This is a genomic window from Streptomyces purpurascens, assembly GCF_045040895.1.
Taxonomy (GTDB): domain Bacteria; phylum Actinomycetota; class Actinomycetes; order Streptomycetales; family Streptomycetaceae; genus Streptomyces; species Streptomyces purpurascens.
Map to the genome: position 1 here is coordinate 1705126 of NZ_CP108341.1, position 57311 is coordinate 1762436.

A 57311-nucleotide genomic window follows, 5' to 3' on the forward strand; every position below is an offset into this window, starting at 1 on the left:
TCTTGGCGATCGCGGCGGTGGTGCCCTCCTTGACCTCCAGCCGCTTGTCGATGAGCCGGTAGATGTCGGCGTTGCGCTTGCCCTCGGCGATGATCAGGTTGTCGCGGCTCTCCGGACTGAGCATCAGTTCGACCGCACTGTCGGCCGACATTTGCTTCTGCAGCGTGTACACGCCGTCCTGGATGCCCTTGCCGCCGGGATTGTTCCCCTGAGCCGCGACGAACGCGTCGACACTCTTGACGACGCCGGCGTCCTTCAGCACCTGCCCGATCTTGTAGCCGAGCGCTCCCTGGGGAATCTCGACGGTGACCTGCTGCCCGTTGCCGTCACCCGCGAAGTCCGGGGCGTCGCCGAAACGATCCTGGTAGAACTGGTAGCCGAACCAGCCGGCGCCCGCCAGGCCTCCGCCGAGGACGAGAGCGACCAGTAGGCAGGCCATTCCGTTGCGGCGCTTCTTGGGTTTGCCGCCGCGACCCCGCTGGTCATCGCGTCGGCGGCGGTCCCCCGGCTCGTCACCGTCGTCATCGTCGTCGCCGCCCGCGAAGAAGGCGTGTTCGCCCTGGTCGGGGCCGGGGTCCCAGTCGGTCTCCGGCTCCGGCTCGGCCCGCCGCCGGCCGGGCGGCTCCGGTGGCGGATAGGCGTCGGGCGTGCCGTAGTAGTCCTGCTGACCCCCGCCGTACGTGCCGGCCTGCTGGCCGTACGGATCGCCGGGGTCGCCGGGGTACGAGACCTGCTGCTGGTGGGCGCCGGTGTTCCAGCCGCCGTTGTCGTACTGCTGCTGGTGGTACCCCGGGTCCTGCGGGTGCCCGTGGCCCCCCTGTCCGGGGTACTGCTGATGGCCGTGAGCTTGTGCCGCGTACTGCTGCTGGTCGTACGGGTACTGCTGCTGCGCCTGACCGTATCCGGCCTGCTCGCCGGTGCCCCAGTCGCCGTACTGCGACTGCTGCGGTTGCTCTGGGTAGTGCTGTGGCTGGCCGCCGTAGGGGGACTGCTGACCCGGCTGGGCCTGCTGTCCTCCCCATCCGCCGTCCCCGTACAACGGGTCCTCCGGATGCCACGGTTCGGAGCCTTGGCCCCGGCCATACTCAGTCATCGATCCCCTAGAGCCGCGAGCCGGCGGTCGCTCGGCTTCTGGCCGGGCTCCCGTCCGCCTCTCTCTGGTGCGTCAGCTGTTCGAACACCGGCGCATCGCGCGGAACGTTACCGTATCGCGATCAGATGACCACTTCGACGCCTTCGCCGGGTGCTTTACCTGACACCCGTTCGGATTCAAGCGCCTGCTGGAGGATGACCACCGCAGCTGCCTGGTCGATCACGGAACGGCCCTTCTTGGTCTTCACGCCGGAGGCACGCAGTCCCTGACTGGCCGTCACCGTGGTCATGCGTTCGTCAATGAGTCTGACCGGAACCGGGGCGATCATGCGGGCCAGTTCCTGGACGAAGGCACGGACCTTGACCGCGGCCGGGCCCTCGCCCCCCTTGAGGGAGCGGGGGAGTCCGACGACGACCTCGAGCGGCTCGTACTCCTCGACGAGTTGCTTCAACCGCCGCTGAGCCGCGGGGATGTCACGCCCCGGGACCGTCTCCACCGGGGTGGCGAGGATCCCGTCGGGGTCGCACGAGGCGACCCCGATGCGGGCGTCCCCGACGTCGATCGCGAGCCGACGTCCTCTGCGCATCTTTCCTGCCCGTTTCTTACTTGGCCGTCTCGGTGACGAGGCGCTCGACGGCGTCGACGGCGTCACCGACGGCAGCCGGGTTCTGGCCGCCGCCCTGGGCGACGTCCGGCTTGCCGCCACCGCCGCCGCCGAGGGTCTTGGCGGCCGTACGGACCAGGTCGCCGGCCTTGAGGCCGCGCTCGCGGGCGGCCTCGTTGGTGGCGATGACCGTGAGCGGCTTACCGTTCGCCACCGTGAACAGGGCCACCACGGCGGCCCGTCCGCCCTGGATGCGTCCGCGCACGTCGAGCACGAGCTTGCGCAGGTCGTCGGCGGTCGTGCCGTCCGGGACCTGACCGGTCACGACAGCAACGCCACGGATGTCCTTGGCGGACTCGGCGAGACCGGCGGCGGCCTGGAGGACCTTCTCGGCGCGGAACTTCTCGATCTCCTTCTCGGCGTCCTTCAGCTTGCCGAGCATGGCGGAGACCTTCTCCGGGAGCTCCTCCGGACGGCCCTTGATCAGCTCCTGGAGCTGGGCGACGACCGTGTGCTCACGGGCGAGGAAGTTGTAGGCGTCGACACCGACCAGGGCCTCGATACGGCGGACACCCGAGCCGATGGAGGATTCGCCGAGCAGCTTCACCAGGCCCAGCTGGGCGGTGTTGTGCACATGCGTGCCACCGCACAGCTCCTTGGAGAAGTCGCCGATGGTCACGACGCGCACGCGCTCGCCGTACTTCTCACCGAACTCGGCGATGGCGCCGGCCTTCTTGGCATCGTCGATGCCCATGACCTCGGCCCGCACGTCCAGATCGCGGGAGAGCACCTCGTTGATCCGCTGCTCGACGTCGGTCATCACGGCCGTGGGAACGGCGGACGGCGAGCCGAAGTCGAAGCGGAAGCGGCCGGGCTGGTTCTCGGAACCGGCCTGGGCGGCCGTCGGGCCGAGGGCGTCGCGCAGCGCCTGGTGGGTGAGGTGGGTGGCCGAGTGGGCACGGGCGATGGCCGTGCGGCGACGGGAGTCGATCGAGGCATGGGCCGTCGCGCCTACGGTGACCTCGCCGACCTGGACGACGCCCTTGTGGACGTACACGCCCGGGACCGGCTTCTGGCAGTCGCGGATCTCGATGACGGCACCCGTGTCGACCTTGATCCGGCCGGTGTCGCCGATCTGGCCGCCGCCCTCGGCGTAGAACGGGGTGCGGTCGAGGACGATCTCGACCTCGTCGCCCTCGGTGGCGGCCGGGGAGGAGGTGCCGTCGACGAGGATGCCGACGATCCTCGACTCGCCCTCGGTGGCGGTGTAGCCGATGAAGTCGGTGGCACCGGCCTGGTCGGCGATCTCGCGGTAGGCGCCGGTGCCGGCGTGGCCGGTCTTCTTGGCCTGGGCGTCGGCCTTGGCGCGCTCCCGCTGCTCCTTCATCAGGCGGCGGAAGCCGTCCTCGTCCACGGAGAGGCCCTGCTCGGCGGCCATCTCCAGGGTGAGGTCGATCGGGAAGCCCCAGGTGTCGTGGAGCAGGAAGGCCTTGTCGCCGGGCAGGATCGTGCCGCCGGAGGCCTTGGTGTCGGTGACGGCCGTGTCGAGGATGTTGGTGCCGGCCTTCAGCGTCTTGAGGAAGGCGTTCTCCTCGGCGAGGGCGACCTTCTCGATGCGCTCGCGGTCGGTGATGAGCTCGGGGTACTGCTGGCCCATCATGCCGATCACGGTGTCGATCAGGTCCTTGACGACCGGACCGGTGGCGCCGAGCAGTCGCATGTTGCGGATGGCGCGGCGCATGATGCGGCGCAGCACATAGCCGCGGCCCTCGTTGCCCGGGGTGACACCGTCGCCGATGAGCATCACGGAGGTGCGCATGTGGTCGGTGACCACGCGCAGGGACACGTCCGAGTCGTGGGCGTCGCCGTAGCGGACGCCGGTCAGCTCGGTGGCCTTCTCGATGACGGCCATCGAGGTGTCGATCTCGTACATGTTCTGCACGCCCTGCAGAATCATGGCGAGGCGCTCGAGGCCGAGGCCGGTGTCGATGTTCTTGCTCGGCAGCTCGCCGAGGATCTCGAAGTTGTCCTTGCCGATGCCCTCGCCACGCTCGTACTGCATGAAGACGAGGTTCCAGATCTCCACGTACCGCTCGTCGTTGACGGCGGGGCCGCCCTCGACGCCGAACTCGGGGCCGCGGTCGTAGTTGATCTCGGAGCAGGGACCGCACGGGCCGGGGACGCCCATGGACCAGTAGTTGTCCTTCATGCCGAGGCGCTGGATGCGCTCCTTCGGCACGCCGACGACGTCGTGCCAGATGCGCTCGGCCTCGTCGTCGTCCTTGTAGACGGTGATCCACAGGCGCTCGGGGTCGAGGCCGTAACCGCCCTTGTCCTGGGGGCCGGTGAGCAGCTCCCAGGCGTACTTGATGGCGCCTTCCTTGAAGTAGTCGCCGAAGGAGAAGTTGCCGCACATCTGGAAGAACGTGCCGTGCCGGGTGGTCTTGCCGACCTCTTCGATGTCCGGCGTGCGGACGCACTTCTGCACGCTGGTGGCGCGGGCGTACGGCGGCTTGACCTCGCCCAGGAAGTAGGGCTTGAAGGGCACCATGCCGGCCGGGACGAGGAGCAGAGTCGGGTCGTCCGCGATGAGCGACGCCGAAGGGACGACGGTGTGACCGCGCTCCTCGAAGAAGCTCAACCAGCGGCGGCGAATCTCAGCCGACTCCATCAGTGGTCCTCATTCCGGTTGTACGAATACGTCGTCCTGTCGCTGTCGACGGACTTCGGGGTGCTGCGGTTCTCGATGGCGGTGTACCGCCGGGGTGCGGGGAGTTCGGGGTCGCTGTTGATGCCAAGGACCTCCCCCAGCTCTTCCTCCCGCTGGGCCATGTTGTCCCGGACGTCGAGCGCGAAGTCGACCGCGCGGTCCTTGAGCCGGTGGCCGGCCTCGATCGCCTTGGTGCCCGCGGTTCTGGCGAGGCTCTCGGGCGTCAGCTGCTTCAGCTTGCGGTTGACCTTGGTGGTGGCCCACACGCCGGCGGCGACGCCCGTGGTGAACCAGAAGGTACGGCGGAACATCGCTTGCTCTCAGTCCCTCTTCCCTCGGGCGTTCCGTCGAGAGACCGTGCGGCCCACGATCACGGTACGCCTGGACGCCTTGGCGGGCACGTCCTCTTTGCGGCCGCCTAGGGCCCGGCGCACGCCGTAGCCGAAGGCGGCGACCTTGACCAGGGGGCCGCCGAAGGTGGAGGCGACGGTGGTCGACAGCGCGGAGGCGTTCGACGTCACCTCCTGGACGTCGGAGGCGATCGAGTCGACCCGGTCGATCTGGGTCTGCGCGGAGCGCACCGCCGAGGAGGCGTCGGCCAGCAGCGGGACGGCCTGGTCGGTCACGTCCGCCACGAGCTTGGTGGTCGCCCTGAGCGTCTGGGCCAGCCTCGCCAGCGCGACGGCGAGGAAGGAGACCAGGATCGCCCAGAAGACGGCCACCAGGATTCCGGCCACCTCTCCACCGGACACTGTGTGCACCCGCTCCCTGAAACGTGCCTGTACATCTGCCTGAATACGAGAAAGTCGCGCCCCGAGCCTATCGCGCCGGTGGTGCGGCTCCGTACCGGATTGCCGCCCGGCGACGGCGGATTCGCGAAAGCCCGCCGCCTCGCCCGCCCGGAAGGGACGGGGAGACGGCGGGCTGTTGTACCGCGTGCCTGCCGAGGATCAGCGGGCGTAGTACTCGACGACGAGCTGCTCGTCGCAGATCACCGGGATCTCCTTGCGGTTCGGCTCACGGTCCAGGCGGAACGCCAGGGCCTTGAGGTTCACCTGGAGGTAGCGCGGGGTCTCGCCGTCGGGGGCGAAGCCACCCTCACGGGCGATCGTGAAGAGCGTCTTCTCCTTGGAGCGGTCGCGGACCTGCACGACGTCGTCCGGACGGACACGGAAGGAGGGCTTGTCGACCTTCTTGCCGTTGACCGCGATGTGGCCGTGGACGACCATCTGGCGGGCCTGGTAGATCGTGCGGGCGATGCCCGAACGAAGGACCAGCGCGTCGAGACGGCGCTCGAGCTCGATGATCAGGGCCTCACCGGTCTTGCCCTGGACCTTGGAGGCACGCTCGTAGGCGCGGACGAGCTGACGCTCGGACACGTCGTACTGCGCGCGCAGACGCTGCTTCTCGAGCAGACGGACCTTGTAGTCCGAGTTCTGCTTGCGGCCGCGGCCGTGCTCACCCGGGGGGTAGGGACGGGCCTCGAAGTACTTGACGGCCTTCGGGGTCAGCGCGATGCCGAGGGCACGCGACTTCTTGACCTTGGGGCGGGACTGGTTCGCCACTGTTTCTCTTTTCCTGGTTTCGGCTTGTCAGGGTTGTGGGAGGTCGCATCCGCAGCCGGGGAAACCCGCCTCGTCCGTGCGGACGGGGTGGGCAGCCGCTCCCCTGGTCTGGGCACATACGTGCAGCACGCGAGTGGCCCACCGGCCGGTCCCGTCGAGGACGGGTGGTGGTGGGCTGCCCGCGACACCGTTCGACGGTGCGCGACGCTCCTGGAGCCGTCCGAGGATCGGCTCCGGCCGACTGTCCCGTTCTGACTGCACGGGACGCGGCACTCCGGCCGAGTTTACAGGGTGCTCAGGACCGCTTTCGACCGAGGTTCTTCCGGGTCCATTCGACCGCGTCCGCGTAGCGGGCCTCCGCGCCGTGCCGGGTCGGTGTGTAGTACTCGCGGTTCTTGAGCTCGTCCGGGGCGTACTGCTGGGCGGCGATGCCCTCGGTCAGGTCGTGCGGGTAGACGTAGCCCTGGCCGTGGCCGATCTTGGTCGCGCCCTTGTAGTGGCTGTCGCGCAGGTGCGCGGGCACGGACCCGGCGAGCCCCTTGCGTACGTCCTCCAGGGCGGCGCCGATCGCGGTGGTCGCGGCGTTGGACTTGGGCGCCAGGGCGAGGGCGATCGTGGCGTGGCTGAGCGTGAGGGCGGCCTCGGGGAAGCCGATCATGGCGACGGCCTGGGCGGCGGCGACCGCGATCGGCAGCGCGTTCGGATCGGCCAGGCCGATGTCCTCGCTGGCGGAGATCATCAGGCGGCGGGCGATGAAACGGGGGTCCTCGCCCGCCTCGATCATCCGGGCCAGATAGTGCAGAGCGGCGTCGACGTCGGAGCCGCGGATGGACTTGATCAGGGCGCTGGCCACGTCGTAGTGCTGGTCGCCGTCGCGGTCGTACTTCACGGCGGCCCGGTCGACCGTCTCCTCCAGGGTGGTCAGACCGATCTCCGTCTCACCCTTGTCGAGGGCGGCTCCGGCGGCCGCCTCCAGGGCGGTGAGGGCGCGGCGGGCATCGCCGCCGGCGATGCGCAGGAGGTGGCTCTCGGTCTCCTCGGGGAGGGCGACGGCGTCCTTGAGGCCGCGCTCGTCGGTGAGGGCGCGCTGGATGAGGCCCTTGATGTCGTCGTCGGTGAGCGGTTCGAGGGTGAGCAGCAGGGAGCGGGACAGCAGGGGCGAGATCACCGAGAAGTACGGGTTCTCCGTCGTCGCCGCGATCAGCGTCACCCAGCGGTTCTCGACGGCCGGGAGCAGGGAGTCCTGCTGGGCCTTGCTGAAGCGGTGGATCTCGTCGAGGAAGAGGACGGTCTCCTTGCCGTATCCGCCGGAGGCACGGCGGGCGCCGTCGATGACCGCGCGGACCTCCTTGACGCCCGCGGTGATCGCCGACAGTTCGACGAAGCGTGCGTCGGTGGCCTTGGAGACGACGTACGCCAGGGTGGTCTTGCCGGTGCCGGGCGGGCCCCAGAGGATCACGGAGGAGGCGCCGGCGGGGCCGGAGGCCTCGCCGACCAGTCTGCGCAGGGGCGAGCCCGGCTTCAGCAGATGCTGCTGTCCCACGACCTCGTCGAGGGTGCGCGGGCGCATCCGCACTGCCAGGGGGCTGCTGGACGGCTCCTTCTCCTGGCGTTCTTCTGCTGCGGCGGTGAACAGGTCGGGCTCCACGTCAGAAACCCTAAATCACGGCACCGACAATCCCGCGGGGCCCCGGGACGGCCGGGTCAGCTGGTCCAGAAGTCCCACCAGCGGGTCAGGATCAGCATGCCGATGATCCCGATGTGCAGCACGGGCAGGACCCAGGTGAACTCGCCGAAGAAGCTCTTGAGCCAGTTCGGGGCCGGGAGGAAGCCCTTGCGGATGTTGAACGACGTCACGTACCAGAACATGAGGATCGTCGCGACCCAGGCCAGGGAGCACCACAGGCACAGTGCGTTGATCCGGTACAGGGACTGGAACATCAGCCAGGCGCAGAAGACGACGCCGAACAGGCAGCCGGCGTTGAAGGTGAGCCAGTACCAGCGCGGGTAGCGGGCGCGGGCGAGGAGGCTGATGCCGACGGCGATGACGATGCCGTAGCAGACGAGGCCGAGCATCGGGTTCGGGAAGCCGAAGACGGCGGCCTGCTTGCTCTCCATGACGCTGCCGCAGGAGACGACGGGGTTGAGGCTGCAGCCGGGCGTGAACGTCTTGCCCTCGACCTTGGCCTCGAGGAGCTTGAACTTGTCGATCGTGATGACCCAGGCGGCGAGCAGTCCGGCCGCGCCGGTGATCACCAGCAGCAGGGCGAGGGCCCGGCTGCCGCCCTCGGTGCGGGGCGCGATCTCGGCGCGCTCCGACTCGGGCTCCATGGAGACGTCCTTGACTGTCGTCTTGCTCATCACGCCGATTCCGTCGCTTGAGGCCTGACCAACTTCGGGCATGGCCATTGTGCCGCACACGGGGGTCCGTCCACCGTTCAGTGGACATAAGCATGTCCGCACGGTCGGCCCTGAGGGTGCGGTTCCGGCCGACGATCGTCGTATGACAGCACACGGGTACGACCTCGCCGTGGACGTGCGGGGGCTGCGCAAGCGCTACGGGGACGTGACCGCCGTCGACGGTGTCGATCTCGGCATCCGGCGCGGCGAGGTGTTCGGCCTGCTCGGGCCCAACGGCGCGGGCAAGAGCACCACGGTGGAGATCCTCCAGGGCAACCGGGCCCGGGACGCGGGCGAGGTGTCCGTGCTCGGGTCGGACCCGGCGACCGCCACGCGCGCGTGGCGGTCACGCGTCGGAATCGTCTGGCAGGACGAATCCGCGCCCGCCGAGTTGACGGTCCGGGAGACCGTTCGGCACTTCGCCCGCTACTACCCCCGGCCGCGCGACCCCGAGGAGGTCATCGGCCTGGTCGGTCTGGAGGCGAAGGCGGACAGCCGGATCAAGGCGCTGTCGGGCGGTCAGCGCCGGCGCCTCGACGTGGCGCTCGGCGTGATCGGCGGTCCTGACCTGCTGCTCTTGGACGAGCCGACGACCGGGTTCGACCCGGCGGCCCGGCGGCAGTTCTGGTCGCTGATCCGCGCCCTGGCCGACGACGGCACGACGATCCTGCTGACCACTCACTACCTGGAGGAGGCGGAGGCCCTCGCGCACCGGCTGGCCATCGTCGCCAAGGGCCGGATCGTCGCCGAGGGCGAGCCCGGGGCGCTGCGGGAGCGGTACGGCACCGAGGCCGTCGTCGAGTGGACCGAGCCGGACGGCAGTCCGCGCAGGGCGCGCACCGAGACGCCGACCCGCACGATCGCCGGGCTCCTGCACCGCTTCGACGGCGAGATCCCGGGGCTGACGGTGAGCCGCCCCACGCTGGAGGACGTCTACCTCCGGCTCACCGGACAGGAGGAGGGGGCATGACCACGACCGTCGTGCGGGAGCGCGGTGAGATCGGTGCGGAGCGGCTGCCCGGTGCCTGGGGGCTCGGGCTGCGGCGGGGGGCGCTGGAGATCAAGCAATTCTTCCGGCAGCGCGACCAGGTGGTGTTCACCTTCGCCTTCCCGGTCGTCTTCCTGTTCCTGTTCGCGTCGATCTTCAAGGACGACGTGGAGGGCGCGGGGATCACCGCCTCGCAGCTGTACGTCCCGGCGATGATGGCCGCCGGCATCATGTCGACGAGTTTCCAGGCGCTCGGCATCTCGATCGCCGTCGAGCGGCAGGAGAAAGTGCTGCGCCGGCTGCGCGGCACCCCGATGCCACCTACGGCGTACTTCCTCGGCAAGATCTGGCTGGTTCTCTTCACGGGTCTGCTGGAGACGGTGATCCTGCTCCTGATCGGCACCACCTTCTACGACGTGGCCCTGCCCTCGGATGCGGGCCGCTGGTTCGACCTGGCGTGGATCTTCGTGCTGGGGATCACGGCGTGCGCCCTGCTCGGCATCGCGATCAGCTCGGTGCCGAAGTCCGCCAACAGTGCCAGCTCCGTGGTCGTTCTGCCGTTCCTGGTGCTGCAGTTCATCTCCGGGGTGTACATCGCCATCGGCACCATTCCGGACTGGATGCTGACGGTCGGTGCGCTGTTCCCGCTGAAGTGGATGTGCCAGGGGCTGCGCGGGGTGTTCCTGCCGGAGTCGGCACAGGTGCTGGAGCAGGCGGGGAGTTGGGAGCTCGGACGCGTGGCTCTGGTGCTCGCCGCGTGGTGCGTCGGAGGATTGGCGCTGTGCCTGCTGACGTTCCGCTGGAAGGACCGGCGCGAGGGATGAGCGATGCGGCGGATGCCGGCAGCGCCTACACCTGGGAGCGCTCGTTCCGGCTCTGGGACACGTACTTCGCGCTCATCTGGGTCGTCACCGTGGCCTATGTGCTGGCCGCGGAGCATCCCGGCTGGCCGGTCCGCGCGGTCGCGTCGGCGCTGCTCGTCCCGCTCGTTCCGCTGTACGTGGTGGTCGGGCGCCGTCTGATCCAGGGCGATCCGCCCGACCAGCGACAGGCGGGCGGCTATCTGACCGCGGCGCTGGCGTTGTTCCTGCCGTCGGCGGTGCTCGCCGGCGAGACGCGGCTGCTGGCCTTCGCGCTGCTCCCCCAGTGCTTCATGACGCTGCGGTCGCGCTCGGCGCTGGTGGCCGTGGCCGTGATCAACCTCGTGCCCGTGGTGGGCTGGGCGCTGCTGTGGCGTCCCGACACCCGGGACGTGGTCTTCAATGTGCTGTTCTGCGTGGTCACGCTGGTGTTCTCGGTGGCGCTCGGCAGCTGGACGATCCGGATCATCGAGCAGAGCCAGGAGCGGGCCGAGTTGATCGCGGAGCTGGACGCGAGCCGGCACGAGATCGGCCGGCTGTCCGAGGCCCACGGGGCGCTGGCCGAGCGGGAGCGGCTGACCCGGGAGATCCACGACACGCTCGCGCAGGGGTTCACGAGCCTGGTGATGCTGGTCCAGGCGGTCGAGGCGGAGCTGGATCACGACGTGCCCGAGGCGCGGCGTCATCTGCGGCTGATGGACGAGACGGCCCGGCAGAACCTCGCCGAGGCCCGGGCCCTGGTCGCCGGGGGTGCTCCCGCCGACCTGGACGGCGCGTCCCTGCAGGACGCGCTGCACCGGCTCGCCGCGCGCCATGACGCGACGCTGGAGGTGACGGGGCCGGTCCGGATGCTGCCCGCCGGACCCGAGGTGGTCGCCCTGCGTGCCTGCCAGGAGGCGCTGGCCAACGCCCGTAAGCACGCGGGCAGTTCGGTGACGGTCGGGGTGTCGCTGGCGTACGGGGACGACTCGCTCATGGTGTCCGTACGGGACGACGGCTGCGGCTTCGACCCGGCAGCGGTCCGCGGCGGATACGGTCTGGCGGGGCTGCGGGCCCGGGCCGTCGAGGTGGGCGGAACCGCGGAGGTACGCAGTGCCCCGGGTGACGGCACGGCCGTGACCGTCCGGCTGCCGGTCGTGAGGAGGGAGCTGCCGTGATCCGGATCATCCTGGCCGACGACCATCCCGTCGTACGGGAGGGGCTGCGGGCGATGCTCAGTGCCGAGTCCGACCTGGAGGTCGTCGCCGACGCGTCCAGCGGTCCGCAGGCGGAGGCGCTGGCGGCGGAGTTGCGGCCGGACATCGTGCTGATGGATCTGCGGATGCCTGGGGGCGGGGGTGTCGACTCCATCGTGCGGATGACGCGGGCCGGGCTGCCGTGCCGGGTGGTCGTGCTGACGACGTACGAGACGGACCGGGACATCCTGCGGGCGGTGGAGGCCGGGGCCGCGGGCTATCTGCTGAAGGACCTGCCGCGTGCCGAACTCGCGGAGGCCGTAAGGGCGGCGGCACGCGGCGAGACGGTCCTGGCGCCGTCCGTCGCGGCCCGGCTGGTGGACCAGCTGCGGACCAGGCCGGAGCGGCCCCGGCTGTCGGAGCGCGAGACGGCCGTGCTGCGGCTGGTCGCCGAGGGCTGCACGAACGGGGAGATCGGACGCCGGTTGTTCATCGGCGAGTCGACGGTGAAGACGTATCTGCTGCGGATCTTCGGGAAGCTGGGGGTGGACGACCGGACGGCGGCCGTCACCAGCGCGATGCGATACGGGCTGCTGGAGCAGTGAGGAAGGCGCCGGGTGTCTCCGGCGCCTTCGCACTCACGTCAGCCCAGCCGGGCTTCCAGCTCTGCCACGATCTCGTTCACGCCCACCGCCGTCTGCTCGCCCGACTCCATGTCCTTGAGCTGGACGACGCCCTCGGCGAGGTCGCGTTCGCCGGCGACGACCGTGTAGCGGGCGCCGCTGCGGTTGGCGTTCTTCATGGCGCCCTTGAGGCCCTTGGCGCCGTAGGAGAAGTCCGCGGCGATGCCGTTCTTGCGGAGTTCCGTGACCTTGGCGAACAGGACCCGGCGGGCCTCCTCGCCGAGCGGGACGGCGAACACGCTGGTGGTGGCGGGGAGTTCGAGCTCGACGCCCTCCGCCTCCAGGGCGAGGACCGTGCGGTCGACGCCGAGGGCCCAGCCGACGGACGGCAGGGCCGGGCCGCCGATCATCTCGGAGAGACCGTCGTAACGGCCGCCGCCGCCCACCGCGGACTGGGAGCCCAGACCGTCGTGGACGAACTCGAAGGTGGTGCGGGTGTAGTAGTCCAGGCCGCGGACCAGCTTCACGTCGTCCTCGAAGGCGACGCCCGCCGCCGTGATCAGCTCGCGGACCTCCTCGTGGTACGCCTTGCACGCGTCGCAGAGGTAGTCGCGCAGCAGCGGGGCGTCCCCCAGCTGCTTCTGGACCGACTCACGCTTGTCGTCCAGGACGCGCAGCGGGTTGATCTCCGCCCGGCGCAGGGTGTCCTCGTCCAGGTCCAGGCCGCGCAGGAAGTCCTGCAGCGCGGTCCGGTACACCGGGCGGCACTCCTGGTCGCCCAGGCTGTTGAGCAGGATCCGGAAGTCGCTCAGGCCCAGCGAGCGGTACGCCTGGTCGGCCAGGATGATCAGCTCGGCGTCCAGCGCCGGGTCCTCCGCGCCGATGGCCTCGGCACCGACCTGCGAGAAGTGGCGGTAACGGCCCTTCTGGGGACGCTCGTAGCGGTAGTACGAGCCGGAGTACCAGAGCTTGACCGGGAGGTTGCCCACCTTGTGCAGGTTGGCCTCCAGCGCGGCACGGAGGACGGACGCCGTGCCTTCGGGGCGCAGGGCCAGCCTGTCGCCGCCCTTGGTCTCGAAGGCGTACATCTCCTTCGTCACGATGTCCGTCGACTCGCCGACACCGCGTGCGAAGAGCTCGACGTTCTCGAAGCCCGGCGTCTCGATGTAGCCGTAGCCGGAGTCCCGCAGCGGCGCGGCGATCGCCTCACGGACCGCCAGGTACTTCGCGGAGTCCGGCGGGATCAGGTCGTACGTGCCCTTGGGGGCCTTGAAGGTGCTCACGGAAGGTCTCGTCACATTCCTCGTCGGGGAGCGTCGTGGGCTCCCTGGCCGGCCGCCACCTGCCGCAGATACGGATTGGTGGCACGCTCCTGGCCGATGGTCGTCTGGGGGCCGTGGCCGGACAGCACCACGGTCGAGTCGTCGAGCGGCAGGCACACGCGGCCCAGCGAGTCGAGCATCTCGGCCATGTCGCCGCCGGGCAGGTCGGTGCGTCCGATGGAGCCGGCGAACAGCAGGTCGCCCGAGAACAGGATCGGCGGGATGTCCGCCGCCTCGGGCATGCCGAAGGTCACCGACCCCTTGGTATGGCCGGGTGCGTGCGCGACGGACAGCTCCAGGCCCGCCAGCTCCAGCTTCGCCCCGTCGGCCAGCTCCTTGACGTCGTCCGGCTCCCCCACGGTCAGTTCACCCAGGAGCGGCATCCCGATGGAACGGCCGATCCCCTTCTCGGGGTCGTTCATCATGTACCGGTCGTCGGGGTGGATCCAGGCGGGCACGTCGTGCGCGCCGCACACCGGGACGACCGAGGCGACGTGGTCGATGTGGCCGTGGGTGAGGACGACGGCGACGGGCTTGAGCCGATGCTTTCTGATCGCTTCCTCGACGCCGTCGGCGGCCTGATGGCCGGGGTCGATGATCACGCACTCCTCACCGGCGGCGGGGGCGACGAGGTAGCAGTTCGTCCCCCAGGCCCCGGCGGGGAACCCGGCAATGAGCACGATCGTCCTTCGTTGTGTCGATACGGGAGGCTGCGGCTGCTGACAGAGCCTACCGGCGCTGCCGATTCCTCAGCGAACCCATATACGGTACGGGGCACACGCAGGCGCTCGGCACACAGGACGCACGCGTACCGGTCGACGTTCGAGACCCATGAGGAGAGAACCCGGTGGTCAGCCAGGAACAGCGGCGGCGTCAGCTCGCCCGGGAGAAGTTCTTGCGGCAGCAGCAGCGACGCACGGACGCTCGACGCAAGGCCCGTATCCGCAACTCCGTGATCGCCTCGGCTCTCGGCGTGATCGTGGTGCTCTCCGTGACGGTCTTCCTGACCAAGCCGTTCGAGGACAACGGCAAGACGGAGAACGCGAACGCGGACGTCACGCCGAGCGCCACGCCCAGCAAGGCGCCGGACCCGTGCGAGAAGCCCGCCGCGGGCAAGGTCAAGTCGCAGACCTGGAAGAAGGAACCTGCGATGTCGATCGACGAGTCGGCGAAGTACACGATGAAGCTGGACACGACGTGCGGCGAGATAGACGTCGCGCTGAAGGCGTCGGCGGCGCCGCACACCGTCAACTCGTTCAACTACCTTCTCGGTAAGGGGTACTTGGACCACAGCAAGTGCCACCGGCTCACCAACCAGGGCATCTACGTCCTGCAGTGCGGCGACCCGCAGGGCACCGGCATGGGCGGACCCGGCTACACGATCCCGGACGAGAACCTCAAGGACAAGAGCCTCAAGGGCGGGGTGTACCCGGCGGGCACGGTCGCGATGGCGAACCAGTACAACGCCCAGACGAAGCAGGGGCGGGACAGCGGCGGCAGCCAGTTCTTCCTCGTCTACCAGGACAGTCAGCTGCCGCCCGACTACACACCGTTCGGTACGGTGTCCGAGGCGGGCATGAAGGTCCTGACGAAGATCGCCAAGGCCGGAGCCGAGGCTCCCGACCCTCAGACGGGCAACACGGCGCCCAACGCGACGGTCGTGATCAACAAGGCCACGATCACCGAATCCTGACCCCCAACTGCGAAATTTCGGTCGCGCGGGATGCGGACACGCCCCCCGCCGGTCGCCTATGTTGGCCGTGACGAAACTGTGGACGATGCCCGGGGGTGCTGAGGCCCCTCGCAGGCATCATGTGGAGGAGGCGCTGTGAGCAGCGACCCGTGGGGCCGCGTCGACGAGACGGGGACCGTGTACGTGCGTACGGCCGACGGCGAGCAGGTCGTCGGTTCCTGGCAGGCAGGCTCCCCCGAGGAGGCGCTGGCCTACTTCGAGCGCAAGTACGAGGGCCTGGTTGTCGAGATCGGCCTCCTCGAGAAGCGAGTGAAGACCACCGACCTTTCGGCGAAGGACGCCCAGGTCGCCATCGACCACATCCGGCAGCAGGTCGACGCGCACCACGTGGTGGGCGACCTGGATGCCCTGCGGGTCCGGCTGGACAAGCTCGTTGAGCAGGTGGAGGCGCGCCGCGAGGAGCGCAAGGCGCAGCGGGCGCGGCAGTCCGACGAGGCGCGCAAGTCCAAGGAGGCGCTGGTCGCCGAGGCGGAGGAGCTGTCGCAGTCCGACCAGTGGCGGGCGGCCGGTGAACGGCTGCGGGCCCTGGTGGACACCTGGAAGGGCCTGCCGCGCCTGGACCGCAAGTCCGATGACGACCTGTGGCACCGGTTCTCGCACGCGCGGTCGGCGTTCTCCAAGCGGCGCAAGCAGCACTTCGCGCAGCTGGACGCCCAGCGCGAGGAGGCGCGGCGGACCAAGGAACGGCTGGTCTCCGAGGCCGAGGCGCTGTCGAACTCGACGGACTGGGGTGTGACGGCCGCCCGCTACCGCGAGCTGATGGCCGAGTGGAAGGCCGCAGGCCGTGCGCAGCGTGAGCACGAGGACGATCTGTGGAACCGCTTCCGCGGCGCCCAGGACGTCTTCTTCGCGGCCCGCAGCTCGGTCTTCGCCGAGCGGGACGCCGAGCAGGCGGAGAACCTGAAGCTCAAGGAGGAGCTGGCCGAGGAGGCCGAGAAGCTCCTGCCGGTCACGGACCTGAAGGCGGCCCGGGCCGCGTTCCGTTCCGTCAACGAGCGCTGGGAGGCCATCGGCCATGTCCCGCGCGACGCGCGGCCGAAGGTCGAGGGCCGGATGCACGCCGTCGAGCGGGCCATCCAGGAGTCCGAGGAGGCCGAGTGGCGCCGGACGAACCCGGAGGCACGCGCGCGTGCCGAGGGTCTGACCGGCCAGCTCCAGGCCGCCGTGGACAAGCTGCGGGGCCAGATCGAGCAGGCCCGTGCGCAGGGCAACAACGCCAGGGCCGACAAGCTCGAGCGTGAGCTCGAGGGCCGCCAGGCGCTGCTGGACCAGGCGCAGAAGGGTCTGCAGGAGTTCGGAGGCTGATCCGTCGGCCGAAGGAAGGCCGAAAGGAAGAGGGCCCCGTACAGCACGTACGGGGCCCTCTTTCACGTGGTGATCACGACCTGCTGCGCGCCGACGTCACCCGGTACACGTCGTAGACGCCCTCCACGCCCCGGACCGCCTTCAGCACATGGCCGAGGTGCTTCGGATCGCCCATCTCGAAGGTGAAGCGGGAGGTGGCGACGCGGTCGCGGGAGGTCTGGACGGCCGCGGAGAGGATGTTGACGTGCTGGTCGGACAGCACGCGCGTGACGTCCGACAGCAGCCGGGAGCGGTCCAGCGCCTCGACCTGGATGGCGACCAGGAAGACCGAGGACTGGGTGGGCGCCCACTCGACCTCGAGGATGCGCTCGGGCTCGCGGGACAGTGACTCCACGTTCACGCAGTCGTTGCGGTGAACCGATACACCACTACCGCGGGTGACGAAGCCGATGATGGGGTCGCCGGGGACGGGCGTACAGCAGCGGGCCAGCTTGACCCACACGTCCTCGACGCCCTTCACGACGACGCCCGGGTCGGCGCTGGAGCGGCGTTTGCGGCTGCGTCCGGGGGCCGGCGGGACCGACTCGTCGATCTCCTCGGTGGCGGCCTCCTCGCCGCCGAGGGCCTGGACGAGCTTCTGCACGATGTTCTGCGCGGAGACATGGCCCTCGCCGATCGCCGCGTACAGCGCGGAGATGTCCGCGTAGCGCATCTCGTGCGCGAGGGTCACCAGGGAGTCGCCGGTCAGGATGCGCTGGATCGGCAGGTTCTGCTTGCGCATCGCGCGGACGATGGCGTCCTTGCCCTGCTCGATCGCCTCGTCGCGGCGCTCCTTGGAGAACCAGGCCCGGATCTTGTTGCGGGCGCGCGGCGACTTGACGAAGCCGAGCCAGTCGCGGGAGGGGCCGGCGCCGGCCGCCTTGGAGGTGAAGACCTCGACCAGGTCGCCGTTGTCGAGGGTGGATTCGAGCGGGACCAGGCGGCCGTTGACCCGGGCGCCGATCGTGCGGTGCCCGACCTCGGTGTGGACCGCGTACGCGAAGTCCACCGGGGTGGCGCTCGCCGGGAGCGCTATGACATCGCCCTTGGGGGTGAAGACGAAGACCTCGTTGCGGGAGAGGTCGAAGCGCAGGGACTCCAGGAACTCGCCCGGGTCCTCGGTCTCCTTCTGCCAGTCCAGCAGCTGGCGCAGCCAGGCCATGTCGTTGAGGTGGTCGTCCTTGCCCTTGCCGGACGACTTGGGGGCGTCGCTGCGCACCTTCGAGGCGCCGGCGACGGCCTCCTGCTTGTACTTCCAGTGCGCGGCGATGCCGTACTCGGCGCGGCGGTGCATGTCGAAGGTGCGGATCTGCAGCTCGACGGGCTTGCCGCCGGGGCCGATCACCGTCGTGTGCAGCGACTGGTACATGTTGAACTTGGGCATCGCGATGTAGTCCTTGAACCGGCCGGGGACCGGGTTCCATCGCGCGTGCACCGTGCCGAGGGCCGCGTAGCAGTCGCGGACGGTGTCCACGAGGACGCGGATGCCCACCAGGTCGTAGATCTCCGCGAAGTCACGGCCGCGGACGATCATCTTCTGGTAGACGCTGTAGTAGTGCTTGGGGCGGCCGGTCACGGTCGCCTTGATGCGGGCCGCCCGCAGGTCCTGCTGTACCTCGTCGGTGACTATGGCGAGGTACTCGTCGCGCTTGGGGGCGCGCTCGGCGACCAGGCGGACGATCTCGTCGTACATCTTGGGGTAGAGGATCGCGAAGGCGAGGTCCTCCAGCTCCCACTTGATGGTGTTCATGCCCAGGCGATGGGCGAGCGGCGCGTAGATCTCCAGGGTCTCGCGCGCCTTCTTCTCCTGCTTCTCACGCTTGAGGTAGCGCATGGTGCGCATGTTGTGCAGGCGGTCGGCGAGCTTGATGACCAGGACGCGCGGGTCCTTGGCCATGGCGACGACCATCTTGCGCACGGTCTCGGCCTGGGCCGCCTCGCCGAACTTGACCTTGTCGAGCTTGGTGACGCCGTCGACGAGCAGGGTGACGACGTCGCCGAAGTCACGGCGCAGGTCGTCCAGGCCGTACTCGGTGTCCTCGACCGTGTCGTGCAGCAGACCGGCCATCAGCGTGGCCGGATCCATGCCCAGCTCGGCGAGGATGGTGGTCACCGCGAGGGGGTGCGTGATGTACGGGTCGCCGCTCTTGCGCTTCTGGCCGCGGTGCCAGCGCTCGGCGACCTGGTAGGCGCGCTCGATCTGGCGGAGCGTCGCCGTCTCGATCTTCGGATCGTTGCTGCGCACTATGCGCAGCAGGGGCTCCAGCACGGGGTTGTACGGGTTGGCGCGCTGGACGCCGAGCCGGGCGAGACGGGCACGGACGCGGTTGGAGGAGCCGGTGCGGGCGGGCTGGCCCCCGGCCTGGCGCACCGCGGGAGGGGCCGGCTTGGGGCGCGACTGCTCGGCGGGCTTGTCGACCGGCGCCGACTGGGCGTGCTCGACCGGCCCGCGGGTGTCGTTCTTCGCGTGCGGCGCGCTGGGCGCGGGCTTGGCCGCTGCCGAGGCGGACTCGGGCTTGGCGGCGGTCAGGTGCTGGGCCTCGTCTGACAAGAGGGCTCCTCGTGCGCGTTCCGGGTCCCCCGGTCAGGCTCCGGAGACCCCATGGTAGCGATCCTGCGCCCCAGGATCGCCTTCAGGCCAATGTGAGGACCGTCTACCCAAGGAACGCGAGAGGCGGGCACCGGATTCCTCCGGGCCCGCCTCCGCGGTGTCGTGCCGGTGTCCACCGGGCTGCCGTGGGCTGGTCAGACCGTGAGCAGGGCCTCCAGCGGGGCACCGCGCAGAGCCGGCTCCAGACGGGCCCGGCCGCCGAGGAAACCGAGTTCCATGAGGACGGCCAGACCGGCGACCTCGGCGCCGGCCCGGCGGATGAGCTGGACCGAGGCCTCGGCGGTGCCGCCGGTGGCGAGGACGTCGTCGACGATCAGGACGCGGTCGTCGGCGACCAGGTCCTCGGCGTGCACCTCGATCTCCGCCGAGCCGTACTCCAGGTCGTAGGCCTGGCCGAGGGTGGCTCCGGGGAGCTTGCCCGCCTTGCGTACGGGGATGAAGCCGAGGCCGGCGCGGACGGCGACCGGGGCCCCGAGGATGAAGCCACGGGCCTCGAGGCCGACGATCTTGGTGGCGCCTGCGCTCTCGGCGATCTCGGCGAGGGCGTCGGTGAGCGCGGTGAACGCCGCCGGGTCCGCCAGCAGCGGGGTGATGTCCTTGAACATCACGCCCGGCTCCGGGTAGTCGGCCACGTCCCTGATGCGGCTGAGCAGCAGTTCCTTGATGTCGGTCATCGGCGCTTCCCCGAGGGGCGGCCCCGGCCGCGATTGCGGGAAGCGGGCTGGTTGCGCGGGCCGACGACCGCGGGTGCGGCGTCCTCGGGCTCGTCGGCGTAGGACTCCTCCCCGGTCTCCGCCTGAGGGGTCTCCCCCTTGGCGGCCCGCTTGGCCAGGACGCGCTTCTTCAGGGCCTTCATCTGCGGCTCGCGCTCCTTGAGGTCGGCGACGAGCGGCGTGGCGATGAAGATCGAGGAGTACGCACCGGCGGCGAGACCGACGAACAGCGACAGCGAGATGTCGTTGAGCATGCCGGCGCCGAGGACACCGCCACCGATGAACAGCAGGCCCGCGACCGGCAGCAGCGCGACCACCGTGGTGTTGATCGAGCGGACCAGGGTGCTGTTGATCGAGCGGTTGGCGACGTCGCTGTAGGTCCAGCGGGTCTGCTTGGTGATGTCCTTGGTCTGTTCCTTGAGGCTGTCGAACACCACGACCGTGTCGTAGAGCGAGTAGCCGAGGATGGTGAGAAGACCGATCACCGTGCCGGGTGTGACCTCGAAGCCGACGAGGGCGTAGATGCCGACCGTGATGGTGATGTCGTGGATCAGTGCGACGAAGGCGGCGACGGCCATGCGCCACTCGAAGGCGATCGCCAGGTAGATCACGACGAGGATCAGGAAGATGCCGAGGCCCTGCCAGGCCTTGCTGGCGATCTGTTCGCCCCAGCTGGGGCCGACCAGCTCGGCGTTGATCTGCTCCGAGTCGACCTTGAGGTCGTCGGCGAGCGTGTTCTTGATGTCGTTGGCCGCGCCGGTGTCGATGCCGGCGACCTGGATGCGCATGCTGCCGTCGCCGAGCTCCTGGACGATCGCGTCGTGGCCGGAGGCCTCCTCCGCGTACCGCTCGGCCTGGGACACCGAGGCACTGGTGTTCTTCGGGGTGTTGAAGACGGCGCCGCCCTGGAACTCGATGCCCATGTTCAGGCCGCGCACCGCGAGGCCGGCGATGGCCAGGATGGTGATCAGGATGGAGACGCCGTACCAGATCTTGCGGTTCTTGACGAAGTCGTAGCCGACCTCGCCGCGGTGGAGTCGGGCGCCGAGGTTGCCGAGTTTCGACATCTCAGGCCTCCTTCGGGTCGGCAGGGGCGGCGGGGCGGCGGGTACGGCGCAGCGGCGGCTGGGCGCCCAGGCTCTTCGGGTCGAGGCCGGACCACTTGTGGCCGTTCGCGAAGAACGGGCGGCGGGCCATCAACGTCAGCAGCGGCTTGGTGAAGAGGAACACGACGACCACGTCGAGCAGGGTCGTCAGACCGAGCGTGAACGCGAAGCCCTGGACCTTGCCGACGGTGACGGCGAACAGCACCGCGGCGGCGAGGAACGACACGAAGTCGGAGACCAGGATGGTGCGCCGGGCGCGCGGCCAGGCCCGCTCGACGGCGGGGCGCAGGGAGCGGCCTTCGCGGATCTCGTCACGGACGCGTTCGAAGTACACGATGAACGAGTCCGCGGTGATGCCGATGGCGACGATGGCGCCGCACACGGCCGGCAGGTTCAGCGCGAAGCCGATGGCCGGGCCGAGCAGGGCCATGAGCGTGTAGGTGAGGGCCGCGGAGACCAGCAGCGAGAGGATCGCGATGAACGACAGGCCGCGGTAGTACGCCAGCAGGTAGATGACGACCAGCGCGAGACCGATGGCGCCGGCGATCAGACCGGCCTGCAGCTGGTCACCGCCCAGCGCGGCGGTCACGGTCGTCATGCTGTCGACCTTGAAGGTCAGCGGCAGCGCGCCGTAGGACAGCATGTTGGAGAGGTCCTGGGCGGACTGCTGGTTGAAGTTGCCGGAGATCTCGGCGTTGCCGCCGGTCAGGGCCTGCCGGACGTACGGGTCGGAGACCACGTCGCCGTCCAGGACGATCGCGAACTGGTTCTGCGGCGACTGGTTCTGCGCCAGCTTGCCGGTGATGTTCGCGAACTTCTTGGCGCCGCCGTCCGTGAAGTCCATCGTGACCGTCCAGCCCGCACCGGTCTGGGTGTTCAGGACGGCCTGGGCCTTGTCGACGTCCGTGCCGTCGACCTCGGCGGGACCGAGGATGTACTTCTGCCACTGGCCCTGCGAGTTCTTGCCGCAGGCCAGGGTCATCTCGGAGGCCTTGACACCGTCGCCGACGGAGGAGCGGGTCTTCTCGTCGGTGCAGTCGAGCTTGGCGTACTTCGCCTGCAGCGCGCTCGCGTCGGCCTCGGCGGAGCCGCCGCTCGCCGACGGGGAGGGGCTGGCCTTGGCCTTGTCGTCCGAGGCGCTCGCCGACGGTGTGGCGTCGGCCTTCAGCGCGTCGGTGACCGCGCGGCCCTGCGTGGTGGGCGTGGCCGACGGGGAGGCGGAGTTCTTGTCGGTGGCCTCGGGCTTGTCGGTGGCCTTGCCGGACGGCTTGTCCGAGGGGCTGCCGGTGGGGCTCGGGGAGGGGCTGGCCGTGCCCTTGCCACCGGAGACCTCGGTGGCGAGGACCGGGCGGAAGTAGAGCTTGGCGGTGGTGCCGACCTGCTTGCGGGCCTGCTCGGAGTTCGTCCCCTTGGGGATGTTGACGATGATGTTTTCCCGGCCCTGCGTCTGGACCTCGGACTCCGAGACGCCAAGACCGTTGACACGTCGTTCCATGATGGAGACGGCGGTGTCCATGTTGGTCTTGTTGATGGCCGCCTCGTTGCCGGCTTCGGGGACCGCGCGGAGCGTGATGCTCGTACCGCCGGCCAGGTCGATGCCGAGACGTGGTTTCGTGTGCCCCGAAGCGAACATCCCACCGGTGAGCGCCACGAGGGCGATCAGAATCAGGACCAGCGAGCGAACCGGCTTGCTCTGGGTGCTCGCGCTCCGGCCCTTTTTAGGTGTGGCCACCTTCTCGTACTCCCTCTCGGGCCACCTCGCTCCGGATCGGCGGACGGGCGGCCATGACATGGTGTCGGGACTCCGTGCGAGCTGGGCGTGTCCCGGGGTGCGCGGGCCGGGCCCGCGCACCCCGGGACACGACTACTTCGCCTCGGAGTCGCCGTCGGTCTTCTTCGGCTCTGCGTCCGTCTTCGCCTCGGCGGCCGGAGTGTCGTCGCCGGCCGGCTCGTCGGCCGCGTCCTTCTTGCCGAGGTCGACGGCCTTGTCGTCAGCGCCGGTGTCGGCGGCGGAGTCGTCGGTCTCGGTGAGGGAGGAGGCGTCGTCCGGGACGAGGTCGGCGTCGGACTTCAGGTCGTGCTCGATGCCGTGGACGACGCGGTTGTACTCGTCGTCGCTGAGCACGGCACCGATGGCGTTCTTGGCGAAGAGGAGCTCGACGCCCGGGCCGGCATCGACGAGGACGGTGTCCTCGTTCACTTCCTTGACCGTGGCGTAGATGCCCCCGATGGTGCGGATGCCGCTGCCGGGCTGCATCTGGTTCCGCATGTCCACGGCCTGCTGCTGCTTCTTCTTGGCCGACCGGGTCATGAGGAACATGGCCCCGATGAGCACAATGAACGGGAGGAGGGTCAGGAGACTCACGGGTCGGTACTTCCTTCACACGACCGCGCTGTGAGCGGCCAGATGGTTGGGGGTATGTACGCCGCCGGCAAAGACGGCATCGGCGGAGTCTAAGCGAGTCCGCGCGCATGGAACAACGCTCAGCATGGCACCGGGGTTCCTGCTGCGGCCACTGGCCTCGCCGACCCGGAGCGGTGACGGCGTCGTCACGCCCCGAACAGGTCCTGTTGTCCGTTTCCTGTGGTCCGGGAGCCGGGCGGGGTGAGGCCGAGATGCGCCCATGCGGCGGGGGTGGCGACCCTGCCGCGCGGGGTGCGGGCCAGCAGTCCTTCCCGTACCAGGAAGGGCTCGGCCACCTCCTCCACGGTCTCACGCTCCTCCCCCACCGCGACCGCGAGCGTGGACAGGCCGACGGGGCCGCCGCCGAACAGCTTGAGCAGGGCTTCCAGGACGCCTCGGTCGAGGCGGTCGAGGCCGCGCTCGTCCACCTCGTAGACGGCGAGGGCGGCCGCCGCGATGTCCTTGGTGATCAGTCCGTCGGCCTTGACCTGCGCGTAGTCCCGGACGCGGCGCAGCAGGCGGTTGGCGATGCGGGGGGTGCCGCGGGAGCGGCCGGCGATCTCGGCAGCGCCCTCCGGCTCGGTCTGGACCTCGAGGAGGTGGGCCGAGCGGTGGATGACCCGCTCCAGTTCGGCCGGTTCGTAGAACTCCATGTGGGCGGTGAAGCCGAAGCGGTCGCGCAGTGGGGGCGGCAGCAACCCCGCGCGCGTGGTGGCGCCGACCAGGGTAAACGGGGGCAGCTCCAGCGGGATGGCGGTGGCTCCCGGGCCCTTGCCGACGATGACGTCGACGCGGAAGTCCTCCATCGCCATGTACAGCATCTCCTCGGCAGGCCGGGACATGCGGTGGATCTCGTCGAGGAAGAGGACCTCGCCCTCCTGGAGGGAGGAGAGGATCGCCGCGAGGTCGCCGGCGTGCTGGATGGCGGGGCCCGAGGTGATGCGGATGGGGGCTTCCATCTCGGCCGCGATGATCATCGACAGGGTGGTCTTGCCGAGGCCGGGGGCGCCGGAGAGCAGCACGTGGTCGGCGGTGGCGCCACGCGCGCGTGCGGCGCGCAGGACGAGGTCGAGCTGCTCGCGGACCTTCTCCTGGCCGATGAACTCGTCCAGGTCCTTGGGGCGCAGGGCGGCCTCGACGGCCTGGTCCTCACGGTCGGCGGACGCGCCGACGAGCCGCTCGGCGGCGGAGCTGTCGGTCGTGTCGTCCCAGTTCATGATGTGCCTCGGTGTGTGGGGGTTCAGCGGGCGCGGTTCAGGGTCTGGAGGGCGGCCTTCAGCAACTGGCCGACCTGCGGAGCACCCTCGGCGGCCTCGGCCTGCGGAGCCACGGCGGTCACGGCCTCGTCGGCCTCCCGGGTCGCGTATCCGAGGCCGATCAGGGCCGCGTGCAGCTGGTCGCGCCAGCCGGTGCTGACGGGCGTACCGACGGCCGGGGCGCCGAGCGGCTCGCCGAGCCGGTCCTTCAGTTCCAGGAGCAGCTTCTGGGCGCCCTTCTTGCCGATGCCGGGAACCGCGGTGAGCGCCTTCTCGTCGGCGGTGGCGACCGCCCGGCGCAGGGCGTCCGGGGTGTGTACGGCCAGCATCGCCTGGGCGAGTCTCGGTCCCACGCCGCTCGCCGTCTGGAGCAGCTCGAAGGTCTGCCGCTCGTCGTCGTCCGCGAAGCCGTACAGGGTCAGTGAGTCCTCCCGTACGACGAGGGAGGTGTGCAGCTTGGCGGGCCGGCCGACGCGGAGCGTGGACAGTGTGTTCGGCGTGCACTGCACGGCCATGCCGACGCCGCCCACCTCGACGACCGCGGCATCGGGGGCGAGCGCGGCGACCGTGCCGCTGACGAAGGCGATCATGCCGTACGGCCTTTCGATGCGTGCAGGGCGACGGCCTGCTGGAGTCGGTTCTGCGCGGGGGCGCGCCAGATGTGGCAGATGGCGAGGGCGAGGGCGTCGGCCGCGTCGGCGGGCTTGGGCGGTGCGCTGAGCCGGAGCAGGCGGGTCACCATCGCGCCCACCTGGGCCTTGTCGGCCCGGCCGCTGCCGGTGACGGCGGCCTTGACCTCGCTCGGGGTGTGCAGCGCCACGGGGATCCCGCGACGTGAGGCGCACAGAAGGGCGACGGCGCTGGCCTGGGCGGTGCCCATCACCGTACTGACGTTGTGCTGGCTGAAGACGCGCTCCACGGCGACGAACTCCGGCCGGTGCTCGTCCAGCCACTGTTCGATGCCCTGCTCGATGGCGACGAGGCGGTGGCCGAGGTCGGCGTCCGCCGGTGTCCGGACGACGCCGACGCCGATCATCGTGAGCGGCCGTCCGGCGACGCCCTCGACCACGCCGACACCGCACCGGGTCAGTCCCGGGTCCACCCCCAGCACGCGCACGCGCGCCCTCCCTTTCGATTTCGATCGCCTGTTTGTGCAGGCTATCGGGTGCCACCGACAACGCCCCGCACCAACGCCCGTACCGACACCCGTTCAACGCGACGGGCCGACGGGATGTCCCGTCGGCCCGTGCAGCCCTTGAAGCCCGCGGCGGCGTTACGCGTCGACCTTCTCCATGACCTCGTCGCTGACGTCGAAGTTGGCGAAGACGTTCTGCACGTCGTCGCTGTCCTCGAGCGCGTCGATCAGCTTGAAGATCTTCTTGGCGCCTTCCTCGTCCAGCTCGACCTGGACGGACGGCACGAAGCTGGAGTCGGCGGAGTCGTAGTCGATGCCGGCCTCCTGGAGGGCGGTGCGGACCGCGACCAGGTCGGTGGCCTCGCTGATGACCTCGAAGGACTCGCCGAGGTCGTTGACCTCTTCGGCGCCCGCGTCCAGGACGGCACCCAGGACGTCGTCCTCGGCCAGCTCGCCCTTGGGGACGATGACGACGCCCTTGCGGCTGAACATGTACGACACCGAGCCCGGGTCGGCCATGGAGCCGCCGTTGCGGGTCATGGCCACGCGCACGTCGGAGGCGGCGCGGTTGCGGTTGTCGGTGAGGCACTCGATGAGCACGGCGACGCCGTTCGGGCCGTAGCCCTCGTACATGATCGTCTCGTAGTCGGCGCCGCCGGCCTCGAGGCCGCCACCGCGCTTGACCGCGGAGTCGATGTTCTTGTTCGGAACCGACTGCTTCTTGGCCTTCTGGATGGCGTCGTAGAGAGTCGGGTTGCCCTCGATGTCGACGCCGCCCATCCGGGCCGCGACCTCGATGTTCTTGATCAGCTTCGCGAAGAGCTTGCCGCGCTTGGCGTCGATCACGGCCTTCTTGTGCTTCGTCGTAGCCCATTTAGAGTGGCCGGACATCTGCCTGTCTCCTTCGCGTAACCCATCTCAGCAACGAACGCAGGAATCCTACAAGGACTCGGCTGTACGGTTCGCGCGCACCATCTCGACGAACAGGCCGTGCACGCGGTGGTCGCCGGTCAGTTCGGGGTGGAACGAGGTGGCCAGAGCGTTGCCTTGACGGACCGCGACGATGTGGCCGTCATGCTCGGCGAGCACCTCGGCCGCGGCGCCGACGGACTCGACCCAGGGGGCGCGGATGAAGACGCCCTCCACCGGGGCGCCCTCGACGCCCTCGACGTCGACGGCCGCCTCGAAGGACTCGTTCTGCCGGCCGAAGGCGTTGCGGCGGACGATCATGTCGATGCCGCCGATGGTCTCCTGGCCCGAGCGCGGGTCGAGGATCTTGTCGGCGAGCATGATCATGCCGGCGCAGGTGCCGTAGACGGGCAGGCCGTCCCGCATTCGCGCGCGGAGCGGTTCCATCAGGCCGAACAGGACGGCCAGCTTCGAGATGGTGGTGGACTCGCCGCCGGGGAGGACGAGGCCGTCCACCTCGGCGAGCTCTTCGGGGCGCCGCACCGGCCTGGCCACGGCATCGGCCGCGGCCAGGGCGACGAGGTGCTCCCGTACGTCGCCCTGGAGGGCCAGGACGCCTATGACGGGGGTGTCGCTCATGGGTTCCTGTGCCTTACCAGCCGCGGTTCGCGTAGCGCTCGGTCTCGGGGAGGGTGTCGCAGTTGATGCCGACCATGGCCTCGCCGAGGTTGCGGGACGCGTCGGCGACGATCTTCGGGTCGTCGTAGAAGGTGGTGGCCTTCACGATGGCGGCGGCGCGCTTGGCCGGGTCGCCGGACTTGAAGATGCCGGAGCCGACGAAGACGCCCTCGGCGCCGAGCTGGCGCATCAGGGCCGCGTCGGCCGGGGTGGCGACGCCGCCGGCGGAGAACAGCACGACCGGGAGCTTGCCCAGCTCGGAGACCTCCTTGACCAGCTCGTACGGGGCGCGCAGGTCCTTGGCGGCGGCGTACAGCTCGTTGTTGTCGTAGCCGCGCAGGCGGGCGATCTCGTTCTTGATCTGGCGCAGGTGGCGGACGGCCTCGACGACGTTGCCGGTACCGGCCTCGCCCTTGGAGCGGATCATCGCGGCGCCCTCGGCGATGCGGCGCAGGGCCTCGCCCAGGTTGGTGGCGCCGCAGACGAAGGGGGTGGTGAAGGCGAACTTGTCGCTGTGGTTGACCTCGTCGGCCGGGGTCAGGACCTCGGACTCGTCGATGTAGTCGACGCCGAGGGACTGCAGGACCTGGGCCTCGACGAAGTGGCCGATGCGGGACTTGGCCATGACCGGGATGGAGACGGCGTCGATGATGCCCTCGATCATGTCCGGGTCGGACATGCGGGCCACGCCGCCGTCCTTGCGGATGTCGGCCGGGACCCGCTCCAGGGCCATGACGGCGACGGCGCCCGCGTCCTCGGCGATCTTCGCCTGCTCCGGCGTGACGACGTCCATGATGACGCCGCCCTTGAGCTGCTCGGCCATGCCGCGCTTCACACGGGCGGTGCCGGTCTCGGGAGCCTGGTTTTCGGAGATGGACACGGGTGACCTCGCTGCTGGGAAAGAGGGGTTTTGTGCAGCACCGAGGAAACGTGAGGGGACCAGGCCACAGCAAGGGCCAATGGGAAGCCGGTGGATCGTTTTCGCCCTGCGGCGACGGGGACGCCCCGCCGTCAGGAGCCCGAGCGGTCCGCCAGCACGGCCGGTGGTTCGTCGTCCATCTCGAAGGCCATCGGGAACGGCGCGTGGCCCGCCAGCCGGAACCAGCGGACCTTGCGGTGGCGGCGCAGCGCGCGAGCGGCGCGTACGGCGTCGTTGTGGAAGCGCCGGGCCATGGGGACGCGCCGCACCGCCTGCACGAGCTCGGTCGCGGCCTCCTCTCCCCCGGGCGCCTCCCGCACCGCCTCCAGTTGCTGGGCCTCCGCGAAGACGGCGCGCAGCGCCTGGCTCAGCTCGCTCTCGGCGACCTCCCGCTGCTCCTCCTCCGCCTGACGGGCGGCGTGCGCGGCCTCGTAGAGCACGATCGAGGCGGCCGGATCCAGGACCCCCGACGTCGCCAGTTCCTGCGCCACCGAGGCCCGGCGCAGCAACTGCGCGTCCAGGGCGGCCCGGGCGGCGTCGATCCGGGCGTGGAGACGGTCGAGACGGCCGGCGGTCCAGCTCAGATACAGCCCGATCGCGACCAGGGCGACGGCGATCCAGATGAGAGTGGTGGTCACGGGCGGCAAGGCTAGCGGCCCGACCGGCCTGCCGGTTCACCCCGCCCCGGCCGAGCCGCCCTTCGGCTCGGCCCGACAGGAATCTGTCCGTCCGGCCTCAGTCCCGGGCGAACCCCAGCCTGGCCCGCAGCCCCGTCACCCGGTCGTCCTCGGCCACCGCCGCCGCGCCCGCCGTCACCGTCTCGTAGACGGACAGGATGTCCGCGCCGACGGTCGACCAGTCGAAGCGCCGTACATGGGCGCTCCCCCGCTCCCGCAGCTCCGCGCGGCGTTCCGGGTCCTCCAGCAGCCGGACGGCCGCGTCGGCGAGGGCGTCGGCGTCCTCGTTCGGGAAGAGTTCGCCGGCCGCTCCCCGGTCCAGGACCTGCGCGAAGGCGTCGAGGTCGGAGGCGAGGACGGGGGCGCCGGCGGACATGGCCTCGACCAGGATGATGCCGAAGCTCTCGCCGCCGGTGTTGGGCGCGATGTACAGGTCGACGCTGCGCAGGAAGCGCGCCTTGTCCTCGTCGCTGACCATGCCGAGGAACTCGACGCGGGAGCGCAGCTCGGCCGGGAGTGTCTCCACCGCCTCCACCTCGTCGCCGCGCCCGGCGACCAGCAGCCGGGTCTGCGGACGCGCGGCGAGGATCTTCGGCAGGGCCTTCATGAGGACCGGCAGTCCCTTGCGGGGCTCGTCGATGCGCCCGACGAAGCCGATCGTGTCGCCCTGCCACTCGGCCTTGGGCTCGGCCTCGGCGAAGAAGTCGACGTCCACGCCGTTCGGGATCACCACCGCGTCCCCGCCGAGGTGTTCCACCAGCGTGCGCCGGGCGTACTCGCTCACCGCGATCCGCGCGCTGATCTTCTCCAGGGCGGCCTGGAGGATCGAGTACGCGGCGATCATGGCCCGGGAGCGCGGGTTGGACGTGTGGAACGTGGCGACGATCGGGCCCTGCGCCGCCCAGCAGGCCAGCAGGCCCAGCGAGGGCGAGGTCGGCTCATGGATGTGGATCACGTCGAACGCGCCGTCGTGCAGCCACCGGCGCACCCGGGCCGCCGAGAGGAAGCCGAAGTTCAGCCGGGCCACCGAGCCGTTGTACGGCACCGGCACCGCGCGCCCGGCCGAGACGACGTACGGCGGCAGCGGGGTGTCGTCGTCCGCCGGGGCGAGGACGGACACCTCGTGGCCGAGGCGGATGAAGTACTCGGCCAGATCGCGGATATGGAACTGAACGCCGCCCGGTACGTCCCAGGAGTACGGGCAGACGATGCCGATCCTCACGTGGATCCCTTCGCTGGATCGAGGTCCGCGAGCCACAAGCGCTGCAGCATGTGCCAGTCCTCCGGATGGTCGGCGATCCCCGTGGCGAAGGCGTCGGCCAGCGCCTGTGTCATCACAGACGTCTTCTCGGCGCGCGTGCCTGACTCGGGCACCTCGACCGCCGGGTGGACGCGGCCCTGCATCACGGGCGAGTCGTCGTACCAGAGCGTGACGGGAAGCAGCAGGGCGCCCGTCTGCTGGGCGAGCAGGGCCGGCCCGGCCGGCATCCTGGCGGTGTCGCCGAAGAAGTCGACCTCGACGCCGGAGGCGGACAGGTCGCGGTCGGCGACCAGGCAGACCAGACCGCCGTCTCGCAGCCGCCGGGCCAGGGTGCCGAAGGCGGTGCCACCGCTGTGCGGCAGGACCTCCATACCGAGGCCCTCGCGGTAGGCGACGAACCGGTCGTAGAGCGTCTCCGGCTTCAGGCGCTCGGCCACCGTCGTGAACGGGATGCCCAGCTCGGTGGTGACCCAGGCGCCGGCGAGGTCCCAGTTGCCCAGGTGCGGCAGGGCGAGTATGACGCCCTTGCCGGATGCCATGCCCTCGGTGACGTAGTGGATGTCCTTGACGGCGAAGCCGCTCTTGATCCGCTCCTTGCTCCAGGCGGGGAGCCGGAAGGACTCCATCCAGTAGCGCAGGTAGGAGCGCATGCCCGCGCGGGAGAGCTCGGCCAGCCGCTCGGGGCCCGCGTCGGGCACCACGCGCGCGTAGTTGCTCTCCAGACGCCGTACGCCCTTGCCGCGCTGCTTCCAGGCGAGATCGGCGATGGTGTGTCCGAGCCGTACGGCGACCGGCTCGGGGAGCTTCTTGACGGTGCTCCAGCCGAGGCCGTACAGCGCGTCCGTCAGCCGGTCCTGTGCGCTCACGTGGCCGCCTCGCTCCCGTGAGAGGCGTTGTGCTGCTTGCCCTCATTGTCCTGCGCGGCCGCCTCGGCCTCGGCGGACTCCCGGCGGACCGTGACGACCCGCTGGATCAGCGTGACGAGGCTGCCCACGGCGACGATCCACAGAGCGATGGGCAGCAGGTACTGGATGCCGGGGACACCGAACGCGTGCAGGCCCGCGAGCCCGGCCGCGACCAGCGAGATCACCAGCCGCTCGGCCCGCTCGACGAGCCCGTTGACGGCGACCGGCAGGCCGATCGACTCACCGCGGGCCTTGGTGTACGACACCACCTGGCCGCTGGCCAGGCAGAAGATCGAGACGGCGCACAGGACGAGGTCGTCGCCGCTCCCGGCGTACCAGAGGATGAAGCCACCGAAGATCGCGCCGTCGGCGACCCGGTCGAGCGTGGAGTCCAGGAAGGCGCCCCAGCGGCTGGAGCGGCCGAGCTGGCGCGCCATGTTGCCGTCGACGAGGTCCGAGAAGACGAAGAGTGTGATCACGACCGTGCCCCAGAAGAACTCGCCCATGGGGTAGAAGACCAGCGCGCCCGCGACCACACCGGCGGTGCCGATGAGCGTGACGGCGTCGGGGCTGACGCCCAGCCGGATGAGAAACGCGGCGAACGGTGTGAGGACACGCGTGAAGAATGCACGCGCGTACTTGTTCAGCATGGCCTTCCCGAGGGTCGGTGTCGCCGCATGGCCCCTGCTGGCCACCGGCTGGCCCATCGTAGCCACGCGCGCGTGTGGCTGAGGGGCGGGCACCCGGACCCCTTCGAGGGATCCGGCGAGCCGCTGGTGGGCGGCGCGATCGCGTCCTTCGTATGGACGCACCGTTACGGGAGTGGGAAGGTCGAATAACCGCGGGCGTCGCCGGAGCCGCCATGCACGCGGATCCCGCGTGTCCGCGCCCACAGTGACCTCACCGTGCACGGGAGGCAGGATCATGGGCGACAAAGGACAGACACACCCTGGGGCCGCCGGCAGGGCACGAGCGGCCGACCACCCTCAGTCCGTACGGAATGTGGTGCTGGTCGGCCACTCCGGATCGGGCAAGACCACCTTGGTGGAAGCCCTCGCGCTCACAGCGGGGGCGGTGAACCGGGCGGGCCGTGTGGAGGACGGCGGCACCGTCTCCGACTACGACGAGATCGAGCACCGGCAGCAGCGCTCGGTGCAGCTCTCCCTGGTGCCCGTCGAGTGGGACGGCATCAAGGTCAATGTTCTCGACACTCCCGGATACGCCGACTTCGTCGGTGAGCTCAGGGCCGGTCTGCGAGCGGCGGACGCGGCCCTCTTCGTCGTCTCGGCCTCGGACGGCGTGGACGGCTCGACCCGCATGGTGTGGGAGGAGTGCGCGGCCGTGGGCATGCCCCGGGCCATCGTCGTCACGCACCTGGAGGCGGCGCGCGCCGACTTCGAGGGGATGACGCGGAGCTGCGCGGAGGCCTTCGGCGCGGACGATCCCGACGCGGTCCTGCCGCTCTACCTGCCGCTGCACGGCCCGCAGGCGCCCGACGGGCACGCGCCCGTGACCGGCCTGATCGGGCTGCTGTCGCAGAAGCTGTTCGACTACTCGACCGGCGAGCGCAAGGAGTCGGAGCCGGGCGAGGACGAGCTGCCGCTGATCGAGGAGGCCCGCAACCGGCTGATCGAGGGGATCATCGCGGAGAGCGAGGACGAGACCCTCATGGACCGCTATCTCGGCGGGGAACAGGTCGACGTCAAGACCCTCATCGAGGACCTGGAGCGGGCCGTCGCGCGCGGGGTCTTCTTCCCCGTCCTTGCCGCCGCCCCCGCGTCCGACGGCGCCCGGCAGGGGCTCGGCACGGTGGAGGTGCTGGAGCTGATCACACGGGGCTTCCCGACGCCGCTGGAGCACGAGACGGTGCGGGTGACCACGATCGACGGCAAGCCGCGCGAGCTCAGGCCCTGCGACCCGGACGCGCCGCTGGTCGCGGAGGTCGTGAAGACCTCCTCCGACCCGTACGTCGGCCGGCTGTCGCTGATCCGCCTGTTCTCCGGCACCCTGCGCGCCGACCAGACGGTCCACGTCTCCGGGCACGGACTGGCCGACCGCGGGCACGAGGACCACGACGTCGACGAGCGGATCGGCGCCCTGTCCACGCCGTTCGGCAAGCAGCAGCGCCCGGTGTCGCACGTCATCGCGGGCGACCTGGCGTGCGTGGCCAAGCTGAGCCGCGCCGAGACCGGCGACACCCTGTCCGCCAAGGACGATCCGCTGCTCATGGAGCCGTGGCAGATGCCCGACCCGCTGCTGCCGCTGGCCATCCAGGCGCACAGCAAGCCGGACGAGGACAAACTCTCCCAGGGCCTGGCCCGGCTGGTGGCCGAGGACCCGACGATGCGGCTCGAACAGAACCAGGACACCCACCAGGTGGTCCTGTGGTGCCTCGGCGAGGCACACTCCGACGTGGCCCTGGAGCGGCTGCGCAGCCGGTACGGCGTCCAGGTCGACGTCGTGCCGCACAAGGTGTCCCTGCGCGAGACCTTCGCGCTCAAGTCGGGCGGACGCGGCCGGCACGTCAAGCAGTCCGGCGGGCACGGGCAGTTCGCGATCTGCGAGATCGAGGTCGAGCCCCTGCCGGGCGGCTCCGGCATCGAGTTCGTCGACAAGGTCGTGGGCGGCGCGGTGCCCCGGCAGTTCATCCCGTCGGTGGAGAAGGGCATACGGGCCCAGGCGGCCAAGGGAGTAGCGGCCGGATACCCGCTCATCGACGTACGGGTGACCCTCCTGGACGGCAAGGCGCACTCGGTGGACTCCTCCGACGCCGCCTTCCAGACGGCCGGGGCGCTCGCGCTGCGGGAGGCCGCCGCCGACGCGAAGATCCATCTGCTGGAGCCGGTGGCCGAGGTGTCGGTGCTGGTCGGCGACGACTTCGTGGGCGCCGTGATGAGCGACCTGTCGGGGCGGCGCGGCCGGGTGCTCGGCACCGAGCAGACACCCGGCGGGCGCACCCTGATCCGGGCCGAGGTGCCCGAGATCGAGATCGGCCGGTACGCGATCGACCTGCGGTCGATGGCGCACGGCACAGCGGGGTTCAGCCGTCGGTACGCGCGGCACGAGCCGATGCCGCAGCAGGTCGCGGACCGGGTGCGCGAAGAGGAGCGCAAGGCCTCGTAGTTCGCGCCCGGCGCCACCAAGTGGCCCTCGTGAGGGCTTCCCTCCGCATCGGCGGGCGGCTTGACAGCCGCCCGCCGACGGATGTCGGCGCGTGCGGATACGCTGATGACCTGATCAACAGGTGTGCGGAGCGCGGAAGTCGGGAAGGCCGCAGATGCGGATGCGGCAGCGATGGGGGCGGCAGTGACAGACGGATTCGACTTCAGCCCAGGGGCCCAGGTGCCTTTGGCGGGTTCGGCTGGGCAGACGGCGGCGACCTACGCACTGGCCGCGGCGGCGTACCGGGACGACGAGGTCACCAAGATCCTCAACGCCGACAACGAGTGGCACCAGTCGAAGGTGAAACCACCGCGCCCCTGGGCCAAGATCTTCCGCCCCAGGTTCGGCGAGGCCTTCTCCCGCGCCATCATCGACCGGATGCTGGGTGCCGGGCGCAACCCCGTGATCCAGTCCTTCGGCATCGAACCCCAGGTCGTCGTGGAGCACTGCCTGGCGGCGCACCGCATCCGCCGCGACCGCGACAACTGGCTCTCGGCGATCACGGTCATCTGCGGGGTGCTCTTCCTGCCGGGCTTCCTCGTGTGGCTGCTGGTGTTCACGCTGCGCACCACCATGGCCAAGCGCGAGGACAAGCGCGCCGGCGCCCTCGCCACGACCCTGCTGGTCGCGGTGGGCGCGCTCGCCGTGCTGTTCCTGATCAAAATGCCCTTCACGGGATTCTGGGCCCTGTACGGGCGCGCGGCGATCATCATGCCGGTGGTCGGCTGGTTCTGGGCCAAGCAGATCTGCGAGCGGACGGCCCGTGACCTGCGGGAGCGCTGGTCGAGCCTGCTGTCGGGCGGCGGCGTGGGCGCCAAGATCCCCGAGGCGGTTCCGGGCAACCCGGGCGACGCGGCCGAGCAGGTGCGCAAGGAGCTGGCCCGCCTCGGTGCCGAGCAGCGGTCCAACTCGGTCTTCTACGCCGGCCCCAAGGGCATACTCGGCATGGGCACGCGGTGGGGCAGCTGGCAGCTGGCCGAGGAGCTGGTCTCCGCCGATCCGGACAAGGAGTTCCACCCCTTCCGCAGCTGGGACGTCATCGTGGCGATCCAGGGCGGCCTGGGCATGCTGGAGCGCACGTCCATCAACACCGGCGGCTTCCCCAAGCCGTCCATCACGCACTGGATCGTCACGCCGATCGGCGAGAAGGCGGCGGAGGTGTCCCGGCCGAGCGGCACAGACGTCGACGCGTACACGGTCCGGACGCACGCCATACAGGACATCTGCAACAAGCAGCAGTTCGGCAGCGGCGACCGGCACTACCTCGGCGTGCAGTGGACCCTCTGGGACGGCCATCTGGTGATCACGATGCTGATCACGGTGACCGTGCTGCACGACACCCTGCGCATCGAGGTCACCGGGCACGCCCTGGGGCCGGTCAACCCGCTGTTCAACGAGAAGCCGGCGGCCAAGGAGAAGGCGGTGCAGAAGGCTCTCCGGTTCTGGGAGACCCGCACCGTGAAGCTCCCCCTGATCGACGCCGACGAAGTGGTACGGCTGGCCGCGCGCGCCCCGCTGACCTGGTACCCGCCGCTGCTGAACTGGCTCGGCGGCAGTCTGACGCTCCCGGAGCCGTTCGGTCTGCGGCATGCCTGGGCCGACCAGCCGTGGCGGCACCGCTTCATGGCCGACGACGCGTTGCGGGCGGCCACTCCTGTGCTGCGTGTGGTGCATGCGGCGGCGCTGAAGGTGCTGCGGGAGAACGGCGTGGACGTGGAGAAGTTCGGGTCCAGGTCGGCGGCGCTGAGTGGGGCTGTGCAGGAGGCTTCGCCGAAGAAGGCGGATGTCTACGACGCGTAGGGGCTCGTGAGCCTCGGGCGACAGGGGCCGGTGTCGAAGAACGAACGCCGGCCCCGCCGGACTCAGCTCGCCGGCCAGGCCTCCGCCAGCATCTTCCGGGTGTCCGCGAGCAGCTGCGGCAGCACCCGCGTATGTCCCACCACCGGCATGAAGTTGGTGTCCCCGCCCCAGCGCGGCACGATGTGCTGGTGCAGGTGCGCCGCGATGCCCGCGCCCGCCACCGTGCCCTGGTTCATGCCGATGTTGAAGCCGTGCGCGCCGGAGGCCGTGCGCAGGGCCGTCATCGCCTGCTTGGTGAGTTCGCCGAGTTCGGCGGTCTCCCCCGCCGTGAGGTCCGTGTAGTCGGCGACGTGCCGGTAGGGCACGGTCATCAGGTGACCGCCGTTGTACGGGTAGAGGTTGAGCACGGCGTAGACCTGCTCGCCGCGCCGGACGACCAGCCCGTCCTCGTCGGACTTGGCCGGGATCGAGCAGAAGGGGCAGCCGTCGCCGGCGCCCGGGCCGGTCGGCTTGTTCTCACCCTGGATGTAGGCCATCCGATGGGGCGTCCACAGACGCTGGAACGCGTCCTGCGTCCCCACTCCCAGCTGCTGCTCCGGCTCACTCGTCATGCACTGCAGCATATGGCGTCGAGCTGGGGGGACGGCAAAGGCCCCCGGGATCTCCCCGGGGGCCCGTACGCCGTGTGATCAGACCTGCGCCCGCTCCTCGACGACCTTCTGGATCTTCGCGATGGCCTCGTCGAAGGGGATGCCGTTCTCCTGCGAGCCGTCGCGGTAGCGGAAGGACACGGACCCGTGGGACATGTCCTCGTCGCCCGCGATGACCATGAAGGGCACCTTCTGCTTCTGGGCGTTGCGGATCTTCTTCTGCATCCGGTCGGAGGAGGAGTCGACCTCGACGCGCAGGCCCTGCCGCTTGGCCGCCGCCGCGAACTTCTCCAGGTACTCGACGTGCGCGTCGCCGATCGGGATGCCGACCGCCTGGACCGGGGCCAGCCACGCCGGGAAGGCGCCCGCGTAGTGCTCCAGGAGCACCGCGAAGAAGCGCTCGATCGAGCCGAACAGCGCACGGTGGATCATGACCGGGCGCTGCTTGGCGCCGTCCGCCCCCGTGTACTCCAGGTCGAAGCGCTCCGGCAGGTTGAAGTCGAGCTGGATCGTCGACATCTGCCAGGTGCGGCCGATGGCGTCCTTGGTCTGGACGGAGATCTTCGGGCCGTAGAAGGCGGCGCCGCCCGGGTCGGGCACGAGGGGCAGGCCCTGCTTCTCGGCGACCTGGCGCAGCGTCTCGGTCGCCTCCTCCCAGGCCTCGTCCGAGCCGACGAACTTCTCCGGATCCTTGGTGGAGAGCTCCAGGTAGAAGTCGGTCAGGCCGTAGTCGCGCAGCAGGCCGAGGACGAAGGTGAGCGTCTTGTCGAGCTCCTCCGACATCTGCTCGCGGGTGCAGTAGATGTGCGCGTCGTCCTGCGTGAAGCCGCGGGCCCGGGTCAGGCCGTGCACGACGCCCGACTTCTCGTAGCGGTACACGGTCCCGAACTCGAAGAGGCGCAGCGGCAGTTCACGGTAGGAACGCCCGCGCGCGTCGAAGATCAGGTTGTGCATCGGGCAGTTCATGGGCTTGAGGTAGTAGTCCACGCCCTCGTCGAGCTGCATGGGCGGGTACATGCCGTCGGCGTACCAGTCCAGGTGGCCCGAGGTCTCGAAGAGCTTCCCCTTGGTGGCGTGCGGGGTGTAGACGAACTCGTAGCCCTCTTCCTCGTGCCGGCGGCGCGAGTAGTCCTCCATGACCCGGCGGATGATGCCGCCCTTGGGGTGGAAGACGGCGAGGCCGGAGCCGATCTGCTCCGGGACGGAGAACAGGTCCAGCTCGCTGCCGAGCTTGCGGTGGTCGCGCTTCTCGGCCTCGGCGAGGAACTCCAGGTGCGCCTTCAGCTCGTCCTTGGTGGGCCAGGCGGTGCCGTAGATGCGCTGGAGCATGGGGTTCTTCTCGCTGCCGCGCCAGTAGGCGGCCGCGTTGCGCATCAGCTTGAACGCCGGGATGTTCCGGGTGGAGGGCAGGTGGGGACCGCGGCAGAGGTCCTTCCAGCACAGCTCGCCGGTCTTGGCGTCCAGGTTGTCGTAGATCGTCAGCTCGCCGGCGCCGACCTCGACGTCCGCGCCGTCGTCGCTGGACGCCGAGCCCTTGAGGCCGATCAGCTCCAGCTTGTACGGCTCGCCGGCCAGCTCCTCGCGGGCGGCCTCGTCGGTGACCGCGCGGCGGGCGAACCTCTGCCCCCGCTTCTGGATCTCCTGCATCTTCTTCTCGATGGCCTTGAGATCCTCGGGCGTGAACGGCTTCTCGACGTCGAAGTCGTAGTAGAAGCCGTCCTTGACGGGCGGGCCGATGCCGAGCTTGGCCTCGGGGAAGAGCTCCTGCACGGCCTGTGCCATGACGTGCGCGGTGGAGTGGCGCAGGATGTTCAGGCCGTCCTCGGAGGAGATCTCGACGCCCTCGACCTCATCGCCCTCGGACAGGGCGTACGACAGGTCCCGGAGCTCGCCGGCCACGCGGGCGGCGATGATCGAGCGCTCGCCGGCGAAGAGCTCGGCGGCCGTAGTGCCCGTCGTCACCACGCGTTCTTCCCGCTCGGAATCGCGCTGGATGATCACACGGACGTCTGACACCGGTCTCTCCTGACTGAAGGTGGGGCTGCGGCGCCGTACGGGAGCGCACACGAGTATGGATCGTACCGACCCCGGGCCGCCCACCGCGAAATCAGTCCCCGCGGTCCCCGCGATCGCCCCCGCAGGCCTCCTCGAAGAAGGCCGCCATCCCGGCGTTCTCCTGCAGCGCCTTCATCAGCCGGTCCCGCTCTGCGTCGTCGACCTGCACCGGTACGACGCCGTGGGCTCCGGTGAGACGCCGGAAGCCGCCCCGGCTCTCCAGCCGGCCCTGCACCCGTACCGGCAGTCCCACCAGGTGGGCGTGCCCGGCGATCCGGTAGCCCTCCTCGTCCAGGGTGATCCGGACGTTCGGGACCTCGGCCCCGGCCAGTACCCGCAGCCGTACGGTGCCCTCGCCGCGCGGCCCCGACCTGCGCAGCCGCACCACCGCTCCGGTGATCCGCACCGGCACGGCGGGTTCCTCGCGCAGATAGCGGGCGCCCGCCTCGCGCAGGACCGGCAGATCGCCGGGCGAGAACTCGACGGGCTCGGCGGAGGGCGCGCAGCCCTCGGGCACCCCGGCCGCCGGGGCCCACGCGACGGCGATCCGGGCGCCCTCGGTGCCCCGGACCAGGGCGACGAGGGACTCGGTGAGCTCATGGCTCACCCCTGCCTCGACCGCGGCGTCGAAGGCGTCCATGCCGCCCGTGGCGCGCTGGTAGTCGATGGCCTCACGGGCGGCGTACAGCGCCTGGTGGAGGCGTACGGCCACGGGGCGTCCGCCGGCGACGGGTACGAAGGCGGTGAGCCGGCCGTCGGCGGCGGAGCCGACGAGGACGTTCTCCAGGGACGCGGCGGCGGAGCGCCGATGGCGGGCGCCGTGATAGCCGGCACGCGCGCGTGCGGCGAGTGCCGCCGCGAGCAGCATCCGGCGGGCCGCGGTGCGCAGCCGGTCCTCGACGATCCAGGACGCCGCTCCGGCGGGCCCGGCGGGGACGTCGTGCCACCAGCGGATCTCGTCGCTGGGCACGGCGAGGGAGACGAGGACCTCGCGGGCGGAGGGCGAGCCGCTGCGGGAGAGGGCGAGCAGGGCCTCGCCGAGGAGGTCGTCGCTGTCGGGGAAGGCGCGGGTCTCCGGCACCAGCAGGCTGGTGCCGCTGCCGCCGGGGCCGGGCGGGGTCCAGCGGCCGTAGCGTCCGGGGGCGCCGCCGCGCCGCAGCCAGCCGTGCCGGCGCAGCAGTGCGCTCAGCACGGCCGGGTCGACCTCGCGGGGCTCGGGCGGAGGGCCGCTCCAGGCGTCGACGGGGTGGGGCCGCACGGCCCTCAGTGGCTCCTCGGTCGGGCGGTGCGTCACGGTTTCCCTCCCGTCCCGACCCGCGTCATGATCTCGCACAGGGCCCGGTCGTCGAAGATGCGTGCGGTCGGTATGCGCACGGTGGTGCGGCTGCGGCCGGTGATCGGCTGGCCGGCGAGGTTGGTCCAGTAACAGCAGTGCCTGAGGTCGAGCCGGTCGTGGCCGGCGCGCAGCCAGTCGTCCTGGGAGCGCGGCACCAGCATCACCACCAGGATCTTGTGCACCGACACGGGTGTGCGGGCGAGTTTCGCCAGGTGAGCGTTGTCGAGCGTGAAGGAGAAGGTGCGGCCCGGCGGGTTGGGCGGCACCTGGTAGGTGGCCTTGAGCTGCACCTTGATGGTGACCTCGTCGTCGACCGTGTGGCCGGGGGCGCTGTGGCTGACGTGCCAGTCGATGCCGTTGTCGGGAAACGGCTGGGACAGCGAGCAGCCGGCGGCCGCCGCGACGGCGTGCAGATAGCCGACCTGCAGTGTCTCCATGCAGGCGGTGGTGGCGAGAGTGCCGCGGGAGGGAGCCGTGCGCTCGGGCAGCAGCCCGCCCCGTTCGGGCTGCGCAATGGCCATGGCCAACAGCCTTCCAGAACAAGTGAGTCCCCGTGCGGGCCGCTGAACTGCAACAACCCGTACTCCTGTTGTCTCCTTCCGGCGTAGTACGCAAACAGCCCGGGTATCACCGAATCGGGCAGCGGACGGTGCGTCAACTGCCGAAGGTGAACGAGGGGTTGTGTGGCTATGACGACGTGCTGGTACGAGGGGGCGCTGGCCGCCTTCGACACGGAGACGACGGGCGTGGACGTCGAGACCGACCGGATCGTGTCGGCCGCCGTCGTCGTCCAGGACGCCCCGGGCGTCCGGCCGCGGGTCAGCCGTTGGCTGGTGAACCCGGGGGTGCCGGTGCCCGCCGAGGCGACGGCGGTGCACGGGCTGACGGAGGACCACCTGCAGCGCAACGGCCGGTGGCCGGCGCCGGTGATGTACGAGATAGCGGAGGTGCTGGCCGAGCAGGCCCACGCCGGCCGCCCGGTCGTGGTGATGAACGCGCCGTTCGATCTGACCCTGCTGGACCGTGAGTTGCGCCGCCATCGTGCCTCGGCCCTGGACCGCTGGTTCGAGCCGGCGCCGCTGCTCGTGCTCGACCCGAGGGTCCTGGACAAGCACCTGGACCGCTACCGCAAGGGCCGCCGCACGCTGACCGACCTGTGCGCGCACTACGGCGTCACGCTGGAGGGCGCGCACGACGCGGCGGCCGATGCCGTGGCGGCGCTGGAGGTCACCCGGGCGGTGGGCCGCCGGTTCGCGTCCCGGCTGGAGCGGCTCGCACCCGGTGAGCTGCACACGCTGCAGGCGGTGTGGCACGCGGCGCAGGCCCGGGGGCTCCAGGCGTGGTTCGCGCGCAGCGGTGTCGAGGAGTCGGTCGACCCGGCCTGGCCTTTGCGTCCGGACCTGCCTGCGGCGGCCTGAGCATCTGGTCCGGGGTATGAAAAAACCGGTCCGTCTGAGACGGACCGGCTGTTTCCGGTGGGCGATACTGGGTTCGAACCAGTGACCTCTTCGGTGTGAACGAAGCGCTCTCCCACTGAGCTAATCGCCCGGGAACGGACTGAACAATACAGGCCCCGGCACGTTTCCTTCAAACCGCTTCGAGGTGCCTGGCCAGTCCGCGCCGCCCGGACCGCATCATCAGCGCGTGGTTGGCGCGGAAGGCGGGCCGTCCCGGTACGGCGAGCCTCCTCAGCAGCGGCTTGGTCACGCTCACGACCTGGTCGTACCGCGCGAGACTGCCCGGCCCGAGCGGCGTGACCGTCCAGCGCGCCCAGCCTTCGATGTCCCCGGACAGGGCGGTCTCCAGCACACCGGCCGCGGGGTCGCGCTGCACCTCCCGTGCCGTGAAGGTCATGTCGTACGGCAGGACGGAGCGGATCCGGATCGTGCCGCTGGTCTCGTCGAGCCGGGTCACCTGCCGGACCTGGCGCCACCAGCGGGGGTAGTCGTCGGCCCGTTCCAGCACCTCGTACACGGTGGCGGGCGGCGCGGTCAGGGGCCACAGGCTGCGGAAGCGGTAGTGGTTCCAGTCCATGCCCGCAGTCTGCCCACTCCTGGTGGGGACTTGTCTGAGTACGCGGCTGAGTATCCGCACTCATGCCGTGCGAGGTGACGCGGACCACACTGCCAGGCATGACACACCTTCCGCCTCCGGCCGAGGAGTTGCGGCTCCTCGACGCCGAACTGCGGCAACTGGACGCCCGCAGGGCCCAGTTGCTGGCACGTCGCGCCTGGCTGGTCTCGACCCTGCAACGGATCCAGCGGCCCTTGCCGGTGGCATGGTCACCCACGGCACCGCCCCGCCCGGAGACCGCCGCGCCCAGCGTGCAGAACGTCCTCCTGGTCCTCGGCGGTGTCCTGCTCACCCTCGCGGCGGCGGTGTTCACGCTGGTCAGCTGGGGTCATATGGGCATCACCGGGCGGGCGCTGGTGCTCGGCGCGGTCACGCTGGCCGCGCTCGCCGGGCCCGTGCTCCTGCTGAAGCGGGGGCTGCGGTCGACGGCCGAGTCCGTGGCGGGGCTCGGGCTCGCCCTGACCGTCCTGGACGCGTACGCGCTGCACGAGGCCGCTCTCACCGGGACGGACGGGACCGGGTACGCGGCTGCCGCGTCAGCGGTGCTCGCGGTGATCTGGTCGGCGTACGGCCTGCTGCCGGCGACGGCCGCCTTGCGGTTGCCCCTGCCCTCCGCCCTGGCCGTGGCCCAGTTCCCGTTGCTGCTGTCGGCGCTGGCCGCTGACGCCGGTCCGTACGTGATCACGGCCGCGCTGCTGGTGACGGCCGGGCTCGACACGGTGGTGGCGCTGCGGGTGACGGCCGTGTCGGTGCGGATCGCCGCTGTCGTCGGTGCGTACGGCATGGGCGGCTGGGGCGTCCTGGCCGCGGGCTGGCTGTCGTTGGCGGCGGACGATCCGGGCGCCGCCGCCCGAGCCGGGGGGCTTCTCCTGCTAGCGGCGGCGATCGCGCTGGGCGCGGTCTGGCGGGGCCCGGGCACGCGACCCGCCCTTGGTCTCGCGATCACCTCGGGGCTGCTCACCGTGGGTGCCCTCGGTGGGGTCGCTCGCTCCGGGCTGCCCTCGGAGTGGGCGGTTCCGGCCCATCTGGTCTGCGGGATCGCCCTGTTGGCGGCGGTGCGGGCCGGGCGGCTGCCCGACGCGATACGGCAGGGGTTCGCCTGGGCATCCGGCGTCGTACAGGCGCTGGCACTGCTGTGGACCCTGCCCGTTCTCACCGTGGTGCTGCTGGGACCGGCCGGCTGGGTGGGCCGCGTGTGGAGCGGCGCTCCTTCGGACGCCCGCACCGCGGTGACCGTCGAGGCGCCCTGGCCTCCGGACTCGGCGGCGGCTCCCGTCGTGCTGGTCGCCGTCGCGGCCGTTCTCGCCCTGGCGATCCGCGCGGAGCAGTGGCGTGCGCGGGCCTGGCTGGGCGCGCTGGGCCTGCTCTGGGCGACGGCGCTGATGCTTCCTGCGGTTCTCGGGATTCCGTACGTCGCGGGGATGTCGGTCCTGGGGGTCATGACGGCGGCCGCGCTGTACGTGCGCCGGGCCACGGCGCCGGCCGCTCGACTCACCGCTCTCGTCCTCGCCCTGGTCACCTCCGTCAGCCTCGCTCTGACCGCTCTTGCCTCCCAGACCGCGACCCTGGTGGTCCTGTCCGCGCTGGTGGCCCTGTTCGCCGCGGCCTCATGGCAGGCGAGCGTCGCCCCCGTCACGGCTCCGGCCGCCCTCGTGTACGCCGCCGCCCTGGCCTCGGCCACCGGTGCCGCCGCGGACTGGGCGCCGGCCCGAACCGCCCTGCTGGTCCTGGCCGTCCCCGTGGCCGCCGCCCTGCTCGCGGCACGTCTCGGTGAGCACCGGGCGACCGTGCCGGTCGAGATCGTGGGAGCCGCCACCGGCCTGCTCGCCGTGGGCCTCGCCGTCACCGATCCGCCGCTGCTCGCCCTGGTGCTGGCCCTGTGCGGAGTGATCGCCGCGGGCACGGCGCTGCGTCCCGACCGCCGTCCCGTCGGCTACGCGGCCACGGCCCTGTTCGTGCTGGCCGCCTGGGTACGTCTGGCCGCCTGGGACGTCGGCACCCCCGAGGCATACACGCTCCCGGTGACCGTGCCCGCGCTGCTCGTCGGCGCCCTGCGCCGGCGCCGCGATCCGCGGGCGTCCTCCTGGACGGCGTACGGCCCCGGACTCGCCGCCACCCTCCTGCCGAGCCTCGTCGCGGCCTGGGCCGACCCGCACTGGACGCGACCGCTGCTGCTGGGCACGGCGGCCCTGCTGGTCACCCTGCTGGGAGCGCGGCAGCACCTCCAGGCGCCGCTGGTGCTCGGCGGCTCGGTGCTGGCCCTGGTCACGCTGCACGAACTCGCCCCGTACGTCGTGCAGGTGACGGGCGCACTCCCCCGCTGGGCGCCTCCCGCCCTCGCCGGACTCCTGCTGCTCGCACTCGGGGCGACGTACGAGCAGCGGATCAGGGACGTCCGGCGAGTCCGGGAGGTCCTCGGGAGGATGAACTAGCCGTCTCCTACGGAACGGCTACGGCATCTTGTCCCCGACCAGCGCCAGGTTCTGGATCGCCGCCAGTCCGTACAGCGCCGTGGCGTTGGTGGACACCCAGGCCGCCTCGCTGCCGGGGACGAGGCCGGTCGGGCCCTCGATCTTCTTCGTGGACCAGTCGGTGGACTCCTTGTAGTCCCAGGTGTCGGCGCTGTTGTAGAACTGCCGCCACGCCCGGGCGGCCAGCTTGTCGTCGCCCGCCTGGACGGCGGCGTAGGCGTCCTGCCGGGAGTGGCCCTGGAAGAGCAGCAGGGAACCGAAGTCGGAGCCGTAGCGGGCCTTCTGCTCGGCCTTGGTGGCGTTGAAGTAGCGGCAGTAGTCGAGCCACGCCTCCTTGAACTTCGGCATGTCGACCTGGTCGATCAGCTCGGCGCACAGCTCGACCAGGCCGAACATGGCCGACAGATGCGAGACCCCCACCCTGGGCTCCGCCGCGACGGCGAACTTCCCGGTGTCCAGGTCGTACAGCGCGTTGCCCTGCACGAAGCCGTTGGGCTGGGCGGCGATGGTCTCCATGGTGGACAGGACCCTGGCCTTGGCCTTCTCCCACTTGGGTCCGCGCCGCTCCCACTCGGTGAGCCAGGCCGAGACCAGACCGCTCCAGTCGGTGCCGAAGCCGATGGACAGGGCGTTGCGGTCGGGGGTGTACGGCTCGGTGCGGATCTTGCGGATGGGGTCGAGGACGAGGAAGGTCTCGTCGGAGTCGACGTTGGCGTGCATGAGGTCGCCGACGCGTTCGTCCGCCGTGAGGAAGTAGTAGTAGCGGCGATAGGTGGTGTTGGCGATGCGCTGCTGCTTGGCACTGTCGGCGTAGTGCTGGACACCGTGCCGGGTGCCGAGGCCCGCCCACTTGCCGAGGTGGTAGACGTCGACCTCGCCGGTGTGCCGGGTCATGGCCTCGGCGAAGCGGAAGATGTCGGCGCGGCCCGAGCGCATGTAGGCGAACCAGAGCCACAGGTCCGGCGAGAGCTCGGAGTTGTCCCAGGCGTAGCCGCCGACGTCGTAGCACCACTGGTGACGGCTCGGATCGTAGCTGTGCATGATGTCGCCGTAGTCCCAGAAGCCGTACCAGCGGCGCTGCTCCACCTGGTCCTTGTAGTAGGTGAAGAGGAAGTCGAGGTGGTCCTCGATCTTCGCCTTGGCGCTGGTGGAGCGGTCCGGCGCGGAGAACAGCTTGCCGAAGACGCCCGCCTTGATGAGCTGCCGGGGCGGGGCGGCGAGCTGCGGCGGAGTGCGTACGGCCTCGACCTGCCGGGCCATCGCCTCGGCACTCGGGGTGGAGTCGTGGGCCCAGAAGAGGAGTTCGCTGGTGCGGGCGATGCCGTAGGGGGTGCCGAACTCGGGCTCGTAGTCCTCGTAGGTGATGTTGAGGCCTTCGAGCTGCTCGGGGTACGTGTCCTGGCCCATGCCGTCGTGGTAGAAGCGCAGGTCCATGGGCTGCGCCTCGGGCGACCAGAGCCAGAGGGTGACCTCGGCGGTGTCGGTCTGGGCGTCGCGGATGTCGAGCTGGGCGGGGAACTTCTCCCAGAAGTCCCTGAGCCCGAAGGCGAACCCGCCGCTCGCGCCGCCCACGTACCCGAAGCCGCTGGCGCGCCGGCCGCCGCCCGCACCGATCCAGCCGTGGCCCTTCTTCGTCCGCTTGCGGACCGTGAAGCCGTCGGCGGAGAGCTGGGAGAGGGTGTAGTCGCCCCACTCGGGGATGTACTGGAGGCGAGTGGTGACCCGCTGGTCCCAGGTGGCCGGGTCGGGCAGCTTCTTGCCCTCGAACTGGGCCGTGCGTACGGCCGCCCCGGGGTCGCGGCGCAGTCCGGTGATGCCCTGGACGGCCTCGCGGAGCAGGCCGGTGCCGTCGCCGCCGATGCGGACGTGACGGTCGTACGCCTTGTCCCGCATCGGCACCTGGAAGCGCACGCCGAGTCCGCGGATGAAGTCGCCGCTCGCCTTCGCGGGCTCCTGCGTGCCGTCGAAGGTGAGGGTGTGGACCATGCGGAAGGAGTCGGCGCCCGCGTAGAAGTAGAGCCGGATCGAGAACGGCAGCCAACTGCGGCCGCCCTTGCGGTGCTTGCCGTCGATCCGGACGACGGCGCGGACCGGGCCCGCCTGCTCGACCTCGACCTTGGAGACGGCGCCGTCGAAGCGCTCGGTCTTGACCGCGCCCTGGTCCTCGTCCTCGATCTCGGGCTGGCGGATCAGCACGAGCCGGCCATTCTTCGCGATCTCCGTCGAGCCCCTGGTGACCGACTTGACGAGGGTGGAACCGGACTTGCCGATCTTCGCGGTGATGACGCCGGTCGAGATGTCGATGGTGCCGCCGCTCCTGTCGACGGTGACCTTCTTCTCGGGGGCGGCGGGGGTGCCGGCGGCGAGGGTGAGCTTGCCGTTGCCCGAACCGACCGCGTGCGCGGTCCACTTGAGGGAGCCGTCGGGCCAGTAGGCGATCGGCCAGGACTGCACGGGAACGGCCTTGCCGTCCGCGTCCGTGAGCGCGAAGGTCTGGTCCTTCTCGTAGGCGCCCTTGGGCCAGGGGACGCCGACGGTGGAGCCGGGGGCCGCGCCGAGTCCGCCGTCCTCCAGCCAGTCGAGGGTCACCGGGTCGGCGTCGGCGGGCTCGGCTCCGGGGGCGGCCTGCGCGTCCTGCGCCCCCAGTGCCCAGCTGAACTGGGCGGCGGCTCCGGCGACGGCGGCCGCCTTGAGGAGGGACCTGCGGGGGATGGGAGACATAGAGATGCCTTTCCTTGTCCGTGCGGGAAGCAATTCCGTGCGCTGGTCAGGGGCATGACAGTGAGAGGTGCGGCGCCCGGGGGCGCCGGTCTGGGGTGCGGGCACCGCCGTCAGCGGTGCCGGTACCGCTCCTCCACGGCGACGGCCGCCGCCGCGACGGCCCCGAGGACGGGGACCGCCAGCGGCGCGACGAACCAGGCGGACAGGGCCACCACGGCCAGCCCGGCGATGATCAGGAAGGACCCGGCGGGGTCGAGAACCGTCCGGCGCCAGGCCTGCGCGAGCAGCGTCCGCCAGCGGGCGTCCGGCTCCCAGACCGCCGCCGCACGCAGCCCCGCCACGACGAAGGCGATCAGTGCGACGACCCCGACCGCTCCGACGAGCGGCCCGCCGGGAATCCCCGCCCGGGCCGCCTGGACGTCCACCCAGACCGCGGCCACCGCCGCCCACCCGGCGAGCCCGGTGAGCCACCCGCCGCGCAGGGCCCCGCGGAAGTCGGCGACGAACTCCCGCCATCCACCGCCCTCGTGCGCGGTACGGCGCCGCAGATGCCGCGCACCAGCGGCGAACGCGGCCGGATACGTCACGACCCCCAGCGAGGCCACCGCGATCCACACCCCGGTCAGCAGACACTCGGCGAACACCGCGAACCGCTCGGCGAGCACCGACTCACCCCGCGCCTTCACTCGGGTCCCGGCCATGCTCGCCTCAGCCCTTCAGACCCGACGTGGCCATGCCGTCGATCAGATACCGCTGGAAGGCCAGGAAGAAGGCGAGAACCGGCAGCAGCGCCACGAGCGACATGGCGATCATGCCGCCGTAGTTGGCCAGCCCTTCCTGGTCGACGAACATCTTCAGGCCGAGCGAGACCGTGTACTTGTCGGGCTCGTTGAGGTAGATCAGCGGGCCCATGAAGTCGTTCCAGGCGTTGATGAACGTGAAGATCGCACTGGTGATCAGGGCCGGGCGGCACAGCGGCAGCATGATCGACCAGTAGATCCGGAGGTGCCCGCAGCCGTCGAGCCTGGCCGCCTCGTCGAGTTCCTTGGGCAGGTTGCGCATGAACTGCACCATCAGGAAGACGAAGAACGCCTCGGTGGCCAGGTACTTCCCGAGCAGCAGCGGGGTGTAGGTGTTGATCATCTCCATGTTGCGGAACAGCACGTACTGCGGGATCAGCAGCACGTGGTACGGCAACAGGAGGGTGCCGATCATCAGCGCGAACAGCAGATTGCGGCCCGCGAACCTGATCCTCGCGAAGGCGTACGCCGTCAGCGAGCAGGACACCAGGATCCCGATCACCGAACCGCCCGCGAGGAACAGCGAGTTGAAGAAGAACGTGGAGATCGGGATGTCGGCGATGCCGTCGGCGAGGCTGGTGTAGTTGGAGATGACCGGATCGCCCGGGAAGAGATCCAGGCTGCCGACGATGTCCCCGCTCTTCTTGAACGAACCGCCGACGACCCAGATCACCGGGTAGAGGATCACCGCGAGGATCAGCAGGGACCCGATGTGCCAGGCGACGGAACCGGGCAGCTTGTGCCGGAGGCCACCCGCTCGGGGGGTGACATCGGTGGCCGGTGCGCTCATGAGGCGCCCTCCTCGTAGTGCACCCAGCGCTTCTGGGACCAGAACAGCACCGCCGTCACCAGGGCGACCGCTACGAGCAGCATCCAGGCCATGGCGGAGGCCAGGCCCATCCGGCTGTTCTCGAAGCCCTGGACATAGAGGTAGCAGGTGTAGACCATCGAGCCGTCGGCCGGACCACAGGCGTTGCCTCCGGCGCCGCCGCCGACGATGTACGCCGAGCTGAAGATCTGGAACGAGTGGATCGTCTCCAGCAGGACGTTGAAGAAGAGCACCGGGGAGATCATCGGCAGCGTGATGTTCCAGAACCGGCGCAGCTTGCCCGCCCCGTCGACCTCGGCGGCCTCGTACAGCTCGCGCGGGACCTGCTTGAGGCCGGCCAGGAAGATGACCATGGGGGCGCCGAACTGCCAGACGGTGAGCGCCACCAGGCTGTAGATGATCATGTCGGGGTCGCCGGTCCAGCCGCCGACGTCCACGCCGAAGAGCTTCTGCGTCCGGTCGACGACCGCGTCGTCCGAGAAGATGGCCTTCCAGACGATCGCGACGGAGACGCTCGCCCCGATCAGCGACGGAGCGTAGAAGGCGGCCCGGTAGAAGGCCTGCCCGCGCCGGCTCTGGGCGAGGAGCAGCGCCACTCCGAGGGCCGCGATCAGCTTCAGCGGCGTCCCGACGACGACGTACCAGAGCGTGACCTGCACCGAGTGGCGCCAGCGCGGATCGCCGAACATCTCGGAGAAGTTGCCGAGGCCGATCCATTTGGGCGCGTCGAAGAGGTTGTAGTCGGTGAACGCGAAGTAGAGCGAGGCGACCATCGGACCTGCGGTGAGCAGCAGGAACCCGGCGATCCACGGGGACATGAAGAGATAGCCGGCCAGGTTCTCCCGGCGCCGCCGCCGCTTGAGGGCGGCGGGGCGCGCGGGCTTCACCGGACCGTGCCGCGGCTCGGAGTCCTGGGACAGGCCCTCCATCGCAGGGGCGTGTGTCACGGTGGTTCCCATCAGGTGCCGAGAGCCGTCTTCGACTCGGTGAAGAACTGCTTGACGGCCTCGTCCACCGACCTCTTGCCCAGGGCGAGTTCCTCGGCGATGCGCAGGAACGCGGACTCACAGATGTCCGCGCCGTTCGGGTGCGGTGTGATGGGCTCCAGGACACCGGCCTTGACGAGGGACTCCTCGTAGGCGGCGATCGCCTTGTTGACCTCGTCGGTCGGCTGGTACGCGTCGAACTGGGCCTGTGTCGCGGGCACACCGCGGTCGTAGCCCATGATCTTGGCGACCTCGGGGTCGTGCACCATGAAGTCGATGAACTGGGCGACTTCCTTGGGGTGCTGGGTCCGCTTGGAGGCGCTCAGCATGAGCGAGCCGAGGTACTGGCCGGTCTTCTTGCCGTCCGTCGTCGGGATGGGAGCCAGGCCGTACTCGCTCTTGCCCTCGGCGGTGTAGCGGACGGTGAAGTTGTCCCAGGTGAACTCGCCGCCGGCGAGCTCCGCGGCGACCGCCGACTTGGGCTTGATCTGGGCGACCTTCTTGGCGTCGGTGTAGCGGCCGTCCTTGACGCCCTTCTCGGCCTTGGTCCACCAGTCCGCCAGATCCGACTCGGTGAAGCCGAGCCCGTCCTCGGTGAAGAAGGCCTTGCCGTTCTGACGCAGGTACAGGTCGTAGAGGTACATGACGCCGTACATGCCGCTGTCCCCGGCGCGGCCCGTCTTGTCGCGGATCTTCCTCATCGCCGCGTCGAAGTCGTCCCAGGTCCAGCCCTGCTCGGGCTTGACGCCGGCCCGGGTGTAGGCGGCCTTGTCGATGACCAGCGCCATCGAATTCGAACCGACCGGAACACCGAGGAGCTTGCCGTCGACCTCGCCGAACTTCTCCAGACCGGCCCGGAATCCCTCCATCCGGAGGTTGCCAGCCTTGGCCTGCTCGCTGAGATCGAGCAGTACGTTCTTCGCGTCGTATTTGCGGAGGAAGCCGATGGCATTCTGGAAGACGTCCGGCGGATTTCCGCCGGAGGCCTGGGTGTTGAACTTCTTCCAGAAGTCGAGATAGGGCTGGAAGTCCGTTTTCACCTTGATCTTCGGGTACTTCTTCTCGAAGAGCGCGATGGTCTTGTTGATTCTCTGGGCGCGGTCCTCCGCTCCCCACCACGCATAACGAATCGTCACCGTTCCGTCGGCGGAGGTCCCTCCGTCACCACCGCAGCCGGTCGTCGCGGCCAGCCCCAGCGTGACCGCCGTGGCCCCGGCCGCCTTCAGGATCGTACGTCTCTCAACATTCCTGCCGTTCACCACGGTTGGACCTCCCCGCGCGTCGTCCCGCTCGCATGAATCGTTTCAAGTAAGCGCTTGCTGGCACAAGGTACGGAGGGGCTGAGAGTGCGTCAATGATTCGGACAAGAATTTCTTACCGAGGGAGGTGGGTGCCGGGCCGGGCGGGGCGACGGGGCCGGCGAGCGGCTGGGGCGACGTCGCTGGTGAGGTAGGCACGGCCGAGGGAACGAACACGCACGGGCCGGCCGCAGGAATTTCGGGCACGACCGAAAGACGACGGTGAGGTGGAGGGGCGGGTGGGGGCTGGATTCGGCCACGCGATGGCCGACGAGGGCTGGCAGACCGAGGCGGAACCGGGTGCGAGGTACTCCCCGTGACGGCTGGGGCCGGGTGGGTCCGCAGCCCGGCGTAGCGGGGTGCCGCTGCGCCCACCCGTGCCGCCCCCAGCGGCACGCATGCCCGCAGCGGCGGGGGGGGGACTACGCAAGGGGACGTGTCGGGGGGTGTCCGCCCGCAGCTGGTTGGCGCGTCAACGAACAGTCAGTCGGCGTCCAACCCCATCGCGCCGTTCCGAGGACGGACACCCCCCGACACGGCCCCGACCCACCACCCGGCGCCAGGCGCGACGCACACCTGGGCCACAGGCCGCCCCAGGCGCACGGCCACACACAACGACAACGGCCCACCCGCTCAATCGCAGGTGGGCCGTTGATCCGGGTGGGCGATACTGGGTTCGAACCAGTGACCTCTTCGGTGTGAACGAAGCGCTCTCCCACTGAGCTAATCGCCCGGACGCAGGAAGAACATTACCCCATGTCAGGGGGTGCCTGTGACCAGCAGGAGGCCGCCAGCGGCACCCCGGCGCGACTCACTGGTCCTTGATCTTCCACGGCATGACTATGCCGAACTTCCACACATAGAAACCGACCAGTACGGCCACGATCACCAGCCCGATGGTCGTCAGGATGATGTTCCGGCGCCGCACCCTGGGGTCGAGGGCGCGCTGCGCCGCCTCGGTGACCTTCCGCTTGGTCCAGCGGAGCACCAGCTGGGCCCACACGAACTCGGTCGCCCAGATCGCCATGCCGCCGAAGATCACGACCCAGCCCGGCCCGGGCAGGGGCAGCATGATGATGCCGGCCACGACGACCGCGAGCCCGATGATGAAAACCCCGACCTGCCAGCTCACGTGCAGCGCCCGGCGCGCTTTGATGAATTCCGGCGCCCGCGAGCCGAGCCCCTGCTCTTGCTCGCTGCGCACCTCGTCCGTCCCCGTCTCGTCCGATGCCACGGCCACCTCGCCCGGCTCGTTACTCCCCGTATTCATACGGCCAAACACTACCCGAGCGAAACCAGTCACCGGAATGGACGCATGACGCGAACGATCTCTCGGCCGGAAGAGTTACGTAAAGGCACGCAAAACACTCAGAGGGGTTTACAACGGCACCGTAGGTGGCATGTCGATTTCGCCGACGTGCGAATCCCCGAGCGCACACTGAGCGAAAGGCCCTGGCGCTTATGAACACCACGGTCAGCTGCGAGCTGCACCTGCGCCTCGTTGTGTCGAGCGAGTCCTCCCTGCCTGTCCCCGCAGGCCTGCGGTACGACACGGCCGACCCCTACGCCGTGCACGCCACCTTCCACACCGGAGCCGAGGAGACCGTCGAGTGGGTGTTCGCCCGCGACCTCCTCGCCGAGGGACTTCACCGCCCTACCGGCACCGGCGACGTCCGCGTCTGGCCGTCGCGCAGTCACGGCCAGGGCGTCGTGTGCATCGCCCTGAGCTCACCGGAGGGCGAGGCCCTTCTCGAGGCCCCGGCACGGGCCCTGGAGTCCTTCCTGAAGCGGACCGACGCCGCCGTGCCGCCCGGCACGGAGCACCGGCACTTCGACCTCGATCAGGAGCTCTCGCACATCCTGGCGGAAAGCTAGGGCGAGGCCCTCACAAGGCCGCCCGGCGCCGTCGACTCGGGGAGACGGCTCGGGCTCGGACAACCGCATACGGGATACATCGGCGCCGGCACCGCGGATCACGCGGAGTCGGCGCCGTTCACGTGCGCCGGCGGGAAGGTCGGGGAGGTGACGGGAGCGGTCGTCGTCACTGTCAGTAGGCGGGAACCATGGCGGGCCCGGCGGCGTTGTATTCGAAGCCATGTGCGGGCATGAGGGCGGTCCGGTGGATGCGGAGCCATTACCATCGGCCAGCATCGGCGGGCGCCTGCCCGACCCCCAGGCCAGGGAGCGAATCGTGCTGATCACCCACGACACCCGGTGCGCCCTCGACACCGTGGTCGATCTGGTGAACACCGCACCGGAGGACGACACGGCAGCGGACGGGCTGCCGGACGTGGCGACGCTCACGGATTTCGTGGGCAACCACGAGATCAGCGACGTCGGAGCTCTCTCGGAGTTCGACCTTTCCGCGGTACGGAAGATCCGCGGACGGTTCGCCGCCGTCTTCGCCGCCCCCGACGCCCGGGCCGCCGCCGGACTGATCAACGAGCTGGTCGCGGCCGCCGGCACCACCCCGCGGCTCACGGATCACGACGGCTACGACTGGCATGTGCACTACTTCGCACCGGGTGCCTCCGTCGCCGACCATCTGGCGGCCGACTGCGGGATGGCACTGGCGTTCTTCGTGGTCGCCGGGGAGCAGGAGCGGCTGCGGCGGTGCGAGGCGCCCGACTGCCGCCGTGCCTTCGTCGATCTCTCCCGCAACCGCTCCCGGCGGTACTGCGACAGCCGCACCTGCGGTAACCGCCTGCACGTGGCCGCCTACCGGGCGCGCCGCAAGGAGGCGGCCGGCTGATAGCCGTCTCCGGGATACGGGGGACTCCAGAAGCCCATCGATGCCGACGCGGCCCCGGCGGGTGGCGCCGGGTACCGCGGGTACGGCTCACAGCAACAGCAGATCATGCAACGAGGCCATGAGCAGCAGACACCCGATCACCGCAAGGAAGATCATCAGCGGTGGCTGGGAAAGGGCGAAGAGACAACCACGTGGCTCGTCCTGCGGCGGCGCGGGGTCGCTCTGTCTCGTCGTGTCCAGCATCTCGCGGCGATGATGACGCAGTCGCCCTGCCGGCGCGATCAGCGCACTCGTTCCGTGCGGGAGTGCGCTGATTCCGTGAGGTCCGGTTCAGGTTGTGATCACTTCCGCGCGCCCACGGACCCACCTGTGACGATTCAGTCCGGCGCGCGGCCGGCCGTCAGATGCCGTGCTTCTTGAGGATGGCCTCGATGTCGCTGAAGTCGTCCTCGCCCCGGGACGCCGCCGCGGGCCGGGAGGCCGGGCGGGAGGAGCCCTGCCCGCCTTGCCCCAGGGAGGGCGCCGAGGCCGCCGGTGCCACCGCCTCGGGCCGGTCCGCCGCGCGGGCCGCTCTGCGCTCCTTGCGGGTACCGCCGCGGCGGCGCTCCACGACGCGGGTGGTCGCGAACAGCGCCCACGCGAGGCCCAGCACCCCGAAGCCCGCCCAGGCGGTCGGGCTGAACGCGGTGTCGGCCAGCCATTCGACGACTCCCGTCATGACCAGGCCGATGGGAACGAGCGAGTACGCCGCGATACGGGCCGCGGCGAGGAAACGCTTGCGGTACGCCGTGATGGCCGCAATGCCCAGGCCTGCCGCGGACACGGCGGAGCAGACGGTCTCGGCAATCATCCGGTCCTCCAGGCGTGGCGCGGTCGGGCAGGGGCACTTCGTCCCTTCCATCCTGCACCCGCCGCACCCCGGCGGGCCATGCCTCGCCCCTACATCAGGGAGATCTCCGGGTCGCCTCCTCCGCAGGTGCCGGGGCAGGTGTACGGCCTGGAAGACTGTCGGCATGAGCAACTCCTCCCCTGCCCCGTCCACCACCCCCGTCCTCGAGATCTGGTGCGACCTCCAGTGCCCGGACTGCCGCACCGCGCTGGAGGACCTCCGATCGCTGCGCGCCCGCTACGGTGATCGTCTGGAGCTGCGGCTGCGGCACTTCCCCCTGGAGAAGAACAAGCACGCCTTCGCCGCCGCCCAGGCCGCGGAGGAGGCGTGGGAGCAGGGCCGGGGATGGCCGTACGCCGAGGCCCTGCTGGGACGGGTGGAGGAGCTGGCCCGTAAGGGGGAACCCTTCCTGGTCGAGGTGGCCGGCGAACTGGGCCTGGACGCCGAGGAGTTCGACACCGCGCTGATCGACGGCCGGCACATCCTGATCGTGGACGCCGACCAGGCCGAGGGCAAGGCGATCGGCGTGACCGGCACCCCGACCTATGTCATCGACGGCGAGCGGCTCGACGGCGGCAAGAGCCAGGAGGGGCTGCGCGAGCGGATCGAGGAGATCGCGGACCGGCTGCTGGCCGGGCAGGAGCAGGGCTGACCCGGCTCCCGCCGGACCCCTACAACAGCGGCTTGTACATGGCGTACTGCCGGGTCTCGTAGCCGAGTGACGCGTAGAGCCGTTCGGCCGGGGTGTTGCCGGAGAAGACGTTGAGGCCGATGGTCCGCCTGCCCTCGGCGATCGTCTGGGCCTCGGCCAGCAGCATGAGGGTGCGGCCGTGTCCCTTCCCCCGGTGGGCGGCCTCGGTCTCGACATCGAAGACGAAGGCGTTGTCCTGGCGCACCGCGAGCCACAGCGTGCCCACCGGTGTCCCCTCGTGTTCCATCACGCTGATGAGCATGCCGGGGGTGGCGAGGCCGTCGGGCAGCAGGGTGGCGTGGTCCCGCTCCGACTTGGCCCGGGCCTCGGCCTCCGGCACGCCCCGCTCGATCCAGCTCTGCGCGTAGTCCTCTTTGCCCTTCTCCAGCCAGGGGCCGAACTCCGCCTCGGTCATGGGCCGGGCCCGGCTGCCCTCGGGCAGTTCCGGCGGGGTGTCGCCGAGCGGCTTCTCCATGGCGCGGTTGCGCACGACGTAGCCGAGCGCGGTGGCGAGCCGGAACGCCGGCCCGGCGTCGGCGGGCACCGTCGCCTCGATGCGCCGGCACCCCCAGCCGCGCACCACCTCCTCGGCGGCGAGCGCGGCCACCGTGCCCCGGCCGCGTCTGCGGTCCGGTTCCTCGATGCGCATCTTCATGATCCGGGCCACCGCATCGCCGAACACAGGATGCGTGCCGAGGTGTATCGCTCCTACGGGACGGCTGTTCACGCACACCTGGAAGCGGCGTGAACGCGTCCCGTCGGCGTTCTGCTGAAGCGGCTCGGTCGGCCGCAGGGTCGTGGTCATCAGGGGTGTTCTACCCGCAACCAGGCCCCCGTTCAGCCGAATAAGCGGGGGCTGTCAGGGATCGAGGTCGTGCCCGGAGCGCTCGTCGAAGATCCGCATGGCCTTGGCGGTCACCGGGCCCGGCGCGCCCGGCAGCTCACGTTCGTCGACGCGGTGCACGGCCTGCACGTCCCGCAGCGTGGACGTCAGGAAGACCTCGTCGGCCCGCTCCAGCACGTCCAGCGGCAGGTCGGTCTCCTCGGCGCCGGTCCAGGCGATCGCCAACGCGCGTGTGATGCCCGCGAGGCAGCCCGAGGCGAGCGGCGGCGTGTGGATCTCGCCGTCGAGGACGACGAAGACGTTGGACCCGGTGCCCTCGCAGAGCTGTCCCGCCGTGTTGCCGAACAGTGCCTCGGAGGCGCCCCGTTCGCGGGCGCGGGCGAGGGCCACGACGTTCTCGGCGTACGAGGTGGTCTTCAGGCCGGTGAGCGCGCCGCGCTCGTTGCGGGTCCAGGGGACCGTGATCACGGCGGTGGAGTCGGGGCGGCGGTTCGTCGCGCCGAGGGCGACGACGAGGGTCGGGCCCCGGTCGCCGCGGTCGGAACCGAGCGGACCGTGGCCGCCGGTGTAGGTGATCCGGAGGCGGCCGAGCGGCGCGGGGTTGGCCTCGAGGACGGCGGCACAGGCGCGTCGCACCTCGTCGTGGTCCGGGTCGGGCAGGCCGAGGCCGCGCGCCGACCGGGTCAGCCGGTCGAGGTGCCGGGTGAGCGCGAACGGCCTGCCGTCCACGGTCTTCACCGTCTCGAAGATGCCGTCGCCCACGGTCAGTCCGTGATCGAAGACGGAGACGCGGGCGGACTCGCTGTCCTGCAGCCCGCCGTCGAGCCAGATCTTCACGTCAATTCCTCTCCACTCACCTCATACCCTCCCGACGCTATCGCGAGCAGCCGGGCGGCCTTCAGCTCGGTCTCCCGCCACTCCCCCTCGGGATCCGAGCCCCAGG

The 57311-nt window shown here is 70.4% G+C and carries 54 protein-coding genes and 2 tRNA genes (2 of these 56 only partly in view); 13 read left to right on the forward strand and 43 right to left on the reverse strand.

The genetic code is table 11. The annotated features are described in order from the left end of the window. From mltG to OHU35_RS07765, 8 genes are all read right to left on the reverse strand, one after another. Nucleotides 1-1093, reverse strand: partial view of an endolytic transglycosylase MltG gene (gene mltG, locus OHU35_RS07730; protein WP_189726442.1) — the 5' portion only. It extends 623 nt beyond the left edge of the window; the window shows 1093 of its 1716 coding nt (coding positions 1-1093); the start codon lies at nt 1091-1093; the stop codon falls past the left edge of the window. 121 nt (nt 1094-1214) lie between these two features. Further along, complete coding sequence (gene ruvX, locus OHU35_RS07735) at nt 1215-1679, reverse strand: Holliday junction resolvase RuvX (RefSeq protein ID WP_184597201.1); 465 nt, start codon at nt 1677-1679, stop codon at nt 1215-1217. 16 nt (nt 1680-1695) lie between these two features. Continuing rightward, nucleotides 1696-4368, reverse strand: coding sequence for an alanine--tRNA ligase (gene alaS / locus OHU35_RS07740; RefSeq protein WP_189726443.1), 2673 nt, complete (start codon nt 4366-4368; stop codon nt 1696-1698). After that, nucleotides 4368-4718 (reverse strand): hypothetical protein, encoded by a 351-nt coding sequence (locus OHU35_RS07745; protein ID WP_189726444.1) that lies wholly within the window; start codon nt 4716-4718, stop codon nt 4368-4370. The genes alaS and OHU35_RS07745 overlap by 1 nt, the downstream gene beginning before the upstream one ends. Nucleotides 4719-4727: 9 nt before the next feature. Continuing rightward, entirely contained in the window at nt 4728-5168 is a 441-nt protein-coding gene (locus tag OHU35_RS07750; protein WP_189726445.1) for a DUF948 domain-containing protein, read from the reverse strand. A 189-nt stretch (nt 5169-5357) separates the two neighbouring features. Then, on the reverse strand, nt 5358-5972 hold the full coding sequence (gene rpsD / locus OHU35_RS07755; RefSeq protein ID WP_003988971.1) for a 30S ribosomal protein S4: 615 nt from the start codon (nt 5970-5972) through the stop codon (nt 5358-5360). 295 nt (nt 5973-6267) lie between these two features. Then, nucleotides 6268-7620, reverse strand: a complete 1353-nt coding sequence (locus tag OHU35_RS07760) for a replication-associated recombination protein A (protein WP_189726446.1) — start codon at nt 7618-7620, stop codon at nt 6268-6270. Between the two features lie 56 nt (nt 7621-7676). Further along, nucleotides 7677-8333 (reverse strand): vitamin K epoxide reductase family protein, encoded by a 657-nt coding sequence (locus tag OHU35_RS07765; protein WP_189726447.1) that lies wholly within the window; start codon nt 8331-8333, stop codon nt 7677-7679. Nucleotides 8334-8475: 142 nt separating this feature from the next. Between OHU35_RS07765 and OHU35_RS07770 the strand changes: the two genes are divergently transcribed. Genes OHU35_RS07770 through OHU35_RS07785 form a run of 4 tightly spaced genes read left to right on the forward strand, consistent with a single transcriptional unit; the run spans nt 8476 to nt 12000 of the window. Then, on the forward strand, nt 8476-9342 hold the full coding sequence (locus OHU35_RS07770) for an ABC transporter ATP-binding protein (protein WP_405505071.1): 867 nt from the start codon (nt 8476-8478) through the stop codon (nt 9340-9342). Next, the gene (locus OHU35_RS07775; protein WP_189726449.1) at nt 9339-10184 is read left to right on the forward strand and encodes an ABC transporter permease; all 846 of its coding nucleotides are present in this window, start codon (nt 9339-9341) and stop codon (nt 10182-10184) included. Before OHU35_RS07770 ends, OHU35_RS07775 begins: the two co-directional genes overlap by 4 nt. After that, nucleotides 10181-11377, forward strand: coding sequence for a sensor histidine kinase (locus tag OHU35_RS07780; protein ID WP_405505072.1), 1197 nt, complete (start codon nt 10181-10183; stop codon nt 11375-11377). Before OHU35_RS07775 ends, OHU35_RS07780 begins: the two co-directional genes overlap by 4 nt. Next, nucleotides 11374-12000 (forward strand): response regulator transcription factor, encoded by a 627-nt coding sequence (locus OHU35_RS07785; protein ID WP_189726451.1) that lies wholly within the window; start codon nt 11374-11376, stop codon nt 11998-12000. Before OHU35_RS07780 ends, OHU35_RS07785 begins: the two co-directional genes overlap by 4 nt. Before the next feature lie 38 nt (nt 12001-12038). On the opposite strand, the gene hisS is transcribed toward OHU35_RS07785, so the two are convergent. Together hisS and OHU35_RS07795 are read right to left on the reverse strand one after the other, a co-directional pair. Further along, nucleotides 12039-13301 (reverse strand): histidine--tRNA ligase, encoded by a 1263-nt coding sequence (hisS, locus tag OHU35_RS07790; RefSeq protein WP_405505073.1) that lies wholly within the window; start codon nt 13299-13301, stop codon nt 12039-12041. Between the two features lie 11 nt (nt 13302-13312). Further along, nucleotides 13313-14020, reverse strand: coding sequence for an MBL fold metallo-hydrolase (locus OHU35_RS07795; RefSeq protein ID WP_359896489.1), 708 nt, complete (start codon nt 14018-14020; stop codon nt 13313-13315). Nucleotides 14021-14187: 167 nt separating this feature from the next. Here OHU35_RS07795 and OHU35_RS07800 point away from each other — a divergent pair, with 167 nt between their 5' ends. Both OHU35_RS07800 and OHU35_RS07805 read left to right on the forward strand, forming a co-directional pair. Then, nucleotides 14188-15033: a peptidylprolyl isomerase gene (locus OHU35_RS07800; protein ID WP_189726454.1), complete on the forward strand. Its 846-nt coding sequence runs from the start codon at nt 14188-14190 to the stop codon at nt 15031-15033. Between the two features lie 135 nt (nt 15034-15168). After that, complete coding sequence (locus OHU35_RS07805; protein ID WP_189726455.1) at nt 15169-16398, forward strand: DUF349 domain-containing protein; 1230 nt, start codon at nt 15169-15171, stop codon at nt 16396-16398. Nucleotides 16399-16471: 73 nt separating this feature from the next. Here OHU35_RS07805 and relA read toward each other — a convergent pair whose 3' ends face one another. The 15 genes from relA to pgsA form a co-directional block, all read right to left on the reverse strand. After that, complete coding sequence (gene relA / locus OHU35_RS07810; RefSeq protein WP_189726456.1) at nt 16472-18988, reverse strand: GTP pyrophosphokinase; 2517 nt, start codon at nt 18986-18988, stop codon at nt 16472-16474. A gap of 194 nt (nt 18989-19182) precedes the next feature. Continuing rightward, the gene (locus OHU35_RS07815; protein WP_189726457.1) at nt 19183-19722 is read right to left on the reverse strand and encodes an adenine phosphoribosyltransferase; all 540 of its coding nucleotides are present in this window, start codon (nt 19720-19722) and stop codon (nt 19183-19185) included. After that, nucleotides 19719-20828, reverse strand: a complete 1110-nt coding sequence (secF, locus tag OHU35_RS07820) for a protein translocase subunit SecF (RefSeq protein WP_189726458.1) — start codon at nt 20826-20828, stop codon at nt 19719-19721. The genes OHU35_RS07815 and secF overlap by 4 nt, the downstream gene beginning before the upstream one ends. A 1-nt stretch (nt 20829) precedes the next feature. Then, a complete protein-coding gene (gene secD, locus OHU35_RS07825; RefSeq protein WP_189726459.1) occupies nt 20830-22599 on the reverse strand; it encodes a protein translocase subunit SecD in 1770 nt (589 codons plus the stop codon). Nucleotides 22600-22731: 132 nt separating this feature from the next. Further along, entirely contained in the window at nt 22732-23232 is a 501-nt protein-coding gene (yajC, locus tag OHU35_RS07830; protein WP_189726460.1) for a preprotein translocase subunit YajC, read from the reverse strand. Nucleotides 23233-23417: 185 nt separating this feature from the next. Then, a complete protein-coding gene (ruvB, locus tag OHU35_RS07835) occupies nt 23418-24488 on the reverse strand; it encodes a Holliday junction branch migration DNA helicase RuvB (protein WP_189726461.1) in 1071 nt (356 codons plus the stop codon). 23 nt (nt 24489-24511) lie between these two features. Next, nucleotides 24512-25117: a Holliday junction branch migration protein RuvA gene (gene ruvA, locus OHU35_RS07840; protein ID WP_189726462.1), complete on the reverse strand. Its 606-nt coding sequence runs from the start codon at nt 25115-25117 to the stop codon at nt 24512-24514. Beyond that, nucleotides 25114-25644, reverse strand: coding sequence for a crossover junction endodeoxyribonuclease RuvC (gene ruvC, locus OHU35_RS07845; RefSeq protein WP_189726463.1), 531 nt, complete (start codon nt 25642-25644; stop codon nt 25114-25116). Before ruvC ends, ruvA begins: the two co-directional genes overlap by 4 nt. A 156-nt stretch (nt 25645-25800) precedes the next feature. Then, nucleotides 25801-26553, reverse strand: a complete 753-nt coding sequence (locus OHU35_RS07850) for a YebC/PmpR family DNA-binding transcriptional regulator (RefSeq protein ID WP_189726464.1) — start codon at nt 26551-26553, stop codon at nt 25801-25803. Nucleotides 26554-26601: 48 nt separating this feature from the next. Continuing rightward, on the reverse strand, nt 26602-27210 hold the full coding sequence (gene pdxT / locus OHU35_RS07855; protein ID WP_189726465.1) for a pyridoxal 5'-phosphate synthase glutaminase subunit PdxT: 609 nt from the start codon (nt 27208-27210) through the stop codon (nt 26602-26604). Nucleotides 27211-27223: 13 nt separating this feature from the next. Continuing rightward, nucleotides 27224-28129, reverse strand: coding sequence for a pyridoxal 5'-phosphate synthase lyase subunit PdxS (gene pdxS / locus OHU35_RS07860; protein WP_184597240.1), 906 nt, complete (start codon nt 28127-28129; stop codon nt 27224-27226). Nucleotides 28130-28260: 131 nt separating this feature from the next. Further along, a complete protein-coding gene (locus OHU35_RS07865) occupies nt 28261-28806 on the reverse strand; it encodes a hypothetical protein (protein WP_189726466.1) in 546 nt (181 codons plus the stop codon). Nucleotides 28807-28903: 97 nt separating this feature from the next. Continuing rightward, the gene (locus OHU35_RS07870) at nt 28904-30067 is read right to left on the reverse strand and encodes a glycosyltransferase family 4 protein (protein WP_359896484.1); all 1164 of its coding nucleotides are present in this window, start codon (nt 30065-30067) and stop codon (nt 28904-28906) included. Continuing rightward, complete coding sequence (locus OHU35_RS07875; RefSeq protein ID WP_359896483.1) at nt 30064-30972, reverse strand: phosphatidylinositol mannoside acyltransferase; 909 nt, start codon at nt 30970-30972, stop codon at nt 30064-30066. The genes OHU35_RS07870 and OHU35_RS07875 overlap by 4 nt, the downstream gene beginning before the upstream one ends. After that, on the reverse strand, nt 30969-31718 hold the full coding sequence (gene pgsA, locus OHU35_RS07880) for a phosphatidylinositol phosphate synthase (RefSeq protein WP_405509188.1): 750 nt from the start codon (nt 31716-31718) through the stop codon (nt 30969-30971). The genes OHU35_RS07875 and pgsA overlap by 4 nt, the downstream gene beginning before the upstream one ends. A gap of 217 nt (nt 31719-31935) precedes the next feature. On the opposite strand from pgsA, the gene OHU35_RS07885 reads away from it, so the two are divergent. After that, nucleotides 31936-34134 carry an elongation factor G-like protein EF-G2 gene (locus tag OHU35_RS07885; RefSeq protein WP_189726469.1) on the forward strand — a complete coding sequence of 733 codons (2199 nt, stop codon included), beginning with the start codon at nt 31936-31938 and terminating at the stop codon, nt 34132-34134. Between the two features lie 171 nt (nt 34135-34305). Then, nucleotides 34306-35973, forward strand: coding sequence for a hypothetical protein (locus tag OHU35_RS07890; protein ID WP_189726470.1), 1668 nt, complete (start codon nt 34306-34308; stop codon nt 35971-35973). A 62-nt stretch (nt 35974-36035) separates the two neighbouring features. Here the strand turns inward: OHU35_RS07890 and OHU35_RS07895 are convergent, their stop codons facing one another. From OHU35_RS07895 to OHU35_RS07910, 4 genes are all read right to left on the reverse strand, one after another. Then, a complete protein-coding gene (locus tag OHU35_RS07895; protein ID WP_359896481.1) occupies nt 36036-36596 on the reverse strand; it encodes an HIT domain-containing protein in 561 nt (186 codons plus the stop codon). Nucleotides 36597-36662: 66 nt separating this feature from the next. Then, entirely contained in the window at nt 36663-38639 is a 1977-nt protein-coding gene (gene thrS / locus OHU35_RS07900; RefSeq protein ID WP_189726472.1) for a threonine--tRNA ligase, read from the reverse strand. Between the two features lie 91 nt (nt 38640-38730). Continuing rightward, nucleotides 38731-39972: a hypothetical protein gene (locus OHU35_RS07905; RefSeq protein WP_405505074.1), complete on the reverse strand. Its 1242-nt coding sequence runs from the start codon at nt 39970-39972 to the stop codon at nt 38731-38733. Continuing rightward, nucleotides 39969-40535: a DUF4365 domain-containing protein gene (locus OHU35_RS07910; protein ID WP_184597254.1), complete on the reverse strand. Its 567-nt coding sequence runs from the start codon at nt 40533-40535 to the stop codon at nt 39969-39971. Before OHU35_RS07910 ends, OHU35_RS07905 begins: the two co-directional genes overlap by 4 nt. A 168-nt stretch (nt 40536-40703) precedes the next feature. Here OHU35_RS07910 and OHU35_RS07915 point away from each other — a divergent pair, with 168 nt between their 5' ends. Beyond that, the gene (locus OHU35_RS07915; protein ID WP_189726687.1) at nt 40704-41432 is read left to right on the forward strand and encodes a 3'-5' exonuclease; all 729 of its coding nucleotides are present in this window, start codon (nt 40704-40706) and stop codon (nt 41430-41432) included. A 58-nt stretch (nt 41433-41490) separates the two neighbouring features. Here the strand turns inward: OHU35_RS07915 and OHU35_RS07920 are convergent. Continuing rightward, nucleotides 41491-41562 (reverse strand) — tRNA-Val (locus OHU35_RS07920). A gap of 39 nt (nt 41563-41601) precedes the next feature. Next, nucleotides 41602-42048 (reverse strand): SRPBCC family protein, encoded by a 447-nt coding sequence (locus OHU35_RS07925; RefSeq protein WP_405505075.1) that lies wholly within the window; start codon nt 42046-42048, stop codon nt 41602-41604. Between the two features lie 98 nt (nt 42049-42146). On the opposite strand from OHU35_RS07925, the gene OHU35_RS07930 reads away from it, so the two are divergent. Then, nucleotides 42147-44519 (forward strand): SCO7613 C-terminal domain-containing membrane protein, encoded by a 2373-nt coding sequence (locus OHU35_RS07930; protein ID WP_405505076.1) that lies wholly within the window; start codon nt 42147-42149, stop codon nt 44517-44519. An 18-nt stretch (nt 44520-44537) separates the two neighbouring features. On the opposite strand, the gene OHU35_RS07935 is transcribed toward OHU35_RS07930, so the two are convergent. The 7 genes from OHU35_RS07935 to OHU35_RS07965 form a co-directional block, all read right to left on the reverse strand. Continuing rightward, a complete protein-coding gene (locus tag OHU35_RS07935; RefSeq protein WP_405505077.1) occupies nt 44538-47279 on the reverse strand; it encodes a Tat pathway signal sequence domain protein in 2742 nt (913 codons plus the stop codon). A 110-nt stretch (nt 47280-47389) separates the two neighbouring features. After that, nucleotides 47390-47980, reverse strand: a complete 591-nt coding sequence (locus OHU35_RS07940; RefSeq protein WP_405505078.1) for a hypothetical protein — start codon at nt 47978-47980, stop codon at nt 47390-47392. Nucleotides 47981-47987: 7 nt separating this feature from the next. After that, a complete protein-coding gene (locus OHU35_RS07945; RefSeq protein WP_189726478.1) occupies nt 47988-48869 on the reverse strand; it encodes a carbohydrate ABC transporter permease in 882 nt (293 codons plus the stop codon). Then, a complete protein-coding gene (locus OHU35_RS07950) occupies nt 48866-49867 on the reverse strand; it encodes a carbohydrate ABC transporter permease (RefSeq protein WP_189726479.1) in 1002 nt (333 codons plus the stop codon). The genes OHU35_RS07945 and OHU35_RS07950 overlap by 4 nt, the downstream gene beginning before the upstream one ends. Next, a complete protein-coding gene (locus OHU35_RS07955; protein WP_405505079.1) occupies nt 49867-51156 on the reverse strand; it encodes an ABC transporter substrate-binding protein in 1290 nt (429 codons plus the stop codon). Before OHU35_RS07955 ends, OHU35_RS07950 begins: the two co-directional genes overlap by 1 nt. 697 nt (nt 51157-51853) lie before the next feature. Further along, nucleotides 51854-51925, reverse strand: a tRNA-Val gene (locus tag OHU35_RS07960). Nucleotides 51926-52003: 78 nt separating this feature from the next. Beyond that, complete coding sequence (locus OHU35_RS07965; protein ID WP_189726481.1) at nt 52004-52462, reverse strand: TIGR02611 family protein; 459 nt, start codon at nt 52460-52462, stop codon at nt 52004-52006. Nucleotides 52463-52653: 191 nt separating this feature from the next. Between OHU35_RS07965 and OHU35_RS07970 the strand changes: the two genes are divergently transcribed. Beyond that, nucleotides 52654-53067: an SsgA family sporulation/cell division regulator gene (locus tag OHU35_RS07970; protein WP_004002642.1), complete on the forward strand. Its 414-nt coding sequence runs from the start codon at nt 52654-52656 to the stop codon at nt 53065-53067. A gap of 316 nt (nt 53068-53383) precedes the next feature. Then, nucleotides 53384-53944: a CGNR zinc finger domain-containing protein gene (locus OHU35_RS07975; RefSeq protein ID WP_189726482.1), complete on the forward strand. Its 561-nt coding sequence runs from the start codon at nt 53384-53386 to the stop codon at nt 53942-53944. Between the two features lie 87 nt (nt 53945-54031). Here the strand turns inward: OHU35_RS07975 and OHU35_RS07980 are convergent, their stop codons facing one another. Beyond that, the gene (locus tag OHU35_RS07980) at nt 54032-54187 is read right to left on the reverse strand and encodes a hypothetical protein (protein WP_184597274.1); all 156 of its coding nucleotides are present in this window, start codon (nt 54185-54187) and stop codon (nt 54032-54034) included. A gap of 157 nt (nt 54188-54344) precedes the next feature. After that, nucleotides 54345-54794, reverse strand: a complete 450-nt coding sequence (locus OHU35_RS07985; protein ID WP_229873123.1) for a hypothetical protein — start codon at nt 54792-54794, stop codon at nt 54345-54347. A 163-nt stretch (nt 54795-54957) separates the two neighbouring features. Here OHU35_RS07985 and OHU35_RS07990 point away from each other — a divergent pair, with 163 nt between their 5' ends. After that, nucleotides 54958-55485, forward strand: coding sequence for a DsbA family protein (locus OHU35_RS07990; RefSeq protein WP_189726484.1), 528 nt, complete (start codon nt 54958-54960; stop codon nt 55483-55485). A 19-nt stretch (nt 55486-55504) separates the two neighbouring features. On the opposite strand, the gene OHU35_RS07995 is transcribed toward OHU35_RS07990, so the two are convergent. The 3 genes in view from OHU35_RS07995 to OHU35_RS08005 are tightly spaced (at most 54 nt apart) and all read right to left on the reverse strand, a layout consistent with a single transcriptional unit that may run on beyond the window. Then, a complete protein-coding gene (locus OHU35_RS07995; RefSeq protein WP_359896750.1) occupies nt 55505-56329 on the reverse strand; it encodes a GNAT family N-acetyltransferase in 825 nt (274 codons plus the stop codon). Nucleotides 56330-56383: 54 nt separating this feature from the next. Continuing rightward, nucleotides 56384-57205 carry an aminotransferase class IV gene (locus OHU35_RS08000; RefSeq protein ID WP_405505080.1) on the reverse strand — a complete coding sequence of 274 codons (822 nt, stop codon included), beginning with the start codon at nt 57203-57205 and terminating at the stop codon, nt 56384-56386. Further along, nucleotides 57202-57311 carry the 3' portion of a chorismate-binding protein gene (locus tag OHU35_RS08005; RefSeq protein WP_405505081.1) on the reverse strand. Its footprint extends 934 nt past the window's final position, so only the last 110 of its 1044 coding nucleotides appear in the window; its start codon lies off the right edge, out of view; it ends in the stop codon at nt 57202-57204. Before OHU35_RS08005 ends, OHU35_RS08000 begins: the two co-directional genes overlap by 4 nt.

Coding starts and splice junctions, on each gene's coding strand:
- OHU35_RS07895 (WP_359896481.1), bottom strand. CDS start 36,596: ATGCTGCAGTGCATGACGAGTGAGCCGGAGCAGCAGCTGGGAGTGGGG.
- alaS (WP_189726443.1), bottom strand. CDS start 4,368: ATGGAGTCGGCTGAGATTCGCCGCCGCTGGTTGAGCTTCTTCGAGGAG.
- OHU35_RS07915 (WP_189726687.1), top strand. CDS start 40,704: ATGACGACGTGCTGGTACGAGGGGGCGCTGGCCGCCTTCGACACGGAG.
- OHU35_RS07980 (WP_184597274.1), bottom strand. CDS start 54,187: ATGCTGGACACGACGAGACAGAGCGACCCCGCGCCGCCGCAGGACGAG.
- OHU35_RS07890 (WP_189726470.1), top strand. CDS start 34,306: ATGGGGGCGGCAGTGACAGACGGATTCGACTTCAGCCCAGGGGCCCAG.
- OHU35_RS07745 (WP_189726444.1), bottom strand. CDS start 4,718: ATGTTCCGCCGTACCTTCTGGTTCACCACGGGCGTCGCCGCCGGCGTG.
- OHU35_RS07970 (WP_004002642.1), top strand. CDS start 52,654: ATGAACACCACGGTCAGCTGCGAGCTGCACCTGCGCCTCGTTGTGTCG.
- OHU35_RS07780 (WP_405505072.1), top strand. CDS start 10,181: ATGAGCGATGCGGCGGATGCCGGCAGCGCCTACACCTGGGAGCGCTCG.
- OHU35_RS07770 (WP_405505071.1), top strand. CDS start 8,476: ATGACAGCACACGGGTACGACCTCGCCGTGGACGTGCGGGGGCTGCGC.
- OHU35_RS07995 (WP_359896750.1), bottom strand. CDS start 56,329: ATGACCACGACCCTGCGGCCGACCGAGCCGCTTCAGCAGAACGCCGAC.
- ruvA (WP_189726462.1), bottom strand. CDS start 25,117: ATGATCGCCTTCGTCAGCGGCACGGTCGCCGCGCTCGCCCCCGATGCC.
- OHU35_RS07765 (WP_189726447.1), bottom strand. CDS start 8,333: ATGAGCAAGACGACAGTCAAGGACGTCTCCATGGAGCCCGAGTCGGAG.
- OHU35_RS07965 (WP_189726481.1), bottom strand. CDS start 52,462: ATGAATACGGGGAGTAACGAGCCGGGCGAGGTGGCCGTGGCATCGGAC.
- ruvB (WP_189726461.1), bottom strand. CDS start 24,488: ATGAACTGGGACGACACGACCGACAGCTCCGCCGCCGAGCGGCTCGTC.
- OHU35_RS07775 (WP_189726449.1), top strand. CDS start 9,339: ATGACCACGACCGTCGTGCGGGAGCGCGGTGAGATCGGTGCGGAGCGG.
- OHU35_RS07885 (WP_189726469.1), top strand. CDS start 31,936: ATGGGCGACAAAGGACAGACACACCCTGGGGCCGCCGGCAGGGCACGA.
- OHU35_RS07925 (WP_405505075.1), bottom strand. CDS start 42,048: ATGGACTGGAACCACTACCGCTTCCGCAGCCTGTGGCCCCTGACCGCG.
- OHU35_RS07950 (WP_189726479.1), bottom strand. CDS start 49,867: ATGGGAACCACCGTGACACACGCCCCTGCGATGGAGGGCCTGTCCCAG.
- OHU35_RS07850 (WP_189726464.1), bottom strand. CDS start 26,553: ATGTCCGGCCACTCTAAATGGGCTACGACGAAGCACAAGAAGGCCGTG.
- pdxT (WP_189726465.1), bottom strand. CDS start 27,210: ATGAGCGACACCCCCGTCATAGGCGTCCTGGCCCTCCAGGGCGACGTA.
- ruvX (WP_184597201.1), bottom strand. CDS start 1,679: ATGCGCAGAGGACGTCGGCTCGCGATCGACGTCGGGGACGCCCGCATC.
- OHU35_RS07815 (WP_189726457.1), bottom strand. CDS start 19,722: ATGACCGACATCAAGGAACTGCTGCTCAGCCGCATCAGGGACGTGGCC.
- OHU35_RS07985 (WP_229873123.1), bottom strand. CDS start 54,794: ATGATTGCCGAGACCGTCTGCTCCGCCGTGTCCGCGGCAGGCCTGGGC.
- OHU35_RS07910 (WP_184597254.1), bottom strand. CDS start 40,535: ATGGCCATTGCGCAGCCCGAACGGGGCGGGCTGCTGCCCGAGCGCACG.
- OHU35_RS07940 (WP_405505078.1), bottom strand. CDS start 47,980: ATGGCCGGGACCCGAGTGAAGGCGCGGGGTGAGTCGGTGCTCGCCGAG.
- OHU35_RS07935 (WP_405505077.1), bottom strand. CDS start 47,279: ATGTCTCCCATCCCCCGCAGGTCCCTCCTCAAGGCGGCCGCCGTCGCC.
- OHU35_RS07945 (WP_189726478.1), bottom strand. CDS start 48,869: ATGAGCGCACCGGCCACCGATGTCACCCCCCGAGCGGGTGGCCTCCGG.
- pgsA (WP_405509188.1), bottom strand. CDS start 31,718: ATGGGCCAGCCGGTGGCCAGCAGGGGCCATGCGGCGACACCGACCCTC.
- secF (WP_189726458.1), bottom strand. CDS start 20,828: ATGTCGAAACTCGGCAACCTCGGCGCCCGACTCCACCGCGGCGAGGTC.
- OHU35_RS07990 (WP_189726484.1), top strand. CDS start 54,958: ATGAGCAACTCCTCCCCTGCCCCGTCCACCACCCCCGTCCTCGAGATC.
- OHU35_RS07930 (WP_405505076.1), top strand. CDS start 42,147: ATGACACACCTTCCGCCTCCGGCCGAGGAGTTGCGGCTCCTCGACGCC.